The organism is Streptomyces sp. A2-16 (assembly GCF_018128905.1).
Lineage (GTDB): Bacteria > Actinomycetota > Actinomycetes > Streptomycetales > Streptomycetaceae > Streptomyces.
This window is the reverse complement of the sequence record NZ_CP063808.1, coordinates 5,129,653-5,187,323: the sequence shown is the minus strand read 5'-3', so window position 1 is coordinate 5,187,323 and position 57,671 is coordinate 5,129,653. Positions and strand designations below refer to the sequence as shown.

The window sequence follows — 57,671 nt, the reverse complement described above, 5'->3', positions numbered from 1 at the left end:
GACGGCCAACGGAGCCGCGATCGATCAGTGGATGGCGCTGAACCAGTCGAACCAGGCATGGACGATCCAGTGACTGGATGACGCGGCAAGGGTCGGAAAGACGGCGGGGCCGGAAAGCCATGGCTTTCCGGCCCCGCCGCCGCGAGCTAGTTGGTGACGCGGGAGAACGTCCACTGCTGGTTGGTGCTGCCGCGGTCGGTGAACTGGATCAGTGCGGCACCGTCGGCCGTACTGCCTCCGCTGACATCGAGCACCTTGCCGCTGTTGCGGTTGACCATGGTGAACGCGCCACCGGTCAGTGGACGCAACTGCCATTGCTGGCTGGTCCGGCCGTCGGCGGTCGCCTGCACGATCCGTGCGCCGTCCGCGGTCGAGGAGCCTGATACGTCGAGGACCTTGCCGCTACGGACGCAGGTGATGGTGTGGTAGCCGTCTCCGGTGGACTGGAAGGTCCAGTGCTGGTTGGCTGCGCCGGTGTCGCGCCACTGGATCAGGCCGGCGCCGTCCGCGGACGACCCACCGGAGACGTCGGCGACCTTGCCGCTGCGCACGCTCACGCACTTGTACGTCCGGGCGGGCGCGATGCTGTACTGCACCGAGTCCACGTCGACGTAGCCGGTGTTGTTCGGGTTGTAGGTGTACAGGCCGACCCGGTCGCCGCGGTATCCGCCCCAGGTGAGCTGGTAGGTGCCGCCGAAGGCGGTGTACGTGGTGCCGTCGAGGCTGTAGGAGAACTGGCTGACTCCGTTGACGTCCCAGGTGGTGCGCAGCCACACGGCGTTCTGCGTGATCACCGGGCCATTGGTCAGGGTGCCGCCGGAGTTGTGCGCGATCGTGGTGGTGGTCCCGGAGCGGCGGACGCCCAAGCCTGCGTAGCTGCCCGCGTAGTGGCACAGTCCGGCGTGCTGGCCGTCGGCGAGGCCGGCCAGCTCGAGGCGGACGGTCACCGTCGCGCCGCCCGCGGTGCGCAGCACCCGTTGGGTGAGAGTGTTGCCGACCTTGGTCAGGTTGTCGGTCGCCAGCGGGGCGAACGCCTTGAGTCGGAGGTAGCCGGGGCGTTCGGTCAGGGACCAGTGGTCCGCACGAGGCTGGTAGTACCACTCCCACTGCGGCTTGATGCTGGTGTCGGTGAACAGGTCGCTGGTCACCACCGGAGGCAGGGCATCCAGGGGCAGACCCGGGGTGCCGCCTGCGGGGACCTGGCCGGTCCACACCATGTTGCCGATGCCGTCCGCGCCCACCTGGCCCAGGATCGGCCAGCCGTCCACCCAGGTCACCGGCAGAAGGGACAGCGGACGCCCCTCCCAGTCGCCGCGGCCGTGGTGGGTGACGAAGTACCAGGTGCCGTCGGGGGTCTGCACCAGGCCACCCTGATTGGGCTCGCGGTCCACCGAGCCGTTGACGTGCTCGAGCTGCTTGGTCTCGTAGGGGCCGTAGAGGTTGGAGCTGCGGTTCATCATCAGCACCCGGCCCTCGGACTTCACCTCGCTGTACAGGTGGTAGTAGAGGTTGTTGATCTTGTACAGCTTGTTTGCCTCGCTGCCGGACGACTGGTGAATGACCGTGGGCGAGCCGACCAGCGACTTGCCGTCCGCGGACAGCTTGAACAGGTTGATCTTGTAGCCGTCCGAGTAGTGACTGGTGACCAGGTAGCCCTGTCCGTCGTCGTCCCAGAACGGGCACGGGTCGTCCCAGCCGGAGGTCCGCCACACCGCCGTCAGCGGATCCCACGGCCCGGACGGCGAGGGGGCCGAGGTCATGAAGAAGCCCTCGTCGGGGGTGTTGAAGTACACCCAGTACCGCCCCGCGTGGTAGCGGATGGCCCCGGCCCACACACCGCGGCCGAAGCGGTTCATCCGGTCCCAGTTCAGCAGTGGTCCGATCTGGGTCACGTCACCGACCGCGCCGCCGAGCGTGCGCCAGTTGACCAGATCCTTGGAGTGCAGCACGGCCACGCCGGGCGAGTACCCGAACGTGCTGGTGATGCCGTAGTAGTCGTCGCCGACCCGGATGCAGTCCCAGTCGCTGAAATCGCCCGGGAGAATGGGGTTGACGTAGGTGCCGTCGCCCTGGTCGCCCCACTTGCCGGCCGACAGCGGGGCCGCCGCTGCCTTGCCCGGTGACAGCAGGCCCGGCAGCAGGAGCGCCCCGGTGCCGACCGCGGCGAGCCGGCCGAGTTGTCGTCTGGTGATGTCCACAAGTCCCGTCCCTTGGTAAGCCTCATCGCATGTGAGGTGGTTCTGCTCGACACGAATGCGCGGTGATGGGGATACGCAGGGGCGGCGCCGGTCCGCGTTTGGCCGGCACCGTCCCTCACACCCCTTCGCCTCGCGGATCAGTCGACGTTGACGACCTTCCACAGCTGGCTGTCGGCGCTCGTGTCCGTGTTCTGGGCGAGCTGAGTGCCGCCCGAGGACACGTCGAGCACCTTGTCGCTGTTCACGTTCTTGATCTCGTAGTAGCCGTTTCCGGTGGCGGTCAGGGTCCAGTGCTGGTTCGCGGCGTTGGTGTCGGCCGACTGGACGATGGTCGCGCCGTCCGCGGTGGATGCACCGCTGACGTCCATGAGCAGGGCACTGTTCCGGCTGGCGATCTCGTAACTGCCGTCACCCACCGGGACGAGGCGCCAGTTCTGGTTCCCGGCTCCGGTGTCGCTCCACTGGATGATGTTGGCTCCGGCGGTCAGCGATCCGCCCGACACATCGATCGCCTTGTTGCTGCCCTTGTTGACCAGCTTGTAGTTGGCGCCCGCCGTGGGGAACCGGACGGAGGCGAACGCGTCCAGCGCGCAGACGGTGCCGGAGGAGGCGGTGTTCTTCGTCCCCGTGCACACCACCTTGATCGTGTGCGGGCCCGCCGGCAGGTTCGTCTTCTCGAACAGCGGCACCTGCTTCGTCACCGTCGGCGCGTAGGCGTCGATGCCCGCCTGGGTCAGGGTGCCGTCGATGTAGACGTCCACCTTGCCCATGTTGGGCTGCGTCATGCTGAGGTACCGCACGCCCGTGCCGGTGAACGAGAACTCGGCGGAGTTGCCCGCGGTGTTCGTGAACTTCTCGGACCCGTTCACGTCCTTCGTGTCGTTCCAGTTCGACCAGGACCCGGAGTACGTCACGCCCGCGGCCTTGTCGTCGACGTGGTTCCAGCGCTGTCGCACAAGCGCCTTCGACGCGGGGGACGCGGTGCCCTGGGAGTCCACGACGTAGAGCCGGTAGTCACCCGCCGTCTGCGGGACACGGATGCTCGTCGCGGTGCCGCTCGTGCTGGTCATGGTGGGACCGGCGGCGAACGTCGTCGTACCGGCGGGAGCCAGCCACAGCGTCTTGGTCGCGTCCTTGGGGCTGCGCACCGGGACGGTCATCACGCCTGTGCCGGCGAACGTGCTCGCGGGCAGCGCATAGTCCTGCGCAGCGGTGACGGCGGCGGGCAGCAGGTTCTTGTAGGCCTCCTCCAGACCCGCGTTCAGGGCGATGCTGTACGCCTGTGCCGGCCACACGTTGTCCCCGTAGCCCCGCACGTCCTGGATCGTGCTGTTCGGGACGTTCCTGTCGAAGATCTTGTTGACGGTGCCGTAGTTGTTGGTGATGGTCAGATCGTGCTGGCGGCCCCAGGTGCCGGAGTTGATGGTGTACGCCAGGCCCGGGTCGACGTCGAACACGTTGTCGTGCTCGTTGATGAAGGCGGAGCCCTCATCGGGGTGCAGGCCGTACTTGTGGCCGGCCGGAACGCCCTTGATGTAGTTGTTGCTGATCTCCGTTCCCGGCTGGCTGCCCAGCGTGTAGATGGGAGCGGAGTCGCCGAGCACCTGCATCGTGTCGAAGATCTCGTTGTACTTGACGGTGTTGTTCTTCGCCGTGGTGGTCGGGTTCCCGGGATTGATCGAGTTCGCCGAACCGTCGAAGTTCCACCAGCCCCAGCCGAGCGTGATGCCCGCCCACGGGGACTTCTCGATCCGGTTGTGCTGCACGGAAAGGGAATCGACGAAGTACGCCGACACCGGGCTGGAGCCCTGGAACAGCACCGCGCTGTCGTAGAGGTAGTTGTCCGTGATCGATATGTTCTTGCAGACTCCCTCGACGTCCACCGGGTACTTCTCGTGATTGGTCGAGGTGTAGTCCCCGATGTACGCGTGCTGGGGGTGTCCCACCGTGATCGCGGACCCGGCGATGTCGTTCGTGACGTTGCCGGTCAACTGAGAGTCCGTCACATCGTTGGCCAGAGTGATCCCGTCCGCGCCGGTGTGCTGCACCGTGTTGCCCTGCAGGACGATCCCGTCCGCGTTCTCGATCTGCACGGCCGCGGGCGGCAGATCGACATTGCGGTAGGTGTACGCGTGGAAGTTCTGCTTCGCGTACACGGTCGAGCCGGCGTTGCCCTGCGTTCCCTGCCGGAAGACGGAGCCCGCGACATTGACCAGGTTCCAGTCGGAGTGCTCGACCGTGAGCCCGGAGAACGTGATGTTCCGCGCGTGATCGGTCCTCGACGTGCCGGCGACCTTGAGAAGGGTGGACACGTTGTTCGGCGCGAAGACATCCGCCGTGCTCATGTTCTCGGAGCTGGACTTGTAGTAGTAGACCGTGTGATTCGTCTTGTCGAAGTAGAACTCGCCCGGCTTGTCCAGGAACTCGTACGCGTTCATGAACGTGTGACTGCCGCCGGCCTTGAACGGCCCGTACGGCGGTGCCTGGGCGATGGCCGCACCCGGCTGCTGGAACAGGGCCACGCGGTTGGCGCCGTCCGAGCTCGTGGTGATCTGCCGGACGCCCACGATGGCCGTGGTCCAGGTCGTGGCCGACTTGATCTCGACGTCGTTCTGGTTGGACGCGATGGCCGGCAGGTCGGAGAGGCTGTACTTGGCCCCGTCGCACTGCGAACCCGACTCCCAGGCCCAGGGGGCCTGGCCGGCCGTGACGGTGTAGGTCCCGTGGCATCCGGCCGAGTTGATCGTCTTCGAGGCCATCTCGGCGCGCTTGCCGTTGACGTAGAGGGCGCGGAGCTTGTTGTCGCGGTTGAGGGTGGCCTTCCAGATGTTCCCGCTGTGCTGTGTCCAGCCGTTCACCGGGACACCGCCGTCCAGGACCGGCTTCTCGTTCTGGTAGGCGGAGTACACGATCCGGTGCCCGTTCGTGCCGGAGTCGGCCGAGGTGAAGCCGATGGTGCTGCTCACCGGGTAGGTGCCGCCCCGGAGGTAGACGTTGATGTCCCCGGTCATGCTGTCGTTGACCGTGCGTACGACGTCCCGGGCGTGCTGCAGGGTCTTGAACGGCGCCGTGATCGTGCCGGCGTTGGAGTCGTTGCCGTTGGGGGCCACGTAGTAGGTGGCCTGGGTCGCGGCCGAGGCGGGTGTCGATGTGGTGAGGGAGGCCAGCACGGTGGCCGAGAGCGCCATCGTGAGCGCTGCCGGGAGGAGGCGCAGGCCGCGTGCGGCTGGGTGTCTGCCCCTCTTCGGGGCGCGGACATTCGGGAACGTGAACATGAGCGGCTCCAGAGGATGTGTGCGGACGACGGCTGCGGTGCCGCCGTGCCGTTCAGGAGCGGCGGGGTTGCCGCTCCTCGCTCGTGGTGGGCACATCGGCCCTGATCAGCCCCTGCGCGCGCAGTTCGTCCCAGAGCCCGTCGGGGACGCGCCGGGCGTGCAGTTCGACGTTGCGCCGGACCTGCTCCGCGGTGCGCATGCCGAGGGTGACGTTGACGACGGCGGGGTGCGTGCGGGGGAAGGCGATGGCGGCGGCCGGCAGGGTGGTGCCGTACCGCTCGCAGACCTCGGCGATGGCCAGGGCCCGCCGCACCAGGTCGGTCGGGGCGTCCTGGTAGTCGTACTTCATGCCCTCGGCGGGCCGGTCCTTCGAGAGAAGGCCGGAGTTGAAGACGCCGACGGCGACGACGCTCTTGCCGTGGGCCTGCGCGGCGGGCAGGACGTCGTCCAGGGCGGACTGGTCGAGGAGGGTGTAGCGTCCGGCCAGCATCACCACGTCGGCGGCGGTCTCGCGCAGGAAGCGGGCGAGCATGGCGGACTGGTTCATGCCCGCGCCGATCGCTCCGATGACGCCCTGCTCGCGCAGTTCGGCCAGGGCGGGCATGGCCTCGTCGGCGGCCTGTCGCCAGTGGTCGTCGGGGTCGTGGAGGTACACGATGTCGAGGCGGTCCAGGCCGGTGCGTTCCAGGGTCTCATCGAGGGAGCGCAGCACGCCGTCTCGGCTGAAGTCCCACTGCCGGCGCAGGTCGTCCCGTACGACGAACCCCTCGTCGTCGACGCCCCGCGGATGTGCGTTGGGGACCAGGAGGCGGCCCACTTTGGACGAGACGACGTACTCCTCGCGGGGCCGGTCGCGCAGGGCGGCGCCGAGCCGGCGTTCGGAGAGGCCGAGGCCGTAGTGCGGCGCGGTGTCGAAGTACCGGATGCCTGCGTCCCAGGCGGTGTCGAGGGCGGCCGAGGCGACATGGGCCTCGGTCAGCCGGTAGAGGTTGCCGATCACCGAGGCACCGAAGCCGAGTTCGGTGACGGCGACCGGTGTGTGCTGGATCTTGCGGTGCTGCAAGATGTGCTCCTGGGGACAGGGGTGGGGACGCCGGTCAGCGTCGGACGTGGGCCGAGCCGCCGTCGACGAGTGCCTCGACCTCGGCGAGGGTGGCCATCGAGACGTCGCCGGGAGTCGTCATGACCAGGGCACCGTGGGCCGTGCCGTAAGCGAGGGCACGTTCCAGTGAGTGACCTGCGAGCAGACCGTGGATCAGTCCGGCGGCGAAGCCGTCGCCTGAGCCGATGCGGTCCAGGACGTGCAGGCCGGGCATGACGGGGCCGGTGACGTGACCGGTCTCGGCGGACCAGGCCGCGGAGGTCCAGTCGTTCACGCCCGCCGAGGCCACCTCGCGCAGGGTTGTCGCGAGCACCTTGGCGCCGGGCAGCAGGTCGGCCACGGCGGCCAGGGCGTCCGGCACCTCGTCGGCGGAGAAGCGCACGGCGCCCGGATGCTCGCCGGCCAGGCCGAGGGCGCCCACCACGACGTCGGCGTGTCGGGCGAGGCGCAGGTCGGTCTCGCGGGCCCGTTCCGGTCCGCCGCGGTCGGCCCAGAGGCTGGGTCGGTAGTTGGGGTCGTAGGAGACGGTGACACCGTGCCGCCGCGCGGCGGCCATGGCCTCGTCGGCCACGTCGACGGTGGTGTCCGACAGGCCCGCGAAGATGCCGCCGGTGTGGAACCAGCGTGCCCCGGCGGAGAACACCGTGTCCCAGTCCACGTCACCCTTGCGGAGTTGGGAGACGGCGGTGTGGGCGCGGTCGCTGACACCGAGCGCGCCGCGGATGCCGTAGCCGCGTTCGACGAAGTTGAGACCGTTGCGGGCGCTGCGGCCGATGCCGTCGTCGGGCATCCAGCAGATCATCGAGGTGTCGACCCCGCCCTGGAGGACCAGGTCCTCGACGAGGCGTCCGACCGCGTTGTCCGCGAGCGCGGTGACCACGGCGGTGCGCAGTCCGAAACAGCGGCGCAGCCCGCGTACGACGTTGTACTCGCCGCCGCCCTCCCACACCTGGAAGCTGCGCGCGGTGCGGATCCGGCCCTCACCGGGGTCGAACCGCAGCATGACCTCGCCGAGGGCGATCACGTCGGTCATGGCATGCTCCGCTCCACCGCGTCGGCGGTCAGCCGGCGGATCTCCGCGTAGTCGCCGCTCGCGAGGAGAGCGGGGGCGGCCATCCAGCTGCCGCCCACCGCCAGTACGGAAGGCTCGTTGAGGTAGCCGGGCAGGGCGGCGGTGTCGATCCCGCCGGTCGGCACGAACCGCACGCCGGGGAAGGGCGCCGCGAGCGCCCGGAGCATCGCCGTACCGCCGAGCGGCTCGGCGGGGAACAGCTTGACCGTGTCGAGGCCGACCCGCAGGGCGCTCATCACTTCCGTCGAGGTGGCGACGCCGGGAAGCACGGGGACCCCCAACTCCCTGCATCGGGAGATGACTTCGTGGTCCACGCCGGGGGAGACGACGAAGCGCGCCCCGGCCGCCACGGCCCGCTCCGCCTGCTCGGCGGTGAGCACCGTACCGGCGCCCACGACCAGGTCGCCCCGGTCGGCCATCGCCTTCACGACCTGCTCGGCGTCCGGGGTGCGGAAGGTGACCTCCGCACAGCGCGCACCGCCCTCGGCCAGGGCGCGGGCCAGCGGGGCCGCCGTGGTGGGGTCCGGCACGGTCAGGACCGGCACGATGCGTGCTGCGGCGAGCAGGCGGGTGAGGTCGGCGGTCATCGGCCCAGCCATCCGCCGTCGACCGGGAGGACGGTGCCGTGCACGTACGCCGCCGCGTCCGAGGCCAGGAAGACGGTGGCGCCCGCGAGGTCCTCGGCGCTGCCCCACCGCGCGGCCGGGATGCGGTCCAGAATCGCCCTGCTGCGCGCCGGGTCGTCCTGGAGTGCCTGGGTGTTGTCGGTGGCGATGTAGCCCGGCGCGATGGCGTTGACGTTGACGCCGTGCGGCGCCCACTCGTTCGCCAGTGCCTTTGTGAGACCGGCGACGCCGTGCTTGGCCGCGGTGTAGCCGGGGACGGTGATGCCGCCCTGGAAGCTCAGGAGGGAAGCCGTGAAGATGACCTTCCCCCGGCCGCGCGCCACCATCGACGCGCCGACCGCGCGGGCCAGCGCGAACTGGGCGCTGAGATTGACCTGGAGCACCAAGTCCCAGTCGGCATCGGTGTGTTCGGCTGCGGGCGCCCGGCGGATCGTGCCCGCGTTGTTGACCAGGATGTCCACCTGACGCTTCCGGCCCGCCAGGTCCGCGCCCAGTTCCCGGACGGCCTCGGGGTCGGCGAAGTCGGCTCGGATCGCCTCGAAGCTGCGCCCCGCGGCGGTGACGTCCTTCTCCACCGCGCTGCCGGACTCCTCCAGCGAGGCGCTCACCCCGATGACGTCCGCGCCGGCCTCGGCGAGCGCGCGGGCCATGGCCCGGCCTATCCCGCGCCGGGCGCCGGTGACGACGGCGAGCCGTCCGGTGAGGTCGAAGGCGTTCATACGGCGGCCTCCTGGGCCTCGTCGGTGCAGTCCACCAGGATCTTCATCACGTTTCCGCCGCCCTCCAGCGCCTCGAACGCGGCCGGAGCCTGGGTGAGCGGCACGATTTTGCTGATCAGCCGGTCGGCCGGGATCGTGCCGTCGGCGACCAGCGCCACCGCCTTCTCGAAGTCGGAGCGGTCGTACAACCGGGCCCCGACGAGGGTGAGTTCACGCCAGAAGAAGCGGTGCAGGTTCACCTCGCGGGGCCGGGAGTGGATCGCGACCAGGCACAGCCGGCCGCGCACGCCGAGCACCTCGACCGCGGTGTCCACGCCTCCCGCGGCGCCGGACACCTCGAAGGCGACGTCCGCCCCCGCGTCGCCGGTCCACTGCCCGACCAGCTCGGCCAGGTCGTCGGCGGCCGGATCCCACACGGTCAGCCCCAACTCCTCGGCGAGCAGCCGCCGGTGGGCGCTCAGTTCCACCACCCGGACGTCCCCTCCGGCGGCCCGGGCCACCAGCGCGATCAGGACGCCGACCGGGCCGCCGCCGACCACGACGACCCGCTCGCCGTCGCGTACTTGGGCCCGGCCGACGTCGTGCACGGCGACCGCGGTGGGCTCGACGAGGGCGGCCCGGTCCAGGGGGAGGGAGTCGGGCAGCTGTATGAGAGTGGAGGCGGGCACGGTCCAGCGCTGCTGCATGGCGCCGGGGGAGTCGATGCCGATGAAGTCGAGGTGCTGGCAGATGTGCTGGTGGCCGTTGCGGCAGGCCGGGCAGGTGTCGTCCCAGCGCAGCGGCATCACGGTGACCGCGTCACCGGGTGCCCAGTCCTCGACGTCGGGGCCAACTCGGACGACACGGCCGGCCATCTCGTGCCCGAGGACGGCGGGCGCCGCGACCCGCGTGTCCATGTCTCCGTGGAAGATGTGCAGGTCGGTGCCGCAGATACCGACGTAGGCGGGGGCCAGCTCCACCTCGCCGGGGCCCGGCGGTGTGCTGGTGACGGGTGCGGTGTCGAGGGTGCGGGCGGACAGATAACGAGTCGCGAGTGTCACGGGGCAGGGTCCCTTCGGCGCAGACCGGAGGCGGATGCCGAGGACTCGGCATCCGTGGTGATGTGTGCTGCGCGGGTTCGGCGCGATGTTCGGTGGGGTGTGTTCAGCTCGTTCGGGCCGTTGCGTCTCCCTCTCCGGCGACCGGCGCAAGGCCGTAGAACGCGGTGGCGGTCCCGGCGAGGAGCGCCTCGATGTCGCTCTCGCTCCAGCCGGTGAGCAGTTCGTCCACGGTGGTGGCCCACCGGTTCCAGCCCCCCGCCAGGTTGGCGACCGGCCAGTCCGAGCCGAACATCAGCCGCTGGGGGCCGAAGGCGGAGGCCAGTACGTCCCAGACGGGCCTGATGTCGGCGGTGGTCCAGCGAGAGTGGTCGGCCTCCGTGATCAGCCCCGAGACCTTGCACACCACATGCGGATGCGCGGCCAACTGCCGCATCCGGTGTTCCCAGTCCGCGAAGTCCTGTCGGGTGATGTCCGGCTTGCCCGCGTGGTCGAGCACCTGAGGCAGGTCGGGGAAGCGTTCCGCGAGCCGGATCGCCTGGTCGAGCTGGTGGGCGCGCACGAGCACGTCGTAGCGCAGTCCGCGCTCCCGGGCCGCCCGCAACCCGCGTTCCACGTCGGGGCGTTGCAGCCAGTTCGGGTCCGTCTCGCCCTGGACGAGGTGGCGCAGGGAGCGCAGGTGGCCGCCGCCCGGCCCGGCGAGCAGCTGGTCGAGCACGTCACCGATCTCCGGTGACGTGAGGTCTGCCCAGCCGACCACAGCTTGGATCAGCGGCTCCCGCTCGGCGAGCGCGAGCAGGTCCTCGGTCTCGGCGACCTCCGCGACGCACTGGACGACCACCGTGCCGCGCAGCCGCCGGCCCGCGATGGGGTGGGTGGCGGTAGCGCGCAGGTCGTCCGGGGTGAAGGTGCGGCGGATCGACGCCACGTCGGGGTCGTCGAGCCAGGGTTGCGGGCGGTGCGCGAGGTCCCACAGGTGGTGGTGGGCGTCGACGAGCACGGATGTGTTCACGGGGTGATCCAAGTCGGGTCGGCTGGTGCGGGCCGGGTCAGGCGGTGGTGTCGTCGCCGGGCGGGCTCAGGTGCCAGATCTCCGGGAGGTCGCTCCACTGGCGGTCTTCGCCCCGGTCCGGCCAGGGTTCCTGGCACGGGTCGGTGAGCTTCCACCAGCGCTGGGTCTCGGGGTCGGCCTCGATGGACGCCATGTCGGCCTCGAAGTCCTCGCCGTGGTACTCCATGTAGGCGAACAGCACGTCACCGTGGAGGAAGATGCTGTAGTTGCGGATGTTCGCCCGGTGCAGGGCGGCTTCGACGCCGGGCCACACGGCGGAGTGGAGCCGGAGGTACTCCTCGCGGTGCTCGGGGCGGAGCCTGATGGTCTGGGCGATGCGCTTCACGCCGATTCCCCTGTCGTGTCGGTGGAGTGCGACCCGCCGGCCGCCGTGTCGAACGGGGTGCGGTAGCTGGGCGTGCGGGTGCGCAGCCCGAGCCGCAGGGTGAGCCGGATGCGCGTGGAGGCGGGCAGACGGACCGTCAGGTACGGACTCTCGCAGGGAACTTCGGCCTCCGAGACCACCGGCTCGGTGTGGCCGTAGTCGTACATGTCCCCGATCCAGCCGTCGTCCGTGCAGGTCGTGTACCGGACGCCGATGATGGTGTGCTCGGCGAACGCGCCCGCCTGGACGATCACCGTGCGGTCCGTCTCGGGGGCCAGGTTGACCAGCTCGACGGTGGTCGCCTCGGGGTCGATGGAGGTGACCAGGGCAGCGACGTCCGCGGGCAGCCCCGCCCGGCGCGCGTCGGCGTCGTGGTAGCGCAGCCTCGCCTGCTGCAGACCGCCCTGGTACATCACCTGAGGGCCGCCCCAGGTCAGCTGTACCAGGGCCTCGGTGGCCACCGGGTTGCACTGCTGCCACACGTGGATGTCGGCCTCGGGCACGTCCAGGTCGCGGTAGCGGTCGATGCGCCGCAGCCGGTGCCGGACCTGGGCCTGGGCGGCCGCGAGGATCCGCTCCGGATAACCGGGGTCGTCGCCGGCGAGGAACGCGAACCACGCCTTCTCGTGACCGGACTCCTCCTTCGCGCGGAACGGGCGCACGGTGCACCAGTCGATGCCGTCGGCCTCGCGCAGCCGCTCGAGGCGGGCGCGGTCGGCGTCCGAGGAGGTGTGGTGCCACAGGGCCACCGGCACGGGGGGCGTGGACGGGTTGTAGTCGAACCAGCCCGAGTCGTTGTGGCGGAACGGCAGGTGGAGCGTGGGCGTGTCACGGTCCGGGCCGAGCTCCACCGCCCACTTTGAGGGCAGGCTCGAGTCGGACTCGGTGTGGGGCATGACCTTGCCGCGGTCGATGAGGGCGTCGAGCGAGGTCGCGACCATGGAGAGGTAGTCGTCGTCCCCGGTGACCGTCGCCGCCGCGAGCGCGCCCACGAAAGCCGCGTGTCCGAGGCTGTGCCAGCCGTGCGGCCAGGACCAGCCGTAGTGGCCGCCGTACCAGCGGCCCTCCAGCAGGCTGCCGACGACACCGTCCGGGCCGACGTTGTCCGGGATCAGACCGCCCTGTTCCCGGGTGCGCTCGCGCCAGGCGCCCACGTACTCGACGATCCAGTCCCGGTAGCGCTCGTCGCCGGACAGGATCCAGGCGTTGAGGACCAGTCCGGCCGCGGCGAGGTTGAGCGCGGTGTCGCCGACGCCCATCCGGTCCCGCATCTGGTCGCCGAGGCGCGGATCCGCCGACAGGGGGAAAGGGCCGTCCGCGGCTTCGGGCAGCCAGTCGAGCGGGTAGCCGTAGGTCTCCGCCTCCTTGAGCAGCCATGGGTAGACGTCGCCGTCGAACAGACCGGTGCGCTCGGGGTCGCTGCCGTTGTGCGGGCGGGTGATGATGCGGTGCTCGGGGTCGTAGTTGCCCTTGGCGGGGTCGACGTACAACTCGGCGAAACGCAGGGCGCGTTCGGCCCAGCGGTCGGGTGCGGCCATGCACAGGAAGTAGAGCAGCAGCAGGCTCTCGCCCTGGTGGAACCAGTCGTAGCCGCGCTCGTACTCGTCGTGCAGCATGTCCAGTTCGGTCAGCTGCTTGGTGACGCCCTCCCAGTGCCTCTCGCTGGCGGGCAGGAGGTCGTCGGCGCCGCCGAGGAGGTAGAGCTGGGGCCAGTTGAAGAAGACCTCGTAGAAGTCGTCGACACCGTCGCGGCTGGTGAGCCGGTCGTTGTAGGTGAGCCGTCCGTCGGGGCCGGTGAAATCGCGCTCGAAGCGACGCCAGGCGTGGTCGAGCAGGTCGAACAGGGCGCGCTGGGCGACGGCCCAGCCGGGTGGTTCGAGCAACGGGACCGTGGCTCGGACATCGGGGGTGGGTACGGGGGCGGCGGCCAGGTCGGCGGCCGGGGAGTCGCCGGAGGCGTCGGGGTGGGGGCTGAAAGGCATGAGAGCTGTCACTCCTTGGTGGCGCCGGCGAGCATTCCGCTGACCAGGAAGCGCTGGGCGAACAGGAACACGACGAGGACGGGTGTGATGGCAACCAGCGTCGCCAAGGCCAATTGCGGGCGTTGGATGGCGAGGGCGCCGACGGTCGGGTTGAACGACGGCACATTGCTGAGAAGACTGCCGACGCCCACCTGGATCGGCATCTGGTCGCTCTCGGGGAGCATCACGTACGGCAGGAAGTAGTTCGTCCAGTTGGCGACGAAGCTGAAGAACCCGACCAGTGCGATGACGGGTGTCGCCAGCGGAAGGGCCACATGGCGGAAGACGCCGAACTCGGAGCAGCCGTCGATCCGCGCCGCCGCCAGGAGGTCCTTGGGCACGGCGGTGGTGAAGTAGATGTACGTCAGGTACACCCCGAACGGGTAGAACGAGTACGGCAGGATGATCGACCACATGGTGCCGATCAGATGTACCGCGTTGATCTCCAGGAACAGCGGGACCACCAGCGTGGCGTTCGGCATCAGCATCACGACGAGGGTCGCGATCAGGAGCGTGTGCCGGCCGCGGAACTCGGTCATCGCCAGCGCGTATCCGGCCGGGATGGCCAGGCAGAGCGTGATGACCAGGGAGATCGATGCGTAGACGGCGGAGTTCCCCAGCCACACCAGGATGGCGTTGTCCTGGAACGCGGTGAGCGCGTGCCAGTTGGCTTTCAGCGCGTGCCAGGAGCCGAAGGACAGGGGGTTGTCGTGGACCAGCTGCTGGTCGGTCTTGGTGGCCGCGAGCAGCAGCCACAGCACCGGCAGCACGAAGAACACCACGAACACGGCGAGCACCGAGCCCGCCAGCAGCCGGGACGTCATGTGCCCCGGGCGCCGGGCGCGCTGCCGCGGGTCCCCGTGGCGGCTTCGGCTCATGCTGTTCGCCTCCCGTTCCGTGCGGGCGGTGGCAGGTGCAGTGGGTCGGGTCTCAGTCGGCATCGAAGAACCCCGACCGTGCGACGAAGACACCGGCGACCGACACGCTGACGACCAGGAGCTCCACGGAGACCGCGGCGGCGCCGTTGATGTTGTTCATCTGGAAGGCGAAGTCGTACGTCAGCTGGTTGAGCGAGTAGTCGCGGCCGGCCACGCCCGTGCTGGCGAGGGAGAGCAGCTGCGGTTCGACGAAGAGTTGCGCGCCGCCCGCGAAGGCCAGGATCACCATGTACACGATCCACTTGCGGAGCATGGGGATCTGCACTCGCCAGGCGGTCTGCCAGCCGTTCGCACCGTCGATGCGCGCGGCTTCCATGACGTCCTTGGGAATGTTGTTGAGCGCGCCGTACATGACGACGATCCAGCCGCCCGCGCCGGTCCAGAACGCGATGATCGTGAACAGCATCGCCAGGTTGCCGGGGGCGATGACCTCGCCGAAGGTGTGGAAGCCCAGTGTCTCCAGCAGCGAACTGACCGGGCTCACCGTCGGGTCGAGCATGAACAGCCACACCAGGACGCTCGCGGCGCCGGCGAGCGCTCCGGGGATGTAGTAGAGGAAGCGCAGCGCCTGGCTGAGCGGTCCGGAGGACAGCCGGTGCAGGAGCAGCGCCAGGACCACGACGAACACCACGAGCGACAGGAGCCAGAAAGCCAGGTACAGGGCCACGTGGCCCAGCGAGTCGACGAAGCGGAAGTCCTGTGCCGTGGTGACGAAGTTGCTGAAACCGGTGAACGTGCCTCCGGCGTCCGTGAACGCGAAGTAGACGGCGTAACAGGTCGGAAGGACGCCGAAGGCGATCAGCAACAGTACGTAGCCGGCGACGAAAGCCACGCCGGCCCGGCTCTGCCGGGAGGTGCCGCGAGGGCGCCCCCGGACAGAGCCGGCCGAGGAATGCGTGAGGGTCACTGGGAGACCTTGTATCCGTTGGACTTGGCGTACTTGACGATGGAGTCCTGCCAGGCGGGCAGCAGCGATTCGATGGTCTTGCCCTGGGTCAGGCCGGGCTTGACGGTGGCGGCCCAGATCGCCTCCTGGCTGAACTGCCCCGAGCCCCAGTCGGCCCACACCTGCGAGGAGGCGTCCTTGAGGGCGCTGAGGTCACTGGCGTAGTAGCCGGAGGCGGCCTGCGCCTTGAGCCAGTTCTCGGCGGCGGGCGCGTAGGCCGGGAAGCCGGGGGCCTTCGCGCCCTGGTAGGCGTTGTCGGTGGTGACCCACGTCAGGAAGTCGGTGGCCGCCTTGAGGTGGGTGGAGTGCTTGGACAGCAGCCAGGTGCCGCCGCCGACGTTGCCGGTGGACGGCGAGGTCTCGCCCTGCCACTGCGGGATGGGTGCCACCGCGATCTGCTTGGCCGGGGTCTTGAGGCCGTCCTTGAACACGGCGCCGCCGTACCAGGCCGGGCCGGGCATGAGCAGGACCTTGTCGGCCTCGTTCTTGGCGAAGTCGGTGCTGAAGACGCCGCTGATCGACAGGGACTTGTTCTTGATCAGTACGTCCATCAGCTTGGCCATCTTGGTGCAGGCCTCGCTGGTGGTGTTGACGGACACGGACTTGGGGCCGGTGATGTGGTTGGCGCCGCACTTGCTCGCCCACAGGTAGATCTCGGGGGTGAAGGAGTCGCCCGCGTCGCCCACGAGGTAGCCGGGGTGCTCCTTGGCGACCTTCTCGCCGAGCGCCTGGTACTCCTCCCAGGTCGTCGGGACCGTGTAGCCGAACTTCTTCAGCAGCGGCGCGTTGTACCAGAGCACCGCCTGGGAGAGGTCGTTGCGCAGGCAGTACAGGGTTCCGTCGACCGTGCAGACGTCGTTGGCGCCCTTGGCGAATCCGCCGAGGGTCGCGTCCGGTATCAGGCCCCTGTTCAGCGGTGCCGCGAAGCCCGCGTCCACCGCCCAGCTCGCCTCGTTGTTCTGCGAGCTGAAGACGACGTCCGGCCAGCCCTTGCCCGTGCGGTTGAACAACTGGACCTTCGTCTGGAGGTAGTTGGACCCGTTGGCGTCGCCGTCGTAGCTGACGATGTCCATCTTCACGCCCGGGTGCGACGCCTGGTACAGCTTCGCGGCGTCCATACGGGTCGCGTCCACCCAGACGGTCAGCGCCCCGTCCTTCTGGGCGGCCTGCGCGAATCCGTCCTTGGTCGTGCCGGTCGCGCCGCCGCCCCCGCCACAGGCGGTCACCGTGAGCAGCACGGTGGCGGCACAGCCGGCCAGCAGCGCGGCGCGTCTCCTGCTGGTCCCTGTCTCCTGGGCGACCGAAGGCTTGTAGACGGACATGAGCGACTCCACTCGGTTTGCGTGAGGCTGACGGCTCTGTCATTACCGCCGCGGAAGAAATTAGCCGCCATATCCAACGGTGCGTCAAGGGGTGTGTACGGCTTTTTTCGGACTCAGCTGGGTGCATGAGAGCTGCTCTTGAGCCTGCTGTATCTGGGTAAATAGGGTTTTAAAGAACAAGTTGCACCGTGGTTCATGATCGAGATCGTCCAGAATGAGTACGACTTATATTGGGCTGAGGTACGATGAGTGCGGCTTCAAGGCCGATCAGTCACCCTCGTCGCAGTCACCCGGAGGCAGGACACATGAACGACACGCCCGCCGTGGCAGCAGTCGTGAACGGCGCGGACGAGCGGCGCGACTACCGGCCCGGGTACGAGGTCGTGGCGGAGCGGATCCTCGAGTTCATCGCCGAGGCCCGCTTGGTCCCCGGCGACCGGATGCCCACGGAGAACGACCTGGCCCAGCAGTTGGACACCAGCAGGGCGGTGGTCCGGGAAGCGGTGAAGATCCTCTCGGCGCTCGGCCGGGTGCGGGCGCACAAGGGCCGCGGGCTGTTCGTCGCGGACGACGACGGCATGCTGATCACCAGTCGCTGGGGCGGGTTCTTCCGTCCCGTGGACCTCGATCACGTGCTCATGCTGTTCGAGTTCCGCAGGGTCCAGGAGATGGCCGCCGCCAAGCTCGCGGCCACCCGTGCCACGCCCGCCGAACTGCGCACGATCGAGGTCGCCATGCAGCAGTGCCGGTACGGGTACACCCACGGCGACGTCGACGTCTTCAACCGGGCGGACGACGACTTCCACGCAGCGTTGGCCGCGGCCTCGCACAACACCTTCCTCGGCAGCGCGGTGCGCGACGCGCGCCGACTGCAGCGCCAGTCCAGTGCGATCGGCATCCACGACAGCCTCGGCGAGGGCACCCCGGCCGCGGTAGAGGAGCACGAGGCCATCTACCGCGCCATCCGCGACGGCCGCCCCGACGAGGCCGCCGAGGCCACGGCCGTCCACCTCGACCGGACGCTGGAGGACTACCGGCGCGAGATCCAGCGCCGTCTGTTCGGCTGACCCGCCTGCCCGGCCATGCCGAAGGGGCCCCGCCGCACCGTGGCGGGCCCCTTTTCGCCCCTGTCGCAGAGCGACGAGTTGCCGGCCCTGATCGGCGCCACCGGCGACCGGCCACTGGATGAGCCCGGCCGTCGGAGGCCGAGGCGTCGGCGACAGGCGACCCCGTCACCGTGACCCGGACGTACCGCGGCATCGTCCGGATCCGCGGAGCGCTCGGCCGCGGCACCTTCCGGCCGGCCGCCGTGCTGGGGCGCGGTGCGGCCGAGGCGACGGACGGGCCGCTTCGCCAACTCGTGAGCTTCGCCGCCGTAGGAGCCGTCGGCTGGGTCGGCCACCGGATGGGCGACTACGCCGGCTACTTCCGGCTCCAGTCAGGTGCCTGGGCGCATGAGTGGGACTTCGGCCGACAGACCCTCGACGTCCTCACCTCGGTCACGGTGGGCCACTCCGACTACCTCTTCGCGTGGCCCTTCGCGGACATGATCGGTGTGGGCGTCGTCCTGCTGGCGCTCCTGCTGCTCCCGCTCCTGATCCGGGTCCGTCTCCCGGCGGTCCTGATCGTCCACACCCTCCTCACCCTCGTCCTCGTCCTCGGCAGCCAACAGATCTTCGGAAACGTCTCGCGCTACCTGCTCCCGCTCTTCCCCCTGTTCATCCCGGTCGCCCTCGCCCTGCGCCGCCTCGGCCCGGCCTACCAGTTCACGCTGCTCGGCGTGGCGGCCCTGGCCTCCGGGTCGTACGCGGGCTACGGCCTCTTCGAACTGGGAGTGCCATAACGGCGCCGTCGCCCACTCACCCGGATCCGACCGAGTGGGTGGGCGACAGTGCACCGGGCCCGGCGGTGGGCCCCTCCCGGCTGAACTCGCCCGGCACGCTCGCCCCAGTGACGAGAGCGCCGGTCCTCCGGCCGAGGTCAGCCGTTCAGCGGCGCGACCGTGACGCGGTCGATGTCCGGCGCGTAGGCCGTGGCGTTGGCGAAGGTGACGGTGTTGTCGCCGGCCTCGAGGGTGACCGGGACCGGCAGGTACCAGTAGTTGGACCAGCTGTAGCTGTTGCGGAACATGACCCGCCGGGTGCTGTCGCCGACGGTGATGTCGGCGGCCCGGGAGACGACGTTGGTGTTGTAGTTCCCTGAACCGGCGAGCTCGTTGTTGGCGTAGCGGACGCTCATCACGTACCGCCCGGCCTTCGCGGCCCGCACCTTCAGACTGAGGGTGTTGCCCGGCCCGTTGCCGATGTTCCCGACGTAACGGCCGCCGGAGGTCCAGCTGTTGGCGGCCACAGCCGCGCGCCCGGCGAGGACACCGTCCTCCGCCTCGTACGCGGTCACGCCCTCGCTGCTCGGCGCGTCCGTCACCCGCAGGTCGCTCAGCGTCAGCCTGCCCTGTCCCGGAACGGCCGCGGTCACCCGGTTGATCCCGGCGGTGAGGTACAGCCGCAGTGTCTTCGCGGCACTCTTCCCCTGCGTCGGGAGCAGAGTGGCGGCGGTGGCACCGTCCAGGCTCAGCGTGCCGCGACCGGTGGCCGAGTAGTCCGCACGCACCGTGTAGTAGCCGTCCGCCGGGGCGTCGACGTCGAAGACGGCCTTGTCACCCTTGTCCAGCACCAGCGCACCGGCGCCGCTCGTGCCCGAGGTGCGGTAGTCGTACGACGGCGAGCCGGTGATGTCGGCGTACGTCGCCGGGTAGACGGCCTGCGGGGTGGCCGACGCGGTCAGGTCGATCTTGTCGAGGGTGACCTCGCTGGTGCCCTTGGCCAGGGTGAGGGTGTGGGTGCCCGCCGTCAGGGTGAGCGGGGCGCGGACGACGGAGCGGTAGGTCCAGTTGAGGGTGGACCCGTAGGTGAGGGTGACCGGTGAGCCGCCGTCCACGGTGAGGGTCTGGGTGGAGGGGGTGCCGGACTGGTTGCCGTAGAAGACGTCCAGGTCGTACGTGCCCGTCTTCGGGACGTCGACCGTGAAGGCGACCTTGCTGGTCGGCTGGTTGAGGCTGCCGACGTCCCTGGTGCCGGAGGTGGCGAAACCGTAGGGGTTGGACCGCGAGCCCTGGGAGTAGACCGTGCCCGCGGTGATCACCGCGTTCTCGGCCTCGTACGACGCCGACCAGGGCAGGCTCGCCGAGGCGGGCGCGCCCTTGCCGGCCGGGTTGACGGTGACGCGGTAGGCGGCCATCGGGTCGAGGCCGGTGAGCGGCACGGTGACGGCGCGGTCCTTGCCGACGGTACGGCTGGTGCGGGAGACCACGCTCGGTGCGGCGGCCGCGCCTTCGTAGCCGCTCCAACCGACGCGCTCCACGGTCACGTTGACCTTGGGCCCGAAGGAGGACGGTATGTGGCGCAGGACGGTGTCGACGGCGCCGGAGCTGCCGCCGAGCAGTACCTGGGCCTGCTTGCGGCCGGTGTCCAGCGAGCCGATGCCCTGCAGGGTGTCGGTGGTGTTGGCCTGCGGAGGGCTGACCTGGACGGTCCTTCCGGTCAGTCCCGCGTACCAGCGCAGCAGCCACCAGGTGCCGTTGGGGATGTTGGTCTGGACGGCGTTGTCGTTGAGGTTGCCCGCGATGTTCCAGTACGCCTGGTCGGCGTAGACCTTGTTCCGCTCGAACAGCGACAGCCACTGGACCATCTGGCCGGGCACGGACTGGTCGCGCCGGTTGGCGAACTCGTTGATGCTGACCGGGAGTTCGGGGATGCCGGTGTTCTTCTCCAGGGTCCGGTAGGCGGCGAGGGTGGTCTCGAAGCTGGACAGGGACCCGGGGTCGAGTTCGTGCCAGGTGGTGATGTCGGGCAGCACGTCGTTGGCCTTGGCCCAGGGATAGAAGTCGTTCATGAGGCGCGTGTCGTAGTGCGTCTCGTTGGGTCCGGCGATCCGGGCGTCGGGGATGATCGAGCGGATCTTCTTGTGGACGGTGGCCCAGTCGCTCTCGAACCTGTCGCGGGCCTTGGTGTAGGTGGCGGTGTCGGAGCTGCCCAGACCGCCGTACCAGTTCCCGTCGGGCTCGTTGAAGGGCACCCACACGAAGTCGTCGGCGTCGGGGCGGGCGGCGACCTTGCGGACCATGGTGTCGACCTTGGCCAGGTAGTCGTCCAGGCCGAGGTTCTCGTAGGGCCACTGGGCGTAGTAGTCCTGCATGTAGATGTACACGTCGCCGCCGCCGCTGCGGTCGTAGGCCGCCTTGACCGTCAGCGCGTCGCCGTTGGGGTGCTGCAGTCCGTCGGGGGCCTTCTGCACGACGGTCGTCATGTGCAGGGGGTCGAGCAGGTTGTCGCCGGGGACGCCGTCGTCGCTGAGGCCGTAGAGCGTGCCGTTGGCGCCGTGCATCACCGCTCCGGTGGTCTGCCCCAGGTCGACGGTGAGTTGGGGGGTGGCCGCCTGGGCGACGGTGCCGGTCAGCGCCGTGCCGACCAGGGCGACGGCGACGGCGGACACGGCGAACAGGCGCCGCGTCCGGCGTGGGCTGTGCGGGGTTCGGGGCATGAGGGTCCTCCGCCTCCCGCGTCGGCGCGGGAGGATCGTGGATGAGAGCGCGGGTGAGGTGGGACGGGGGAGCGGAGCAGCGGGGGTTACTTGACGGCTCCGCTGGTGATGCCGGAGACGACGCGTCGCTGGGCGACGACGAAGACGGCCACCATGGGCAGGCTCATCATCACGACGTAGGCGAAGATGAGGTGCCAGTTGTTGAGGTAGAGCTGGGCGTTGGCGACCTGGTAGAGGTTGAGCGGGAGGGTGGCCTTGTCGCCGCCGCCCAGGACGAAGAACGCGTAGAAGATGTCGCTCCAGGCGAAGAGCATCACCATGATCGTCGCGGTGGCGATGACCGGTCGCAGCAGCGGCAGGATGACCTGGAAGAAGACCCGCACCGGGCCGGCACCGTCCATGCGGGCCGCCTCCTCCAGCTCCTCGGGGAGGTTCCGGATGAAGCCGGTCATGAAGAAGATCGACGTGGACAGGTACATCCCGGTGTAGACGGCGATCATGCCGAGCTGGGTGCCGGCCAGGCCCATCTGGCGCAGCTCCATCACGATGGTGATGACCGCGGGCGGCAGGAGCAGGCCGCTGATGCTCAGCGCGTACAGCGTGCTCACCAGGCGTCCCTTGCGGCGGGCGAACACCCAGGCGGCCCCGGCGCCCAGCAGCAGTACCAGGACGACGGAAGGGACCACGACCAGCAGGCTGTTGACGAAGCCCTGGATCATCTTCCCCTGGTCGAAGGTCTGTCGGTAGTTGTCGGCGGCCTGCACGTGGTGCGGCAGCGAGAGGTTGGGCTTGATCGCCTCCGCCTGCGGTTTGACGGAGGTCACCGCGACGAGCCAGAGCGGGATGCCGATCGTGACGGCGGCGACGACCAGGACGACGGCGGGCTGCACCCAGCGCAGCGGGCCGCGCCGCGCGGGAGCGGGGACGGGAAGGGCGGTCACTGGTTGTCCTCCCTGCGGCGCAGACCGACGATGACCGGCACGGCGAGGACGACGACGATGAGGAACAGCACCAGGCTCATCGCGGAGGCCTGCGCGTACAGGCCCTGTCCGAAGACGCGGAACATGTAGATGTTGAAGACCTCGGTCTCGCTGCCCGGGCCGCCCGCGGTGGTGGCCTGGACGATGTCGAAGGTGTTCATCGAGCCGATCAGGGCGGTGGTGACGTTGAACGTGACCGCCGGTGCCAGCAGCGGGAAACGGATCGACCAGAAGGTGCGCCAGGCGCCCGCGCCGTCGATGCGGGCCGCCTCCAGGACGTCCCCCGGCATGCTCTTCAGACCGGCCAGGTAGATCAGCATGGCCAGGCCCATCCACTTCCAGCCGTGGATGAGGGTCACCACGACCAGGGTCCAGGTGGTGGAACCCAGCCAGGGGGTGTCGACCTGGTGGCCCGCCAGGGAGGACAGCACGCTGTTGAGCGCGCCGTCCTGGGCGAGCAGGGCGCGGAAGATGTAGCCGACCGCGAGGGCGGAGATCAGCACCGGGAGGAAGAACACGGCCCGGAAGAAGCGGTTGAAGCGGGTGTCGCGTTCCAGCAGCAGGGCCAGGGCGAGCCCGAAGCCGTTCTGGAAGAGGGCCACCAGCACCGCGTACTCCACGGTGATCCGGATGTCCCGCAGCATCGAGCCGTCCTGCAGGATGCTGCGGATGTTGGACAGTCCCGCGAACCGGATGTCCGGGTGGAACGCCGACCAGTTGGTGAACGGGTAGACGAAGTTGAGCAGGTTCGGCAGCAGGAAGAAGACACCGAACACGGCGAGCGCGGGCAGGGCGAACCACCATGGCTGGTCGGACTTCCCGCGTGGCCGGCGCCGCGGGTTGTGCCGCGCGGAACCGTGCGCCTGCTTGCTGGGTTTGGCGTCGGTGACGCCGACGGTGGCTGTGTCCGCCACGTCTCACCTCCGGTGAGTGGCCCGGGCCGGGTCCCTGTGAGCGGCCCGGGACGGAGCGGTCAGAAACCGGAGACGCCGCGCGCCTTGAGGACCTGGGTGAACTGGTCCTGGGCGGCCTGGGCGACCTGCTCCGGCGTCTTCTTGCCGTAGATCATGTCGGCCAGCGCGAGGTGCATGTCGGGCGCGGTGAGCGCCTTGACCTGGAAGACGCCCGTCGCGGACGACAGCGCCTTGGCCTGGGCGATCGCCGTCTGGGGCAGTCCGTCGGGGTTGGGCACGGCGGGTTCCACGGAGACGACCTTGTTCGCCTTGATGTAGGCGGGGTAGTCCTCGCCGAGCCAGAAGGACAGGAACTGCCGGGCGGCGGTCTGGCGCTTGTCGTCACCGGTGTTGAAGGCGACCACGCCGTTGGTCTGGTCGGGGGAGTACAGGGCCTTGTCGGAGCTGTTGGAGACCGGGAACCAGCCCAGCTTCCGGTCCATCTCCGCGGTGCTGGAGGTGGCCTGGATCTCGCTCTGCAGCGAGGTGACGTTGACGGCCATCGCGGCGCTGCCGTCCAGGAGCGCCTTGCCCTGGTCCACGAAGGTGGCGGTCTTGTAGTTCTTCTGCGCCAGCCCGCCGTCGAGGACCTGCGACTTGTACTTCTTGATCGCGTTCACGACGACCGGGTCGGTCCACTTGGCCTGGTTCTTGTTCAGCTTGTCCCAGAAGCTCTGCGGCAGGTCGGTCAGCTGCAGCTGTACCTGCCACTGCAGCGGCCACTTGTCGCCGCCGACCTCGAAGAACGGGGCGACGCCCGCCTTGGCCCTTACGGTCCTGGCGGTGGCGAGGAGGTCGGCGTAGCTGGTGGGCATCTTGGTGATGCCGGCCTTCTTGAAGACGTCCTTGTTGTAGTAGACGCCGAGGGTGGCCGGGCTGGTGACGATGGCGGCGTAGCGGTGGCCGCCGACCTGGCCGAGTCCCTGCTCGGTCTTGCCGAGCTTGCCGACCCAGTCCTCGTTGTCGAGCTGCAGCAGGTTCTTCTCCGGCTGGACGAACGGCAGGGTGCTGCCGGTGGGCTGCCAGAACATCAGGTCGGGCTTGTCGCCGGAGGCCAGCTTGGTGGGGACGTTCGACTCGTAGGGGTCGGGGATCACCTGGGTGGTGACGGTGGCTCCGGTCGCCTTCTGGAAGGCGTCGATGACCTGCTTGGGCTCGGCGACGCTGTTCTGCGCCACCCACATGGTCAGGTGGACGCCCTTCAGGCTCGCCGTCGCGTCGACCGATCCGGTCGGGGCGGCTCCGGTGCCGCCGGCGGTGCTGTCACTGCATGCGGTGGCCGTGAGGCCCAGCGCGCACGCGACGGCGAGGGAGGAGGCGACTCTTTTCATGGTGTGGTCCTTAGACACGCGAGGGTTGGCAGAGCTGTGCGGTGGAACGTGGGGGATGGCCGGGGCGGGGTGCGGGGCCGCCCGGGTCAGGCGGTCCTCCGGCCGGTGCTTTCGCGCCGGACCAGTTCGGGGGCGAGGAGCGTCGGTTCGGCCGGTCGGTGGTCGGACTCCAGCTGGGTGCGCAGGAGTTCGAAGGCGGTGCGGCCCAGTCCCTGGAAGTCCATGCGGACCGTGGTCAGGGCGGGGATGAGGAAGGGTGAGTGCGGGGCGTCGTCGAAGCCGATGACGCTGACGTCCGCGGGGACGCGTCGGCCGGCGTCGTGCAGGGCGCGCAGGACTCCGAGCGCCAGGTCGTCGTTGCCGCACAGGATCGCGGTGACGTCGGGATCGAGTGCCAGTCGGCCTCCCGCCGCGTAGCCGGCCTGGGCGTCCCAGCCCTCGCCGAGGGGTGGTGGCGGAGTGACACCGGCCGCCTCCAGGGCCTGGCGCCAGCCTTCGGCGCGGGGGGACATCGAGGTCCGGGAGCCGGTGGAGGTGGGGATCGCCACGTAGTGGACCGTGGGGTGCCCGAGGTCGAGCAGGTGGCGGGTGGCTGCCCGGGCGGCCTCGCGGTCGTCGGCCCACACCGCCGCCCGGGCCGGGGTGCGGCCGGGTGGTGGTGCCTCGACGGCCGCCGCGCAGGGCACGTCGGACGGCACCCGGTCCAGGGCCGCGGCCCCGAGCCGGTCGAACCCGATCACGATCATCCCGCCACCGGCCGCGGTCGCGGTGGCGACCGTGCGGTCCAGGTCGTCCTCCGGTGTCAGCACCCGCACGCCGACCGAGTAGCAGGCGGCCCGGGCGGCCTCCTCCAGGCCTTGCAGGGTGGCCGCGTAGCCGTGGAGGACGGTGTTGGACGTCAGAACCGTGACCGCCCTGGTGACGCCGCTGGCCAGGGCGAACGCGGTGGCGTTGCGGCGGAAGCCGAGGGCCGCGATGGCCTCCTGCACCCGGTGGCGGGTCTCCTCCCGCACGTTCGGACGGCCGTTGATGACCCTCGAAACGGTCTGGTAGGAGACATCCGCCGCCTCGGCGACATCACGGATGCTGGCGGCCTTCCGCCGACTGTGCCGAGAAGGGAACTGCGTTGACAGCTGCCGCCGAGATCGCCCGGGAGTCCCTGCTGTGGTGCGACGAGGTCCTCGGACTGCGTGCCGTGGCGGACGCGACCGGCTCGGTCGGGCTCGCCCTCGGTGACGGGAGCCCGGGATGCCGTGTTCCCCTCGTCGAGGTCGTCCTCACCGGGCACGGACGCACCTGGTCCGGAGAACGCTTCATCGACACGGCCGTCGGCGGCCGCCTGATGCTGCGCGACCACGAGACCGTCGAGGACGGTCACTGGCGGCGCACCACGATCCGGCTCACCGATCCGCAGACCGGTCTGGCCGCCCACGTCGTCCTGGCCACCGTCCCGGGTTCGGGTTTCCTGCGCAGCCAGGTGCGCCTGGTCAACGAGGGGGAGACCCCCGTGCACCTGGAGAGCGTCTCCACCCTCACACTCGGAGGCATCGCCGACCCGGGAGGCGGTCTGGGCGGTCTGACCCTGCACTGGGCCGACAACGACTGGCTCGCCGAATGCCGTTGGCGGCACGCCGGGTTCCGGGACCAGGTCGTCTCCCTGAACAGGGCGGCCCACGGCCACGAGGGCCGCGGCTGCTTCGAGCGCTGCTCGCAGGGCAGTTGGTCGACGGGCCGCCATCTGCCCCTCGGCGCCCTCACAGACGGCGCCGGCGGAGCCTGGCTCTGGCAGATCGAGTCCAGCGCGGGCTGGCGGTACGAGACCGGGGAGCGCGAGGGCGCCGCCTATGTGGCCCTGTTCGGGCCCGACGACGCACACCACCAGTGGCGGCACACGCTTGCTCCGGGCGAGGAGTTCACCACCGTGCCCGCCGTCCTCGTGCGCGCCGAATCCGGAGGCCTGGACGCGGCCTTCGGCGAGCTCACCGCCTACCGCCGCCTCATCCGCCGCAGCCACCCCGATCTCCGGGCGCTGCCGGTGATCTACAACGACTACATGAACACCCTGATGGGCGACCCCACCACCGCCAAGCTCCTGCCGCTGATCGAAGCGGCCGGTGCGGCCGGTGCCGAGGTCTTCGTCATCGACGCCGGCTGGTACGACGACGACGCCCAGGGCTGGTGGGACGCGGTCGGCGCCTGGGAACCCGCCGGTCGGCGCTTCCCGGGCGGCATCCAGGAAGTCCTGGACGCCATCCGACGCCAGGGCATGACACCCGGGCTGTGGCTGGAACCCGAGGTCGTCGGCGTCCGCAGCCCCCTCGCGCGCACCCTGCCGCCCGAGGCGTTCTTCCGCCGCGGCGGCGTCCGCCTGACCGAGCACGGACGCCACCACCTGGACCTGCGCCACCCCGCGGCCCGCGCCCATCTCGACCGGGTCGTCGACCGGATCGTGGGGGAGTGGGGCGTCGGCTACCTCAAACTCGACTACAACATCAACGCCGGCCCCGGAACCGAGAACGGCACCGAGAGCGCAGGCGCCGGACTGCTCGGCCACCACCGCGCCCACCTCGACTGGCTGGCCTCCCTCCTCGACCGTCACCCCGGCCTCGTCCTGGAGAACTGCGGCTCGGGAGGACTGCGCATGGACTACGCACAACTCGCCGTCGCCCAGCTGCAGTCCACGAGCGACCAGCAGGACCCGCTGCGCTACCCGCCCATCGCGGCGGCGGCCGCCACCGCCGTCACCCCCGAGCAGGCAGCCGTCTGGGCCTACCCCCAGCCGCACTTCACCCTCGACGAGATCGCCTTCACGATGACGACCGCGCTGCTCGGCCGGGTGCATCTGTCCGGCTTCCTCGACCGGATGAGCGAGGAGCAGTCCGCGCTCGTCCGCTCGGCCGTCGACGTCTACCGGCGCATCCGCCCCGAGATCGCGGAGGCCCGGCCTGTGTGGCCGCTGGGTCTGCCCTCCTGGACGGACACCTGGCTCGCGCACGGGCTGCACGCCGAGTCGGGCACGTATCTGGCGTTCTGGCGGCGCACGCCGGTCGCCGACGACCCGGAGGGGCCCGTCGGCCGGTCCGCGGTACAGGACCAGTCCGGCGACAGCGTCACCGTGCCGGTACCGCACCTGCGCGACTCTCCCGTGCGCCCGGCGGTGCTGTATCCGAGCGACTCCGGCGCGAAGGCGAGCTGGAACGCGGTCGATGGCACGCTCACGGTCACACTGCCCCGGCCGGGGACTGCCGTACTGCTGCGTCTCGGGTAGCGGCGACGGGTCGGGCCGGCGCCCGAAGACGGAAGTCGATGAAGTCGATGAAGTCGCCCCGCGCGTGGGTGGACATGCGTGATGGAAACACGCAGTGCAGTCGGGAATCGCGTGGCCGGGGTCTACTACAAGGAGCACAAGGCGGCCGACCCGAACTGGACCCCGTCCAACGACGGCGACCGCAGCGACCTGGCGATCGCCCTGTACTCCAGCACCGACGAGGGCAGGAGCTGGAAGGTCCTCAACGTCGTGGCGACCGGCGGCTGGCAGGGCGGCAGCGCGGGCGCGACTGGCACGAACGTCGCGACCGCCAACAAGGACAAGCAGGTGGACCCGCTGTGGGAGCCCTACCTGATGGTCTACAAGGGCAAGCTGGTCTGCTACTACTCCGACGAGAACGACTACACCGGCTTCGACCCGGTCACCGGCGTCCCGAAGAAGGACCCCGCCAACGACACGGCCACCGACTCGCACGGCCAGATCCTCGTGCACCGTACCTGGGACGGCCGGACCACCAACTGGAGCGACCCCGTCGTCGACATCTCCGGGTCGGTGCAGGACATGGGCGGCGGCAAGAGCGAGATCGGCGGCGGCCGGCCGGGCATGACCAACGTCGTCCCGACGTCGGACGGCAGGTGGATGCTCACCTTCGAGTACTGGGGCGGCGGAGCCAACACCCGCTATGTCATCTCCGACGATCCGCTGAAGTTCTTCCGCGGCAGCCAGACCGGCATGTCCGTCGGCGCGCTCCCGGTCGTCGCCGGTTCCCGTCCGCTCTCGGGCGGCGGCAGGCCGGTCCTGGTCCGCTTGCCCGACGGGCGTCTCGTCTACAACGCGGCGAACAGCGGCGACGTGTGGGTCAACGAGACCGGACGCAGCGACGTCGTGTGGACCGAGTACCAGACGACCTCGCCGGCCGGCTACAGCCGCAACCTCCAGTACGTCGACGGCACCGGCCGCATCGCGATCCTCAACAACCAGGGCACGTCCACGATCGCCTACGCCGAGGTCGACCTCGGCGACTCGGCCGGCACCTACTACCAGCTGGTCAACCGCAAGACCGGTCAGGTGATCGGTACCGGCAACAGGACCAACGACGCCAACCTCGGCAACGCGGACACACCGGACGTGGTTCTGGAGGACTCCGGAGCGGCGGCCGACCCGGACACCCAGCAATGGCACGTGGTGACCGAGCCGAACGGCGGTACGACCCTGCTGAACAGGTCGGGCGGCAGGGCGGCGGCCATCTGGACGGGCAACGCCACGGTCGGTCAGCGCATCGGCCAGTGGGTCGACAACAGCCCGACGGGCAGCTGGAACCTCGTCAAGGCGTCCGACGGTTACTACCGGCTCCAGGCCGTCAAGAACACGAGCCTCTACCTCACCGGGGCGTCCGCGGGAGCGCCGCTCACCCTCCAGAACGGCACTGCCGACGGCTCGCAGGACTGGAAGCTCGTCCGCTAGGCCTTCGCGAAAGGGGTGGTCCGGTCGATCGGACCACCCCGCTCTTCCCTGCGGAGAATCCGAACTATTCCTGCGTGATGGCGTAACCGGCGACGGACGGCCACCGAACCGTCAACAACACCGATTCTTCTTCCGCGCACCACGAGTGATCGACACCGCGACCCCAGACGACATAATCTCCCTGCTTTTCGAGAACGACATCTCGCCCAGGGAATTCCACGCGAAACCGGCCGCTGATGAGCACCAGGAGAGCGGTCCGCTCCTCACCCCGTACCCACTCCAGCCGCTGCTCGCCGCGCGGATGGATACCCCATTTGACCTCGACCGCCTCGGTGTGCCGAGGGTCGCCGACCTCCTTGAAGTGGCCGAGTATCCATCCTCGGTCCAGTGGGGCGTCGTGCCCCGCATTCCCTACGTAAATACCGTCGTTCATGAATGGGAATGTTATCAGTGGAGTCAATGTCCGACGAGGCGCGATTTGTCGGCTATTCGCGCAACGGGACGGAGTGAATTCCCGGAATTTCGGCTCGTACGGGTGCCTCGCTTGCCGTGTCAGGAAAGGCGGGCAGGTCCAGGGAGTTCAGGATGCCGGCGCGGAGGGGGTCGGAGTCGGGCAGGCCGAGTTGGTCGGTCAAGGTGAGGGCCTGGCCCCAGGCGTCGCGGGCGGCGGCGGGGTGGGCGGCGTGCCGGCAGGTCTCCGCCAGTTGGGTGAGCCCTCTGGCCGCGCTGAGGCGGTCGCCGGTCTGGTGGAACAGGGCGACGGCCCGGCGGTAGTGGGTGGCCGCAGCCTCGTACCGCCCGAGTCGCAGATGGACGTATCCGAGGCTGTCCTGGATGTGAGCCTGCCCGTTGAGGTCCCCCGCGTCCTCGGCGAGCGTGAGCGACGCGCGGCAGTGGACCAACGCCCGGTGGTGATGGCCGAGTTGTGCGAGGACCCAGCCGATGTGGTTGAGCGCGGCGGATTCTCCGGCGGCGTCCTCGTCCGCCCGGTGGTGGTTCAGGCTGCGCCGTGCGTGAGCGAGGGCCCAGTGGTGCAGGCCCTTGGCCTCGAGGAGCCGGGACAGGTGCTGATGGACCCGGGCCCGGCCGGAGTGGCTGCCGAGTTCGCCGTAGAGGGCGAGGGCCTTGAGGTAGTGGTCGTAGGCCTCGGTGTGGTGGTCCAGGCGGTCCAGGGCCAGTCCGAGGCCGCGGTGCGCGTCGGCCCGGGCCGCTGTGTTGTCTTGTCGGCGGGCGGCTTCGAGCGCTGTCGTCTGAACCGTCGCCAGGGCCTGCCAGTGCCCGTTGCGGTCGAGGAAGGTGGTGAGGGTCGAGGCCAGTTCCCAGTTGTCCGGTGCCGGGGACCGGGCGACGAGGGCGAGCAGGATCGGGTGCTCGGCGGTGAACCAGTCCAGCGCCTCCTGGTGATCGGAGAGCGGCTGTGCCGTGTCCTGCGCCGGAGTGCTCCGGGGCGTCAGCAGGGCGTCGGCTCTGCGCGCCGTGCCGAGGTAGTGGTCGAGCAGACGGCGGATGGCCCGCTCGCGGTCGGTGTCCTGGGCCTGGGCGAGTTCGGCGGCGTAGGCGCGCAGGAGGTCGTGGAGGGTGTACCGGCCGGGGAGGTGCTCGGTGAGCAGATGGACGCGGGTCAGGTCGGCCAGCCGGGAGCGGGCCGTGGACACGGGGACGCCGGCCAGCGCGGCGGCCGCGTGAACCGAGAGGTCGGGCCCGGGATGAAGCCCCAGCAGACGGAACATGCGGGCCGTGTCGGGGTCCAGGGCGCGGTACGACCAGAAGAACACGGCCCGCACCTGGGTGGCCGGATCTCCCGCGTCGAGGGCGTCGAGGCGGCCTCCGTCGGCGCGCAGTTCCTCCGCCAGCAGGGCGAGCGGGAAGTGCGGTCGGGCGGCGGCGCGGGCGGCCACCACGGCCAGCGCGAACGGCAGTCCCGCACAGCGGGCGGTGATCTCCTGCACGGCCGTCGGTTCGGCGGCGATCCGGGGGTCGCCGAGCCGGGCTGTGAGCAGGGCGCGGGCCTGGTCGGAGGTGAGCGGGTCGACGGTCAGGAGCCGGGCGTCCTCGGCCACGGCCAGGCTGGTGAGCCGGTTGCGGCTGGTCACCAGCGTGAAGGTGCCGCGGACGCCGGGCAGCAGGGGGCGGACCTGTTCCGCGTCGCGGGCGTTGTCAAGGAGGATCAGGATCCTCCGGTCGGCCAGCAGACTGCGGTACAGGCCGGTCAGTTCCTCCAGGCCGACGGGTACGCGCTCCGGCTGGACTCCGAGAGCGACCAGAAAGCCGCGTACGGCCTCTGCGGGGTCCGTCGGGGCCGCCGACGGGTCGAAGCCGCGCAGGTTCGCGTACAGCTGCCCGTCGGGGAAGGCGTCGCGTGCCCGATGTGCCCAGTGCACCGCGAGCGTGGTCTTGCCGACTCCGGCTGTGCCGGACAGGGCGACGATGCCCGACGTGCGGGCCAGTTCGTCGAGTCGGGCCACTTCGCTGCGGCGGCCGGTGAACGCGGTGACGGGCGCCGGGAGTTGGGCCGGGGGAGTGCCTGTCACCTCCTGCGGGGCGGGCGTGGTCCGCGGTGCGGTGGGCCGTGCCGTTCCGGGGGCAGAGGTGCGGCCGGCGGGCGGGGCGGGGGGCGGTGCCAGGACGATGGCCTGGATCTGCCGTAGCGCGGGGCCCGGTTCGATGCCCAGTTCACCGGCCAGGCGGTGCCGGACGTGCTGGTAGTGGGCGAGGGCTTCGGCGGCGCGGCCACTGTGGTGCAGGGCGAGCATCATCTGGCCGGCGAGGCGTTCGTCGAGGGGGTGTGCGGCGGAGCGGGCCCGCAGGCCGGGCAGGGACTCGGAGTGGCGGCCGAGGCGTAATCGCAGGTCGTCGAGGTCGAGTTGGGCCGCGAAGCGTTCCTGGTCGAGGGTGTCGCGCACCGAGTTGAACCAGGGTGTGTCGAGCGGGCCGAAGGCGTCGCCGGTCCATCGGGCCAGCGCGTTCTCCAGCAGGGTCAGGGCTTTGTGGTCGTCGCTCCTGCGGGCTTCGGCGACCAGGCGGCGGAAGTCGTGCACGTCCACGGTGGCCGCGGGGGTCAGGGCGAGGACGTAGCCGCCCGCCTGTCGGGTGATGGCCACCTCGGTGGTGGTGGAGAAGGCCTGGCGCAGGCGGGAGACGTAGCCGTGGAGGGTGGCGCGGGCCTGGCGTGGGGGGGCCTCGCCCCAGACGCGTTCGGCCAGTTCCCCGGTGGTGACGGGCCGTCCGGTGTCCACGAGGAGCGCGGCGAGGACGCTGCGCTGCCGGGAGTGGCCCAGGGGTGCGGGCTTGCCGTCGATGTGCGACTCGATGCTGCCGAGCACCGTGAGATGCACCGTCATGACCGCATACCTTCCAAATGTCGGGTCCGACCCTCTTGTGATACCTGCCCGGCAAGACCGATTCAAGGTTCGTCCCAGCCTTGTCCTGGAACCGTCGGACACAGTGAGGGGCTCTGGAGCCGACGTCGTGATCGGGGGACGCGTTGAGCAGGCCACGAGCTGAACAGCCGCAGCGGCGCCGTGACTTCCGCCTGTACTGGCTGGCCGGCGTCACGGACCGGCTGGGCACGCACGCCGCCGAGCTGACCCTCGTGCTGCTCGTGCTGACGGCCGGCGGGAGTCCGGCGCTGGCCGGCCTGGTGGGGACGGTCGCGCTGACCGTCCCCACCGTTCTCGGGCCGGTCGCGGGCGTCCTCGCCGACCGCTGGTCGCGAAAGCACCTCATGCTCTGCTCGGCGGCGGTCGCGTTCACCGCGTTCGGGGTGCTGACCTCGGCGGTGTTCCTCGACCGGATCACGCTGCCCCTGCTGTTCGCCGTGACCGCGGTGGAGAGCGCCGCGGGCGCGGTCTACGCGGCGGCGGCCCGCGGCGCGATCCGGGCGGTGCTGCCGCCGGACGACCCGAGCGGGGCGGTCGCGGCGCTCCAGGCCCGCGATCAAGGGGCCGCGCTGCTGGGCCCGTTCCTGGGCGGAGTGCTGTACCAACTGGCCCGCTGGGCGCCGTTCGCCGCGAACACCCTCTCGTATGCCGGGACCGCGCTGTGCGTGCGCGCCATTCGCACCGAACTGTCGCCACCGGGCGGCACGGACCGCACGAAGTCGTTCCGGGACTCGGCCCGGGAGGGGCTGAGCTTCCTGTGGCACCAGCCGTTCCTGCGCTTCGCCCTGCTGTGGGGGGCGGGTGTGAACGCCGTGTTCACCGCCGCGTACTACTTCGTGCTCATCGCGGCCCGGACGCACGGCGCCTCGCCCGCGTCGGTCGGGCTGATGCTCAGCCTGGCCAGCGGGTGCGGTCTGGCGGGCGCGCTGGTGACGCCCTGGCTGCTGCGCCGGGTGTCCGCGAGGCGGCTCGTCGTCGGCTGCTCGCTGGCCATGGTGGTGCTGGTCGCGCCGCTCGGCGCGGTGCGCTCCGTGTGGGCGTACGGCGCCCTGTTCGGGGCCGCGCTGTTCGTCGGGCCGGTGCTGAGCGTGCTGTTCCAGACCCGGGCGATCGCGCTCGTCCCGCCCGAGCTGCAGGGGCGTACCGGAGCCGCCCTGGAGAGCGCCGTGAACGCCGTGCAACTCCTCGCGCCCGTCACGGCGGGCCTGTTGACCGCACTGCTCACCCCGGTGGCCGTCGGACTGCTGCTCGCGGCTCTTCTGCTGGCTCTGGCCGGATACGCGCACCGCGGCCGCAGGCACCTCGACGACCAGCCGCCCGCACCGGTTCCGACCCCCGTGTCCCAAGGAGACTGACGTGGAGATGCAGCTGCTCGCGGCACCCTGCACGCTGCCCTCGATCGCCGAACTCGCCCCGGACCGCGGGTGCTTCGTCGGCGCCGCCGACGACCGGTGCGAGATCTTCGCCTGGGACGTGGCTCGGGGGACGGCACGGCAGGTGACCGACCGGCCCGGGCTCGGCACCGACGTCGCGGACGTGGAACCGGGCGGCGAGCGCTTGTGGTGGTTCGACGACGACCGCACAGGGCGCGGGAGTTGGCGGATCCAGCCATGGGAGGGCGGCGTGGACCGGCCGGCACTGCCCGGTACGCCGCCCGCGCTGAACGCCGGGCTGGCGATGGCCGCCGACGGCACCGCCGCTGTCGGACTGATCGACGACCGAGGCTTCTCGGTCCGGCTTCGGACGCCGGAAGGACGGACGCACACCGTCCTGTCGACACGGGGCGGCGGCGAGCTGATCGACCTGACGCCCGACGGCTCCCTGCTGGCCGTGGAGCAGGAGACGGCCGTACGCGTGCTGGACCGCTCGGGGACCACGGTCGCCGAACTCCCCGGCCCTGTCTGGTCGGCGGGCTTCCGGCCGACGGACGGCCCACCGCTGCTCCTGCTGCTGGCCGAGGACGACGACGGCTACCGGTTCGGGACCTGGACACCGCAAGCGGGCTCCCGGCCGGTGGAGTGGTGCCGGTTCGAGTCGGAGGCGTCGGCGAGCTGGACCCCCGACGGCCGGGTGCTGGTCCGTCAGGACCGCCGCGGCCGCAGCGATCTCCACCTGGTCGACCTCGACCGGCAGTGCCGTGACGCCCTGCCCGCTCCGGCCGGAACCGTGCTCGACGCCCGGATGCAGCCGGGCGAGGACCTGCACCTGGTGTGGACGGACACCAGGACACCGCCCGTGCTGCGGACCTCCTCCGGCCGCCGGCCGCCCGGCATGCCCGAACTCCCCTCCTTGGACATGCCGTTGACGATCGATGACCGGTGGACCCCCGGGCCCGGAGGGCGGATCCACACCCTCCTCACCGCTCCGGCGAACCGGCCGGGGCCGTGGCCGACGGTGTTCCTGGTGCACGGCGGACCGTTCCAGCAGGACCGGGACGCCTACGACCCGGCCGTGGTGCTGCTGACGGCCGCCGGGTTCGCGGTCGCGCGGGTCAACTACCGCGGTTCGACCGGCTACGGGCCCGCCTGGCGCAATGCCTTCGACGCCGGCGTGGGACTGCCCCAGGTCGCGGATCTCGCGGCGGTCCGCGCCGACCTCGTCCGCGAGCAGCTCGCCGACCCGGACCGGACGGGGCTGGCGGGCTGGTCCTGGGGCGGCTACCTCACCCTCCTCGCCCTCGGTACACAGCCCGAACTGTGGCGGGCGGGGGCGGCGGTGCATCCCGTCGCGGACAGCGCCGCCGCCTTCCGGGCGGGCACACCCGCGCTCCGCTCCCTGGACACCCGACTGTTCGGCGGCACCCCCGACCAGCAGCCGCACCGGTACGTGCAGGCCTCCCCGATGACGTACGTCGACGCGGTACGTGCCCCGGTCCTGCTGGTGGCCGGCGGCAGCGACGTCAAATGCCCACCGGAGCAGGTGGTCCGCTACGCGCAGGCGCTGCGCGCGCGGGGGCTCGACCCCGAACTGCTGGAACCCGACAGCGGACACGACAGCCGCCTGGCGGACGAGCAGGCCATGGTGCTGACCGCTGTCGTGTCGTTCCTGGGTGTGCAGCTGGGCGGCGGCCTGCCGCTGAGCGGCCACGTCGGCGCCCGGACCGTACGACCCGTATGAGAATCCGCCGGGCCACGCCCCGGCGGCCACTGCCGAGCCGATCCCGAGAGGAGGTGAACAGCGTGCGCAAAGCCGTCGTCCACAACGACCCGCTCGACCTCAAGAACCAGTCGCGGGCCAACCGGCCGATCATCGTCATCATCGTCAGCTCCTGACCCGCGGACGCCGGGGCGGCCCTCGAGCCGCCCCGGCACTCCCACCCACCTCAACCGCCTTCATTCCTCAGGGATTTCGGTCACCCGGGAGTCACTGTGAAGATCGTTCTCGTCACCATGCCCTGGGCACTCCTCGACGTGCCCTCCCTCGCGGTGGGCATCCTGCGCCGCAGCGCGCAGCAGGCCCTTCCGGATGCCGAGGTGACCGTCGTCCACGGCAATCTCGACTATGTCGACTGGCTGCTGGAACGCCGTGAGTTCACCCTGGCCCAGTTCAACCTGCTCGCACTGGACAGCTACTTCAGCGGCCTGGGCGACTGGGTGTTCTCCTCCGCGCTCTACCCCGACGACGATCCCGAGCCGCGGATCAAGCAGATGACCGAGGAGCTCCCGCTGTCCGACAAGGACCGCGACATGGCGATCGAACTGCACCGCTCGGCACCGCAGTTCATCACCGAGCTGGCCGCGCGCATCATCGCCCTCGAACCGGACCTGGTCGGCTTCACCTCGACCTTCCAGCAGAACACCGCCTCCCTGGCCACCGCCCGCGCCATCAAGCGGGCCGCGCCTTCGGTACGCACGGTCTTCGGCGGCGCCAACTGCGACGGACCCCAAGGGGCGGCCCTGCACCGCAACTTCGACTTCGTCGACTACGTGGTCCGCGGCGAGGGCGAGCACGCCTTCCCCGCCCTGCTGAAGGAACTCACGAAGGACACCCCCGATCCCGAGGCGCTCGCCGCCATCCCGGGACTGTGCCTGCGCGACGGCGGCACCGTCCGGGCGACCTCCATGAACACCAAGCCGCTGCGTCCGGCCGACATCGTCTCGCCCGACTACGAGGGCTACTTCGAACGCCTGGAAGCCTCCAAGGCACGTGACTGGGTGGAGCCGAAGCTCGTGGTCGAGGGCTCGCGCGGCTGCTGGTGGGGCGAGAAGCACCACTGCACGTTCTGCGGGCTGAACGGTTCGTTCATGGAGTTCCGCAGCAAGAGCCCGGAGGCCTTCTACGACGAGGTCGTCGGCCAGGTCGAACGCCACCAGGTGCTCGACATGTACGTCGTCGACAACATCCTCGACATGAAGTACCTCTCGACGGTGCTGCCCAGGCTCGAACGGAGCGGCTACGACCTGCGGCTGCAGTTCGAGATCAAGTCGAACCTGCGGCGCGAGCAGCTGGCGACCCTCTACCGGGCCGGACTGGTCAACGTCCAGCCGGGCATCGAGAGCCTGAGCAGCCGAGTGCTGAAGCTGATGGACAAGGGCGTCACCGGCTGCCTGAACGTGCGGATGCTGCGGGACGCCGAGACCGTGGGCCTCTCGGTCTCCTGGAACTACCTCTACGGCTTCCCGGGCGAGCGCCCCGAGGACTACCTGCCGCTGATCGCGCAGTTCCCCGCCCTGCACCACCTGGCCCCCATGGAGGGAGTGGCCCGGATCGTCACCGAACGCTTCAGCCCCAACTTCGACCGTCCGGAGTTCGGGTTCCAGCCGCTGCGGCCGGACGCCCAGTACCGGCGCAACTACAACCTGCCCGAGTCCGAACTGCTCGACCTCGGATACCTGTTCACAGGCCCGCACCGCGGCATCGAGGACCCGACCAGCGACCTGCTCAAGGCCGCCGGCGACCGCTGGCAGGAGGAGCACGTCCACAGCAGGCTCAGCGGGGTGGACCTCGACGACCGGATCGTCCTGGTCAGCCGGCGCAAGGACTTCGACTGGACCACGATGACCCTCGAGGACCCGTACGAGGTGGCCGTCTTCCGTCTTCTCGACCAGCCGCACGCCACCGCGTCACTGCTGCGCAAGCTCGGCGGCGACACCTCCGTCACCAGGCTGGAGGCCCTGTTGTCCGACTGGCTGCGCCTCGGCCTGGTCTTCACGGACGACGAGCAGTGGGTGCACATCGTGCCGACCGCCACCAACCAGGAACTCCTGCGCTTCGAGCGGATCTTCGACACCCGGCGCAAGGGCACCACCGACGAACCGGAGCCCGAGCCGAGCCTCGCGGGCTGACCCGAGCAGCACGAAGGAGTACATGGCATGCCCACGACGACCCCGCTCACTCTGACGACCTGGCGCGACCACGACGAGGAGGTGCTCCAACTCCCCGCGCTGCGGCCGCTGACGACGGTGGTGGCCGACTCCGCCACCCCGGCCGAGACCGCCGCGAAGCTGTACACCGAGGGCGTGCGGCGGGTCGCCCTGGACCGCCCCGCCGACCTGACCGGGGCCACCGGAGCCCGGACGATCGTCTCGACGATGCTGCTGCTGGGCGAACTCACCAGCTGGGGCATCGTCGTCGACTGGGACGTGGCGCTCGGAGCGGACCCGGACATCTGGCGGTCCTTCAACCACCTCCACCCACCGCGGCGGATCCTGGACACGGAGCACGCGAAGGAGGCTGCGGACATCCGCCAGGAGTGGCGCTCGACCTTCTACGTCGGCAAGTGCGTCTACCGCAGGGGCCCAGGCTTCGTGCAGGTCCGCGACCGCCGCGCCGGCGGCTCGCTGGCCCGCTACACCCTCGACGACCCCGGCTATCTGGAAGCCGTCGACAAGCTGGCGCACGGCTGCCCCGCCGAGGCCGTGGCCCCCGACGTGCTGGACCACCTGGTCGGCGAAAGCCTCGCCGGCCGCGCGGGCCGCCTCGCCTGGTGGCTCCCGTACCGGGTCCGGCGCTGGCCGTGGCCTTCGTTCGCGGTCTGATCGGCCCGCGGTCTGATCGGCCCGGGGTGTGACCCTGGCGGCGGGCGGGTGCCGCGGGTCAGGGCGCTGCTGACGCGAGGTGCCGGCAGATCTGCTCCGGGATGCGTGTCACTCGGCTGGGTGAACTCGTGGACGGAGTCGGTGAGGATGCGTGCGATGACGGTCCGCTGGTAGATCTCGCGATACCGATCGGCATGGGTCCGCACCGTCTACTCGGACAGCCCGGCCTTGTGCCTGAAGACGGCGTAGAGGCTGGAGGCGGACAGCCCCAGGGCCGCGGTCAGGGCGCGGGTCGAGGTGCCGGAGCAGCCCCGTCGCCAGAAGAGGCGAGCGGCATCGAGGATCGCGCGCTCGCGACCGAAGTCCGGCGGTCGTCCACGGGTGCGCACGGTCACGTCGGCATTATTGATCGTTTGCTCCACAAGGGCTCTGTGGAGCAAACGATCCGCGACGACGTCCGGCAGCGCGCGGCGCCGGCCGAAGTCCATGAACGCGCCGGTGCTCGGCCGACTCCTCGACAGCCTCGCCGCCCGCTGACGGGCACCCGTGGAACCTGCGGAGTGCCGCTGCCCGCCCTGTGAGGTATGCGGGCGGCCGCTACGGGCAGGAGGGCCAGAGTGGCTGTTGAGTAGAGTGAACGTGAGGTGAGGGGAGGTTGTGGTGAGGGCGACGCGTACGTTGGCCGCGCTCGACGAGGTCGACTCCGGCGACCACGTCCTGCAGCTCCTGGACCCCGCGGATGACGTGTGGGACCGCAGCCGGGCCTTCGTCTCGGACGGGGAGCTCTTCGGCGACAAGGTGCTGGTCGTCGGCCCGTTCTCCCGGACGGCCGCCGCCGTTGCCCCCGTGCTGCTCGACCCCGCCCGGCTGAACGGCTCCCTGATCTCCGCGGTGCGACGCGAGGCCGCGAGCGCCGAGCGCGAGGGATACCGCTCGCTGCGCGTACTGCACCACGTGACGTGTGACGGGTCCGCCGCCGACCCGGAACAGCTGTTGCGCAGCGAGCTCGACCTGGAGGAGTTCGCCGCGGACAGTGGTGCTCTGGTGGTCTGCGCCTATCAGTGCGGCGAGGAGAACGTTTCAGCGCCTGAACAGGCGAGAAGCGTGCATCCTCACCACCTGGGCAGCCGTCCCGCGTCACCCGCCTTCCGGGTGTACCGGACCGGCAAGGACGGCTGGACCGTGAGCGGGGTCATCGACAGCGATGGCGCCCCGGTCTTCGGCGCCGTCCTGCGCACCCTGCTGTGCCAGGTGGCGACGGTGCGCCTGCTCTGTCACGGCCTGGACTTCCTGGACGCGGCCGGCATGAGCTCCCTCGCCGACGCGGCCCGCTGCCTGCCCGACCGCAAGGTGGTGCTGGAGGGGACGAACGAGACCGTACGCCTGGCCTGGGAGCTGACCGGCTTCGCAGACCCTTCGATTCCGGTGGTGATGACGCCGTGACCTCCTCCCCTCCCCGTACCGATCCCCCGTCGCCGGGGCCGGGGTATCGGCACGAGCTGTACCCGTACCGTTCCGGGGAGGAGTTCCTCGAGGGCACCGTGGGCTTCATCCGGGAGGCGCTGGAGTGCGGTGAAGCCGTGGTGGTGGCCGTCCCCGAGAGCAAGGTCTCCCTGCTCCGGGCCGAGGTCCCCGAGGACCGTGCGGTGCAGTACGTCGACACCAGCCCTCTGGCACACCATCCGGGTCGGCTCATCGCGGCCTGGCAGGACTGGATCAAGGACTACACGGCACAGGGGCGGCCCGTGCGCGGGATCGGCGAGTCACCGTGGGCCGAGGCCCGCTCCCGCTCCGAGGTGGAGGAACTGCGCTATCACGAGTGGCTGCTGAACAGGGCTTTCGCCGACGGCCCCGCCTGGTGGCTGCTGTGCCCGTACGACCTTGCCGGTGAACAGGCGGCCATGGAGCAGATGGCCCGCTGCCACCCCGAGATCCGCGCGGACGGCCGTACGACCGCCTCCGCCGACTTCGACCGGCAGGCCCCGTTCGACTTCGCCGTCCTGTCCCACCCCTGCGATCCCTACGACGAGTTCGCCTACTCGAGCGGTGATCTCCCCGCACTGCGGGAGAAGATCACCGGGTGCGCGGAGCTGGTCGGCCTGGGTGGTCGCCGGCTGCGCGAGATCCATCTGGCCGCCACCGAAGTGGCAACGAACAGCATTCGGCACGGCGGCGGTCAGGGCGTCCTGCGCACCTGGGCCGAGGACGGCCGCCTGGTGTGCGAGTTCCACGACGCCGGCTACATCAGCGACCCCCTCGTGGGCCGCTCCAGGCCCGACCACAGACAGATGGGCGGGCGGGGACTGTGGCTCGTGCACCAACTGTGCGACCTCGTCGAGATCCGCTCCACCCCCACGGCGGGCACCACGATCCGCCTGCACACCGAAGTGCCGACCGACCCCACTCCCTGAGACCCGGCGCCGCGACCGCACCGGCCATCCACCTGGCGTCCACCTCGGCGGACGTCTCCTCACATGATGTCGTCGTGACGCGGCTCGGCGTCGTACTCAGGACGGCTGGTCGCTCCATGACTCGTAGGTGTGCGTGGCCTCCTCGGTGTAGCGGCTGTCCACGAACGCGACCATGGCCATGGTGTCGGGGTCGGGTTCCGTCGCTGCCGTTCGATGGGTGATCGTGTCGGGCAGCATCACCAGTGATGTGGTTCCCCGGCCTGCGTCGGCGGGGCGCAGCTGGACGCGGATGCCGTGTCGGTCGGCCAGTCGGCCCACCACGAACAGGCCCATGCGCTGGGAGATGGCGAGGTCCACGGTGGGTGGGTCGGCGAGGTTGCGGTTGATCGCTGCCATCTCGTCGGCGGGAAGCCCGATCCCCTGGTCGTGTATCTCGAGCATGATCCTGCCGTCGGGCAGCCGCGTGGCGGTGACATGGACCGGGGCGTGCGGCGAGGAGAACGTGGTGGCGTTTTCCAGGAGTTCGGCGAGCAGGTGCACGAGGTCGTTCACGGCGCGCCCGTCGATCTCGGTTTCCGGAAGGCCGGACAGCTGGATGCGCTCGTACTGTTCGACCTCCGAGACCGCCGCGCGCAGGACGTCGACCAGGGGCAGCGGCTGGTCCCACTGCTGGACCGGGGCCTCGCCGCTGAGCACCAGGAGGTTCTCGCCGTTGCGGCGCACGCGGGTGGCGAGGTGGTCGAGCTGGAAGAGGTTCTCGAGCTGGTCGGGGTCGGCCTCGCTGCCTTCCAGGTCGGTGATCATGTGGAGCTGGCGCTCGACCAGGGACTGGCTGCGGCGTGCCAGGTTGCTGAAGATCGTGTTGATGTTGGCGCGCAGCAGGGCCTGTTCGGCGGCGAGCCGTACGGCCTCGCGGTGGACGTGGTCGAAGGCGCGGGCGACCTCGCCGATCTCGTCCGTCGTCGTGATCGGTATGGGTACGACGTCGTCGTCGACTCTGCCGGGCACCGCCCGGGTGAGCTGAGTCAGTCGGGCCGGCAGCCGCTGGGCGGCGATCTCGTGGGCGGAGGCGCTGAGCCGGCGCATGCTGGTGCTCATGGTGCGGGCCACCCAGTTCGCGAGGAGGAAGGCGGCCAGGATGGCGGCGAGCACGAGCGTGGCGTTGATGATCGCGTCGTTGCGCGCGTCGTCGGCGATCGTGTGTGCCTTGGACAGCGCGGTGTCGGTGAGATAGACCTCGACACTGCGGTAGGCGTCGAATCCGAGGGTGGAGGCCGCGAAGAAGACCTCGGGTGTGATGCCCTGCTCGGCGAGTGACGCGGCCGTCGCGCCGGAGGCGATGGCGCTGGTCATCTTGGCGAGGCTCGGTGGGGCGGCGAAGGTCTTGCCGGATGCCTCGGCCTGCGTCTGCGCCTCCGCGATCTGCTCCTGTCCCTTCTTCTGCGCGTCCGTCAGCGCCTGGCGGAGCCGGGCCGTCTCGGCGGTTCCGGCAAAGCCGGCGTACTCCTGGAGAGCGACCTGTTCGAGGTAGACGTAGGACTTGAACGAGGCGAGCTGGGACTCCAGTTCGCCCTTGGCCAGCTTGCTGCGGTTCTCGATGAGGAGGTGGGTGCCGATCGCGCGGATCAGCGACTCGGCGGCCTGGGCGAGCGAGACGGCGTAGAGGGTGCGGCCGTAGGTGGACTGGCTGGTGATGCCGAATCCGAGTTCGTTGGAGATCTCCATCAGCGGGTGCTGGACGGCGTGGTAGCTCTCCTCGGTCTGTACGCCGGTCATCTTGGGCGTGAAGGCGGCGGCGCGCACCAGGGGCAGTTGCTTCTCGCCTGCGCGCACGAGTTCGATCCGGCGTTCGAGACCGGCGGTCGTCGGCATACGAGCGACCGCGGCGTCGAATTTCTTTGCGTCCTCGTCGGTGATGCGCCGGGCCTTGAGGATGGTGCTGGAGTCCCTGTCGCCGTTGACCAAGGGGATGACGGAGACGTCGCGTTCGTTGATGGCGTCACTGGCGTACTTGTTTGCGGCCTGGACCAATTCCGCGACGCGGACCGCGTCCTTGGCGGTCTGCCAGGTGTCGATGGTGCGTTTGACTCGTACGCCCCCGAGGATGAGGGCGACGAGGACCGGAATCAGAAGGATCGCCTGCAGTTTCTGGGCCACACGCAGGTTGCGGGCACCGAATCTTCGGCGCAGGGGAGTGGGGGTGTGCGACACGGTCGTCCTATCCGCTCAGTTCCGCCTCGTGCTCGACACACTCCTCAATGAGGCGGCGACAGGGAGTTGACCAGATCAGGTCGGTTCGATGTCTAGCATTCCGCTTTCACTTCTGACCCGGATTTCACCAAAACTGTGCGCAGTTGATTTCTGCGGCGGACGGGCGACAATTCAGCGTCCCGCGTGGGCACATTGTCTTGGCATATGCAGGAGGAATTGGCCGCTGCTTCAAGAATGAGGGACGAGCCCTCCTCGATACACACCCCGTCGGCGCCGCCTACGTCACGATGAGCAGAACGATCCACATGACGGCGGCCAGAATCGGCAGCGCGTAGGCGATCAGCGGCATCGCGCTGGGGCCGGGGATGCGGCTGGTCGCATAGGTCTCGGCGTAGTCCGGCAGACGCTCGGCCGTGCGTTGCTGGATGGCACGGTTGTAGCGGTGGTACCGGTGACCCACGTATGCCCAGATCGCGGTGAGAGCGACTCCGAAGCCGGCCAGGACGCGTGCCGCCGCGTGCGTCGTGCCCGAAGTGGCCGTGGTGCTGTAGGCCACCGCCAGGAGGGACTGTGCGACGAGGAACAGGTTGCCGCGCTGGAAGACCATGGTGTCGGTGTGGAGGTGGTGCTCCCACAGACGAGCGTCTGCGTCTCGCCGCTGGTCCTCGGTCTCTGCCGTCGTCATGCGACAGGTCTGCCCGCGGCCTCGGGGGAACAGTCGGCTCCGGCAAGGCTCACAACAGCATCCCCCGGCGCGAACCGCACCGAGGCGCCCTCGTCGGCCAATCGCCGGGAGTGTCGCGCCTCAGCAGACCCATGACTCGACTCAGCCACCCCGTGCGGGGCTGGTGGTCCCTGTCGATCAGGAAACGTGCTGTCTGCGGCGGGTCGCACGAGGGTTGGCCCCTCTGGTGACGTTCCCAGTAGCGGGCCACTCTGCGTTCCAGATCGGCCAGGTCGGCTCTTCCGGTCCTGGTCAGGAGGACCGGGCCCTGCGGCCCTTCGGGAGCGGTCAGCGCCAGCACGCCACCGTCCGGTGAGTACGCCGCCGGGTACTCGCCCTCCGACACGTCTATCGCCTCCAGGTAGTTCGTGGCGTGCGCGAAGGACTCGAAGGCGTACAGGTCCTCGTCCCGGTCGAAGACGAGGACGGTTTCGCAGGGGAGATCCATGCCGGTCACTCTGACAGCGGCTCTTCGCCTGCCGCACCCGAATATGCAGCGCGTGCGGTGCGGCCCGCGGCAGGGCCTGGACATGGTTGCGGGTGGGACACCGGATCGGCGTCCCACCCACGCGCGCTCCACGCGGAGGCCTGTCGGAACCGTCAGCGTGCGGTGAGCTTCCACAGGTGGTCGGCCGTGCCGTTGTCGTCCCACTGCAAGACCTGGGCGCCGGAAGCGGTGCTCATCTGGTCGACGCCGAGGAGGCGGCCGCTGTTGTAGTTGGCGATCTTGTAGTAGCCGTCGCGGGCCGGGATGACCTGCCAGAGGTGGTCGGCGGTGCCGTTGTCACCCCAGATGAGGGCAGTGCCGCCGGAAGCGGTGCTCGCGTTGGTGATGCCGAGCAGCAGGCCGCTCTTCTGGTTGACGATCTTGTAGAGCCCGGAACCCGCGGCCGTCAGCGTCCAGTTCTGGTCGGTGCCGGTGGTGGAGGTCGCCTGGACGACCGAAGTGCCTTGGGCGGTGGCCGCGTTGAGGGTGTCGAGGGCGAGGCCGCTGTTCTTGTTGGTGATCTGGTACCGCCCGGCCAGTGACGTGGACGTGCCGCTCGGCGTGATCACCAGGTGGTAGCCGTCGGAGGCGTTCATCGTCACCGGGACCGTGACCGAGCCGCCCGAGACGGTGTAGTCGGCGTCGTAGATGGTGATCGGGCCGGGGGAGGCGGTCGTACGCCCGGTGTTGGGGCTGTACTCCAGCTTGACGTGGACCGTGCTGCCGAAGGCCGAGAGGGAGGACAGGCCGTTGACCGTCACCGCACAGGAGCCGGAGCAGCCGCCGGCGACGACGCTGATCTGGTTGCCCGCGCTGTTGCGGGACGCGATGCCGTCGATGCCGGTCTGCGCGGGCGGCGTGGTGACGAGCATGTTCCCGGTCATGTCGCCGTACCACTTGTACGTCCAGTACGAGCCGTTGGGCGAGCCACCGGTGTCGGTGAGGGTGTCGCCGAGGGTGCCGTAGTGGTTCCAGAAGGCGAGTTCGGCGTCGCGGACACCGCCCCGCTCGAACTTGGCGGCGTAGCTGATCAGCGCACCGGAATTGCCCATCTCGGAGGGCGTGCCGTACTCCTCGATGTCGATGGGCCGCGGACTGAGACCCAGGCTGGATTCGAGGGCGCGGTAGTCCGCGATGTGCGCGGCGACGGTCGAGCTGGTCTGGAGTTCGTGCCAGGCGATGACGTCGGGTACGGCGTTGTTGGCGATGGCGTCCTGGAGGAACGTCTGCATCTTGGCGCGGGTGTACGTCGCGAAGCTCGGACCCTGGATCGGGGTGGTGGCGTCCTTGGAGCGGATCTCCTTGTACGTCGTGTTCCAGGCGGCGTCGAAGGGGCCGGCCTTGGCGGTGTCCCAGTTCGCGTCGGGCTCGTTCCAGATCGCCCAGGCCGAGATGTTGGTGACACCGGACGCCTTCACGGCGGCGATCTGCTTGTCCACGGCGGACAGCCAGTCGCTCATGCTGACCCACTTGTAGGGGAAGTTCGGGTACCAGTCGGGCATGCGGGCGACGACCTTGGCGCCGGCACGTGCCGCTTTGGGGGCCACGACGAGTGCGTCACCGGCCGGCTTGGGTTCGCCGTTGGGGAGTTGGGAGCCGCCCGGGGCCATCTGAACGAAGGTGTTCGGCTTGAGTGCGCTGACCAGGCTGTCGGCGGGGGTCGTGTCGTCCGCCAGGCCGTAGAGGCTGCCGGTGGCGACGTGGGTGACGGGGCGCAGGGTCTGGTTGGCGTTGACCACCAGGGTGGTGGCGGAGGTGGGGGTCGCGTGCGCCGGGGCGGCGGTGGCGAGGCCCGCGGCGGCGAGTGCGGTGGCGGCGAGGGCGGCTGTGAGGCGCGCGTGTCCGGTGGTGCGGCTCATCGAGGGGTCTCCTGAGGAGAGGGGGATGGGGAGGAGGACCTTCCTGGGGCGGAGTCAGTCCTTGACCGCGCCCGCGGTGACGCCCGCGGCCACGTAGCGCTGGGCGAGTACCAGCAGGACCGCCGCGGGGACGGACGCGACGACGGCGGTGGCCATGATCGCGTTCCATTCCTGGTTGTTGTTGCCGATGTACTTGTAGATGCCGAGGGTGATCGGCCTGAGATCGCCGCCGCTGTCGAGGGTGTTGGCGAAGACGAAGTCGGACCAGGCCCACAGGAAGCTGAAGAGGGAGACGGTGACCAGGGCGTTGCGGCTGACCGGCAGCACGATCGACCAGAAGGTGCGGAAGGTTCCCGCGCCGTCGATGCGGGAGGCGGCGATGAGTTCACCGGGGATACCGGACATGAACGCCGTGAAGATCATGACGCCGAACGGGACGGCGATGGTGGAGTCCGCGATGATCAGCCCCCACCAGGAGTTGAGCAGACCGAGATCGAGGAAGATGCCGTAGAAGCCCATCGCCATGACGATGCCGGGGATCATCTGGGCCACCAGCAGGGCGAGTCCGAGCGCGCTTCCGCCGAACGGCCGGAGCTTGGCCAGCGCGTACCCGGCCGGGGCGGCGAGCAGGAGGGTGAGGGCGACCGTGCCCAGGCCGATGAGGAGGCTGGTGCCGAGGTAGGGCATCTGGTCGTCGAGGACGGCGCGGTAGCCCTCGAAGGTGGGGTGCAGCGGCAGCAGGTCCGGCGGGTCCTTGCGCATGTCCTGCTGCGGGGTGAGGGACACGTTGATCATCCAGTACACCGGGAACAGCATCACGGCGGTGAGCAGGAGCCCGATGGCGGTGTAACGGCGTTTTCCGGTACGGGACTTCACGCTTCCTGCCTCCTCTGGACGCGGATGTACAGCAGGCCGAAGACCAGGGCGATGAGGATGAGGATGTTGCCGACCGCGGCTCCGGGGCCGAACTTGGGCAGCAGGGTGCCGAAGCCGAGCTGGTAGGACCAGGTCGCAAGGGTGGAGGAGGAGTCGTCGGGGCCGCCCTTGGTCATGATCCAGATCAGGTCGAACACCTTCAGGGTGTAGACGAGTCCGAGCAGCAGGGTGATCGCCGAGACCGGGCGCAGCAGCGGGAAGGTGATCCGGCGGAACTGTTGCCAGGGACCGGCCCCGTCCAGTGAGGCGGCCTCGTACAGCTCGGCGGGGATGTTCTGCAGGCCGCTGTAGAGGATGACCAGGTTGAACGGGATGCCGATCCAGATGTTCGCGATCACGACCGAGGTCAGTGCCCAGTCGGGCGAGGTGAGCCAGTCGACGGGGGAGGCGCCGACCAGGTGGAGGGCGTAGTTGATGACGCCGGACTCGCTGTTGAACATCCACGACCAGGTGGACGCCGAGACGATCAGCGGGAGCAGCCAGGGGATCAGGAACAGGGCCCTGAGGGTGCCGGCCAGGCGGAAGTGCCGGCTGAAGAAGACGGCCAGGGCGAGCCCGATGACGTACTGGAAGACGATCGACACGAAGGTGAAGAGCATCGTGTGCCGCAGGGCCGGGCCGAAGGTCGGATCGTCCAGGACGGTGCGGAAGTTGTCCCAGCCGGAGAACGGGGCGTCACCGGAGACGAACGAGCGGACCGTGTAGTCGCGCAGACTCAGGTCGAGGTTGCGGTAGAGCGGATAGACGTAGAACGCGCCGAGGTAGACGGCCAGCGGCGCGAGAAACGCGAGGGCGGTCAGCCGGCTCCTGCGGCGCAGGCGGCGCCGTAGCGCGCGCACGTCCGCCGGGTCGGCGGTGGCATGCGCCCCGGACGTGGCGGCCGGGGACCGCGGGGCGCGGTGGCCGACGCGGGCGGTGGTCATGTGGACTCCTGGATGCGGGTGGCCTGCCCCCGGCGGTTGCTGCACCAACGCGCCGGGGCGGGCCACTGTGGAGGGACCGAGCGTCAGCTCGTGCCCTTGCCGGCGGCCGTCTGCGCGGTGTCGAGCGCGTCCAGGGGGCTCTTGCCGCCGGACACCGCGGACTGGACAGCGGTCCACATCGGCTGGGAGATCGTCGGGTACTTGGTGCCCAGGCCGCCGCTGGTGCGGCCGCGCGCCGAGGCCACCGCGTCGACCCACGGCTTGAGCGCCGGGTTCGCCTTGACCTGCTCGGCCTGCACGGCCGCGGTGGGGGCGACGTACGCCAGGGTGGTGTCCGTGGCCAGCAGATTGGCGGAGTTGGTCAGACATGTGACGATCTTCTTGCTGACGTCGTAGCGCGAAGTGTCCTTCTGCACCGGGACGGTGACGAACTCGCCGCCGGTCGGCACGGGCGCCGCGCCGCCCTTCTGCGCCGGGATGCTGAGGACGCCGTAACCGAAGCCCGCCTTCTCCGCGTTGCCGAGCTGCCAGGTGCCGTTCTCGCTGAACGCGTACTCGCCGGTGGCGAACTCCTGCCAGCTGGTGGTCTGGGTGTTCTGCAGGACGTCCTTGGGCGCGTAGCCCTCGTCGACCCAGTTCTTCCAGAGCGTCAGCGCGGCGACACCCTGGGCCGAGTCCAACTTGGTGAGGTCACCGCCGGCGCCCCAGAACCACGGCAGGAACTGGAAGCTGCCCTCCTCGGTGTTGATGGCGGAGAAGGTGATGCCCTTCTTCCCGGCCGCCTTCACCTTCTTCAGGGCCGCCGTCAGCGACGCCCAGTCCTTGATGGAGGCCGGGTCGACCTTGGCCGCGGACAGCACGCTCTTGTTGTAGTAGAGGGCGAGCGTGTTCGCGCCGATGGGGACACCGTAGGAGGCGCCGTCGATGGTGCCTGCGCCGATGATGTTCTTCTGGATCGGCGCGGTGTCCAGGCCGAGGTCGCTGGTCTTGTTGAGGATGCCCGCCTCGACGAGGGTGGAGACCACCGGGTTGTCCACGAGCATGACGTCGGGCGCGTTGCCCTGCTGGGCGGCGAGCAGGGCCTTGTTGCCCAGGTCGGTGGTGTCGTAGGGGGTGCGCTTGACGGTGACCCCGGCATCCGTGCCGCACTTGGCGACGAGCTTGCCCCACGCCGAGGAGGCGTCGAACTGCGGGTAGGGGTCCCAGAAGGTGTACGTCCCGCCGGTGCTGCCGGATCCGGAGTCGGAGGAGTCGGACCCGCCGCCGCAGGCCGCGATGGAGGTGAGCGCGCCGAGGGCGGCTATGGCGGTGATCAGGGTACGGCGGGACTGTCTCACGATGACCTCGTTGTCTCGGGCTGGGAGCAGGGATGGCGCGGGGGGAGTGGGGCGGGCGGTGGGGTTCTGCGAGGCGTGGGGTCCGCAAAGCGGGGGCGGGAGGTTCAGGAGGTGGGCAGCCAGACGCGCATGGAGCCGTCCCGGCGGTTGGCCCACGCGTAGTAGGGGATCGCGGTCAGTTCGAGGGGTTCGGCGGGTTCCGGCGCCTCGGCGCCCTCCGCGGTGCGGTACGGCCACCAGCCGCCCTCGGGGATGTGCCGGCGGTGTCCGGCCGCGACGACGGTGGTGATGCCGCCGAGCAGGTCCGGGCGGTGCTTCACGGCCGGCGGACGGGTGGTGTCGATGACCATGTCGTCGAGACCGCCGCCGGGATGGTCGACCTGCTCCAGGCAGTACACGAGCGGCCCGCGCTCGATGGCCACACAGCCCCGTACGGCGTCCACGCGAGGATCCGCGGTGGTGAGACGGGGCTCCATACCGAGTTCGAGCACGACCTGGTCGCCGGGTGCCCAGGACCGCTCCAGCCGCAGCCAGCCGTCGGTGACGGGCGCGTCGCTCCGGTCGTGCACCGTCTCGCCCACCCGGATGCGGAAGTCGCGGCACCACTGCGGCACGCGCAGCGAGAGGGTCCAGGGCCGGTCGGCCGGACTCTCCTCGACGGTCAGGGCGATCGCGCCCTGCCAGGGATAGTCGGTCCCGACGGTCACCGCGACGGGCGTCCCGGCGAGGTCGCCGGCGTAGCGCCCGCCGACGTACTGGTGGATCTGCAGCCCGCCGCTGTCGGCCGAGGCGAGGTAGTGCTGCAGGGAGGCCATCAGCCGCATGACGTTCGGCGGGCAGCAGGCGCAGCGGAACCAGCGGGTGCGGCGGGCCGACTGATCGCCGCCGGGGTCGGTGTGCCCGTCGCGCACCTGGAGCGGGTTGACGTACAGCCAGCGCTCCCCGTCCAGCGACACACCGGAGAGGAACCCGTTGTAGAGGGTGCGTTCGATGAGGTCGGAGTAGCGGGCCTCGCCGGTGAGCAGTGCCATGCGCCAGCTCCACTGGATCGAGGCGATGGCCGCGCAGGTCTCGCAGTAGGCGCGCTCGTTGGGCAGTTCGTACGGGTCGCCGAAGTCCTCTTCGTCGTGGTGCGCGCCGAGCCCGCCGGTCACATGCGTCTTCGCGGCGGTCATCGCCGCCCACAACCGCTCGGCAGCGGCTCGCAGTTCTCCGTCACCGGTCTCGGTCGCCAGGTCGGTGGCCGCGGCCAGCAGGTACAACTGGCGTACGGCGTGGCCCTCTACGTCGGTCGCCTCGCGCAGCGGCACCCGGTCCTGGCAGTACGCCTCGCCGCCCAGCAGTCCGTGGCCGAAGCGGTCGACGAAGTAGCCGGCCAGGTCCAGGTAGCGGCGCTCGCCGGTCTCCCGGTACAGCTCCACGAGGGCGGTCTCGATCTCGGGGTGGCCGTCGATGCCGTCGACCGGCTTGCCGCTGCCCGGCGGACCGAAGACGGAGTCGACGTGGTCGGCGAACCGGCGCGCCACATCCAGCAGTTCACTGCGTCCGGTGGCCCGGTGGTGGGCCACCGCGGCCTGGATCAGATGGCCCGCGCAGTACAGCTCGTGGCCCCAGCGCAGGTCCTTGTACCGTTCGCCGCCCTTGAGGAGCTGGAACCAGGTATTGAGGTAGCCGTCGCTCTGCTGGGCGGCGGCCACAAGGGCGACGATGCGGTCGACGTCCGCGGCGAGCGCCTCGTCCTCCTGCTGGGCGAGCTGCCAGGAGGCGGCCTCCAGCCACTTGTAGACGTCCGAGTCCACGAACGGGTAAGCGCCCTTGAACTCGCCCTCGGCGGTCCCCGCCACCACGCGCAGGTTGTGCAGGTTGCCCGCCGACTCCAGCAGGCCGGGGCCCTGGGGGACGGAGGTGCGGGCGTTGACCTGGCGGCGGGTGTTCCAGAAACCGTCACGCAGCTCGACGGCGAGCGGGGTGAGCGCGGCGTGGGCCCCGGCACCCGGACCGAGGCGGACCGGACCTGTGGAGCCGTGTCCCCGCTCGGGCGACGCCGAGGACGGGGGCGGGGGCACGGTGGAAGGTGGGCGGGGCATGGCTCTCCGGACAGGTAGGTGGGAAGCGGCGGGCGGACGCACAGGGGGTGGGGTGCGGCCCGAACCGGACAGGTGGTGTTCGACGGCTGCGACTCGATTGCGCAATCGTTTTTCTAGGCGGAAACGTAGGAAGGTCACTGGGCGGAGTCAAGGGGTGGGACGCATGTCTTTACTGATGCATCAGCAAGGCTGGTCAGCGTCGGCGATCGATGTCAGGATGAACGTCATCCATGATGTCCAGGAAAAGGGTTGCGCGTGACCGCGGTTCCAGGTTCTCCCCCAACAGGGCGGGCGAAGCTCGCCGACGTCGCCAAACTGGCCGGGGTCAGCGTCGGAACGGCTTCGAAGGCCCTGAACGGCAGCGGCCGGATGCGGCCGGAGACCAGGCAGCGGGTCCTGGAGGCGGTCGAGGCGCTCGACTTCCGGCCCAACCAGCACGCGCAGAGCCTGCACACCGGGCGCAGCTGGACCGTCGGGCTGATGACGACCGACGGCATCGGCCGTTTCAGCACCCCGGTGCTGCTCGGTGCCGAGGACGCGCTCGGGGCGGGGAAGATCTCGGTGCTGCTGTGCGACACCCGCGGCGACGCCATCCGTGAGCAGCACCATCTGAGCAACCTCATGGACCGCCGGGTCGACGGGATCATCGTGACCGGCCGCCGCACGGACCCACGCCCGCCCCTGAAGGGGATAGAGCCCATCCCCACGGTGTACGCCCTCTCGCCGTCCACCGACCCGGACGACATCTCCGTCGTCTCCGACGACCGCAGCGGCGCGCAACTGGCCATCGAGCACCTCATGGCGACCGGTCGCACCCGCATCGCGCACGTCACCGGCCCGGCACACCACGCGGCCGCCCAGGACCGCGCCCGCCACACGGTCGAGCACCTCGAACGAAGCTCACTGGAACTCGCCACCGGGCGCGTTCACTTCGGGGAGTGGAGCGAGGCATGGGGACGCCGAGCCGCCGAGGCGGTCCTGCGCACGGCACCGGACACGGACGCCTTCTTCTGCGGCAACGACCAGATCGCCAGAGGCGTCGCCGACACCCTGCGGGAGAAGGGCCTGGACGTCCCCGGCCAGGTGGCGATCGTCGGCTACGACAACTGGGACATCATGGCCCTGGCCAGCCGGCCACCCCTGACGACGATCGACACCGACCTCGGCGAGATCGGACGCCAGGCCGCACTGCGCCTCCTGGACGCCATCGGCGCCGCGCCGGAGCCCGGACTGCATACCGTGCCGTGCCGACTTGTGGTGCGGGAGTCGACCTGAGCGCTTTGGTGCCGGCGCCGGTGCCGGTGCCGCTGCCGGTGCCGCTGCCGGGGTCGGGGTCGGGGTCGGGGGGCGAGTCGGGTCCCTCGGACGCTACCGGGCCTGCTCTCGGCGGGCGGTGGCGAATCGGCGCTGATAGGAGGCGGGGCTGAGGGACAGCTCGCGTGCAAAGACGCGGCGCAGGCTCTCGTAACTCGGGAAGCCGGCCATGGCTGCCGCATGGGTGGCGGTGTGTCCCTGGTCGAGAAGCGACTTCGCGATGTCGAAGCGGATCGACTCGACGTACCGGGTGGGCGTGGTGCCCAGTTCCTCCCTGAACAGCCTGGTCAGGTGGCGCGTACTGACGTTCAGCCGCTTGGCGAGTGCGGTCAGGGAATAGTCGCCTGCGGGGTCCGCCGTGACCAGGTCGGTGACTCTGCGCAGGGCGGGTGAGCGGGGTGGAGGGCCTTGCAGGGGTACGGAGAACTGTGACTGGCCGCCCGCGCGCTGCAGGTAGACCACCAGGGAGCGGGCCACCTGCCGGCTGATGTCGGGGCCGTGGTCCTCCTCGACGAGCGCAAGGGCAAGGTCGATGCCCGCGGTGACGCCGGCCGACGTGTACATCGTGCCGTCGCGCACATAGATGGCATCGGGCTCGACGCGGGCCTTGGGGTGCCGGGTGGCGAGTTCGCCGGCGATCTTCCAGTGGGTGGTGGCTCGTCTGCCGTCCAGAAGGCCCGTCGCTCCGAGGACGAAGGCGCCGGAGCACACGGAGGCGACCCGGCCGGCGCGGGCCGCCAGGTTCCGGGTCGCTTCGGCCAGGTCGCGCGTGACCGGGGTCCTGGGGTACACGTCCCCACCCGGCACCAGGAGCGTGTCGGGGTCCGGCTGCGCGGCGGCACTGCCGTCGACGGCGATCCGCATGCCGATCGATGAGGTGACGTCGGCGCCCGTCGTCGACACCAAGGCGATCCGGTAGTCGGCGCCGAGCAGGTTCGCCTCTCCGAAGACCTCGGCCGGGCCGGCGACGTCCAGCAGCTTGACCCCGTCGTAGACGAGGATCGTCACGCGGTGCGGGTCGGAGCTCACGGGCCCACCCTGGGATGACCGGATTCGAGTGGTTCATGGCCGGACCGAGGCGGCGCCGCGGGCCACGAGGTCGGCACGGTGGACAACGGGCGCACGGTCCACTCGTCGTACATCGCATCGGAAAGCGCGGACATCATGACCGACATCATCGCAGGGGTGGAAATACCCGGGACCTCGGCCGTCGCGGAGGCAACGGAGTTCCTCCGGAAAAGGACGAACCCTTTGATCTTCCACCATTCGCGGCGTGTCTTTCTCTTCGGCTCCCTCCACGCGCGGGCGAGGGGCCTGCGCCCCGATCCCGAGTTGCTCTACGTCTCGGCGATGTTCCACGACGTGGGCCTGCTGATTCCGTTCCGCGACGCCCCCCAGCAGCGATTCGAGTTGGACGGCGCCGACCACGCGCAGAAATTCCTGCTGGAGCACGGGTTCTCCCGGCAGGCCTCCGAGGTGGTCTGGAGAGCGATCGCCCTGCACACCACACCGGGGGTTCCGGGCCGGATGGAGCCTGAGGTCGCCGCTACGAACTACGGCGTCCTGACCGACGCGATCGGCTGGGAGCTGGACGGTATGGGACGCGACCGGACGGACGAGATCATCGCCGTTCATCCACGCGGAGATTTCAAGAAGGAATTCCTGCAGGCATTCGTCGACGGCCTCAAAGACCGCCCCGACACCACCTACGGGACTGTCAACGCGGACATCCTCGAACACTTCGTTCCCGGTTTTCGCCGCACGTCCATGGTGGAGCGCGTCCTCGATGCTCCGTGGCCACAGTGAGGCCGGCGGCCAAGGGAAAGGCGATGCGCTCGCCCGCTCCGAAATCCGCCGACCGCCGACCGCCGACCGCCGACCGCCGACCGCCGACCGCCGGACCGCCGGACCGCCGGACCGCCGGACCGCGGGGCCCTGGCCCACCGCCCCCGCTCGCCCCGTTCTCCGCCAGGCGACCCCCCGAACGCCACGCCACCTCCCCCTCACGCAAAAACAAGACACGCCGCCACCTCCCCCTCACGCAAAAACAAGAAAGGAACACTCGTGCAAGCCATCACTGTCCGAGATCGCGAGGCCGGGCTCACCGGGCTGGCCCTGGACGACCTTCCCCACCCCCACGCCGCCGAGAACGACGTCATCATCCGGGTGCACGCCGCCGGCTTCACCCGAGGCGAGCTCGACTGGCCCGCGACCTGGACCGACCGAGCAGGGCGCGACCGCACACCGAGCGTGCCCGGCCATGAGGTGTCCGGGGTGGTGACGGAACTCGGATACGGAACCACCGGCCTCACCGTCGGACAGCGTGTCTTCGGCCTGGCCGACTGGACCCGCGACGGCTCCCTCGCGGAGTACGTCGCCGTGGAAGCCCGTAACCTTGCCCCGCTCCCCGCCGACATCGATCACACGGTGGCCGCGGCTCTGCCCATCTCCGGGCTGACTGCCTGGCAGGGCCTGTTCGACCATGCCCGGCTCACCACCGGCCAGACCGTCCTGATCCACGGCGCCGCCGGTGGCGTCGGCTCGATCGCCGTCCAGCTCGCTCACGAGACCGGCGCCCGCGTGGTCGGCACGGGCCGCTCCGCGGACCGCGACACCGTCCTCGACCTGGGCGCGCACGCGTTCTTCGACCTGGAGGCCGGCCGCTGGGAGGACGTGGGCCAGGTGGATGTCGTGTTCGACGTGATCGGCGGTGCCGTCCTCGAACGCTCGGCCGCCCTCGTGCGCCCCGGGGGCACGCTCGTGAGCGTCGCTCAGCCGCCCACCGTGCGCCCGGCCGACGCGCGGGCGCTCTTCTTCGTGGTCGAGCCTGACCGCGCACGCCTCGCCGACCTCGCCCGACGTGTGCGGGACGGTCGACTGCGGGTGCGTGTCGGTGCTGTGCGGTCCCTCGCAGACGCACCGGACGCCTTCACCTCACGACAGCGCGTTCCCGGCCGCACGATCATTCGTGTCGCCGAGGACTGAGTGGACGTTCTGAGCGCCTTGTCCGATCGGGGTACTGGCTCGGGGCCGGAGGGCCTGGCCCCGGTCAGACGCCGGGCGGCGGTGTCAGGCCGAACCGCGAGATGACGTCGGGCAGCCACTCGGGCTGCCCGAACTCGACCCCGTACTTGCCGGCGAGCACCGCCACCGCGTCCTCGGTCGACGGCGGGCCGTCGGAGAGCATGTCGGCCAACTCCCGGAAGCAGTGCTCGAATCCGGCCGGACTGATGATCTCGATCATCCGGGCCGGAACGGAGCCCGCGTTCCACATCGTGTGCAGCTCTCCACGGGGCTTGGTGATGTAGCCCCCGGGACCCAGGACGGTTTCGCGGTCGCCGGAACGGAAACCGATCTCGCCCTCGGTGACGATCGAGTACTCGTCCTCCCGGGTGTGCAGGTGCGGGGGCACCAACGCCCCGACCGGGAACGGATGCTCGACGACCGAAAGCGCACCGCCGGTGTCGGCACCCCACAGCTTGAAGACGACCCCGATGGAACCGAGGAAGCCCTCGGGCCCCTCGCCTGGGCGGACGATGGTGAGCGGTGGGGCCGACGGCTCCGTCATGGTGATCACTCCTCGGTGCATTTTGGAGATACACTGGTGTTCACTTAAAAAGTCTCCATCGCGGACCCCGAGGCGTCAACAGTTGAGTGAACAGCAGCGTTCATCCAAATCGCGCGGCTACGAGATGCGCAAACGCGCCGAGGACGTGGAGCGCACACGGCAGCGCATCGTCGAGGCCGCCGTGCATCTCCACGGCACCGCGGGCCCGGCGTCGACGAGTGTCTCGGCGATCGCGGAGCGTGCCGGGGTCACCCGGCTGACCGTCTACCGGCATTTCCCGGACGAGACGGCGTTGTTCGAGGCCTGCTCGGGACACTGGCTGTCCCGGCAGAGGTCCCCTCGGCCCGAGGAATGGGGCGCGTTGGAGAACCCCCTCGAGAGGCTGACGGTCGGGCTCGCCGACATCTACCGCTTCTACCGCGCGGGCGAGCAGATGCTGACGCTGGTCATCCGCGATCAGCACGCCGTGCCCGAGTCGAGGCGCCAGGCATGGGAGGAGAGGACCAGGCAGTACGTCGAGGTACTGGCCCGTGCCTGGCCGCAGGCCGACGACCCTGTCCTGCGGGCGGTGATCGGCCATGCCGCGGCGTTCTCGACCTGGCGTTCCCTGTGCCGGGAGCAAGGGCTCACGGACCGCGACGCCGTCGGTGTCATGGTCACGTTGGCGGAGGCGGTCGGCACCAGGACCTGAAGCCAGGGGGCGCTCTGAACTGCTTTGCCCGGTTCGGCTCAGAGGCGTCGATGTCAGGCGTGGGAGAGGGTGAAGGAGACCAGGAAGCCGCACACGGTGATGAGGCCGATCGCCAGATAGGCGTCCTGGAACGCCTCGGGAATCATCGTGTCGGCGATCATGGCGAGGATCGCCCCCGCGGCCACGGCCGTGACCGCAGCGATCACAGCGGGGGAGAAGGCCCCGACGACGGTGTACCCGAGGACCGCCGAGACAGTGCTCGCCGCGGCGATCGCCGTCCACACACCGAAGACGTACCCCTTGCCACGCCCGGCCCGCTTCATGCCCGCCGAACTCGACAGGCCCTCGGGGATGTTGCTGAGGAACACCGCCGCCACGGTCACCATGCTGACCGTTCCGCCGTCGAGCAGACCGACCCCGATGACGGCCGACTCCGGGACGCCGTCCAGCAGCGCTCCCAGGGCCAGAGCCATCCCGGAGCCGCCCTGCTCGGCCTCGGACGGCTGGGACTGGGCGGGCTGTGCGCCGGAGCGTTTGC

General features: G+C 70.1%; 46 protein-coding genes and 1 pseudogene (2 of these 47 only partly in view). 15 read left to right on the top strand and 32 right to left on the bottom strand.

Going from position 1 to position 57,671, the window contains the following annotated elements:
* Positions 1 to 73, top strand: partial view of an RICIN domain-containing protein gene (locus IOD14_RS23245; protein WP_212671407.1) — the 3' portion only. Its footprint begins 2,621 nt before the window's first position; 73 of the gene's 2,694 nt are visible here — the last part of the coding sequence; the start codon falls outside the window, past its left edge; its stop codon occupies positions 71 to 73.
* A 73-nt stretch (positions 74 to 146) separates the two neighbouring features.
* Here IOD14_RS23245 and IOD14_RS23240 read toward each other — a convergent pair whose 3' ends face one another.
* The 13 genes from IOD14_RS23240 to IOD14_RS23180 form a co-directional block, all read right to left on the bottom strand.
* Complete coding sequence (locus IOD14_RS23240; RefSeq protein WP_212671406.1) at positions 147 to 2,198, bottom strand: family 43 glycosylhydrolase; 2,052 nt, start codon at positions 2,196 to 2,198, stop codon at positions 147 to 149.
* Between the two features lie 137 nt (positions 2,199 to 2,335).
* Positions 2,336 to 5,473: an RICIN domain-containing protein gene (locus tag IOD14_RS23235; protein ID WP_212671405.1), complete on the bottom strand. Its 3,138-nt coding sequence runs from the start codon at positions 5,471 to 5,473 to the stop codon at positions 2,336 to 2,338.
* Between the two features lie 52 nt (positions 5,474 to 5,525).
* Positions 5,526 to 6,536, bottom strand: a complete 1,011-nt coding sequence (locus IOD14_RS23230) for an aldo/keto reductase (protein ID WP_212671404.1) — start codon at positions 6,534 to 6,536, stop codon at positions 5,526 to 5,528.
* Positions 6,537 to 6,570: 34 nt separating this feature from the next.
* Positions 6,571 to 7,608, bottom strand: coding sequence for a sugar kinase (locus IOD14_RS23225; protein ID WP_212671403.1), 1,038 nt, complete (start codon positions 7,606 to 7,608; stop codon positions 6,571 to 6,573).
* Positions 7,605 to 8,234, bottom strand: coding sequence for a bifunctional 4-hydroxy-2-oxoglutarate aldolase/2-dehydro-3-deoxy-phosphogluconate aldolase (gene eda, locus IOD14_RS23220; RefSeq protein WP_212671402.1), 630 nt, complete (start codon positions 8,232 to 8,234; stop codon positions 7,605 to 7,607). The genes IOD14_RS23225 and eda overlap by 4 nt, the downstream gene beginning before the upstream one ends.
* Positions 8,231 to 8,992: an SDR family oxidoreductase gene (locus IOD14_RS23215; RefSeq protein ID WP_123986742.1), complete on the bottom strand. Its 762-nt coding sequence runs from the start codon at positions 8,990 to 8,992 to the stop codon at positions 8,231 to 8,233. Before IOD14_RS23215 ends, eda begins: the two co-directional genes overlap by 4 nt.
* Positions 8,989 to 10,032, bottom strand: a complete 1,044-nt coding sequence (locus IOD14_RS23210; RefSeq protein WP_212671401.1) for an alcohol dehydrogenase catalytic domain-containing protein — start codon at positions 10,030 to 10,032, stop codon at positions 8,989 to 8,991. The genes IOD14_RS23215 and IOD14_RS23210 overlap by 4 nt, the downstream gene beginning before the upstream one ends.
* 103 nt (positions 10,033 to 10,135) lie before the next feature.
* Complete coding sequence (locus IOD14_RS23205; RefSeq protein WP_212671400.1) at positions 10,136 to 11,041, bottom strand: amidohydrolase family protein; 906 nt, start codon at positions 11,039 to 11,041, stop codon at positions 10,136 to 10,138.
* 37 nt (positions 11,042 to 11,078) lie between these two features.
* Positions 11,079 to 11,426, bottom strand: a complete 348-nt coding sequence (locus tag IOD14_RS23200; protein WP_212671399.1) for an L-rhamnose mutarotase — start codon at positions 11,424 to 11,426, stop codon at positions 11,079 to 11,081.
* On the bottom strand, positions 11,423 to 13,447 hold the full coding sequence (locus tag IOD14_RS23195; protein WP_212671398.1) for a hypothetical protein: 2,025 nt from the start codon (positions 13,445 to 13,447) through the stop codon (positions 11,423 to 11,425). Before IOD14_RS23195 ends, IOD14_RS23200 begins: the two co-directional genes overlap by 4 nt.
* Positions 13,448 to 13,455: 8 nt before the next feature.
* A complete protein-coding gene (locus IOD14_RS23190) occupies positions 13,456 to 14,310 on the bottom strand; it encodes a carbohydrate ABC transporter permease (RefSeq protein WP_123992445.1) in 855 nt (284 codons plus the stop codon).
* 106 nt (positions 14,311 to 14,416) lie between these two features.
* Positions 14,417 to 15,331, bottom strand: a complete 915-nt coding sequence (locus IOD14_RS23185; protein WP_212671397.1) for a sugar ABC transporter permease — start codon at positions 15,329 to 15,331, stop codon at positions 14,417 to 14,419.
* Positions 15,328 to 16,692, bottom strand: coding sequence for an ABC transporter substrate-binding protein (locus tag IOD14_RS23180; protein WP_212671396.1), 1,365 nt, complete (start codon positions 16,690 to 16,692; stop codon positions 15,328 to 15,330). Before IOD14_RS23180 ends, IOD14_RS23185 begins: the two co-directional genes overlap by 4 nt.
* 305 nt (positions 16,693 to 16,997) lie before the next feature.
* Between IOD14_RS23180 and IOD14_RS23175 the strand changes: the two genes are divergently transcribed.
* Together IOD14_RS23175 and IOD14_RS23170 are read left to right on the top strand one after the other, a co-directional pair.
* Entirely contained in the window at positions 16,998 to 17,759 is a 762-nt protein-coding gene (locus IOD14_RS23175; RefSeq protein ID WP_123986735.1) for an FCD domain-containing protein, read from the top strand.
* A 311-nt stretch (positions 17,760 to 18,070) separates the two neighbouring features.
* Positions 18,071 to 18,535: pseudogene (locus tag IOD14_RS23170) on the top strand (hypothetical protein); the annotation flags it as partial.
* Between the two features lie 137 nt (positions 18,536 to 18,672).
* Here IOD14_RS23170 and IOD14_RS23165 read toward each other — a convergent pair.
* The 5 genes from IOD14_RS23165 to IOD14_RS23145 all read right to left on the bottom strand — a co-directional run bounded on the left by IOD14_RS23165 (position 18,673) and on the right by IOD14_RS23145 (position 25,628).
* Positions 18,673 to 21,231 (bottom strand): CBM35 domain-containing protein, encoded by a 2,559-nt coding sequence (locus tag IOD14_RS23165; protein ID WP_212671395.1) that lies wholly within the window; start codon positions 21,229 to 21,231, stop codon positions 18,673 to 18,675.
* Between the two features lie 86 nt (positions 21,232 to 21,317).
* Positions 21,318 to 22,172, bottom strand: a complete 855-nt coding sequence (locus IOD14_RS23160; RefSeq protein WP_123986733.1) for a carbohydrate ABC transporter permease — start codon at positions 22,170 to 22,172, stop codon at positions 21,318 to 21,320.
* Entirely contained in the window at positions 22,169 to 23,002 is an 834-nt protein-coding gene (locus IOD14_RS23155) for a sugar ABC transporter permease (RefSeq protein WP_249126293.1), read from the bottom strand. Before IOD14_RS23155 ends, IOD14_RS23160 begins: the two co-directional genes overlap by 4 nt.
* Positions 23,003 to 23,184: 182 nt before the next feature.
* Complete coding sequence (locus tag IOD14_RS23150; RefSeq protein ID WP_123986731.1) at positions 23,185 to 24,495, bottom strand: extracellular solute-binding protein; 1,311 nt, start codon at positions 24,493 to 24,495, stop codon at positions 23,185 to 23,187.
* Positions 24,496 to 24,581: 86 nt separating this feature from the next.
* The gene (locus tag IOD14_RS23145) at positions 24,582 to 25,628 is read right to left on the bottom strand and encodes a LacI family DNA-binding transcriptional regulator (RefSeq protein ID WP_212673373.1); all 1,047 of its coding nucleotides are present in this window, start codon (positions 25,626 to 25,628) and stop codon (positions 24,582 to 24,584) included.
* Here IOD14_RS23145 and IOD14_RS23140 point away from each other — a divergent pair.
* Both IOD14_RS23140 and IOD14_RS23135 read left to right on the top strand, forming a co-directional pair.
* Positions 25,622 to 27,763: a glycoside hydrolase family 36 protein gene (locus IOD14_RS23140; protein WP_212671394.1), complete on the top strand. Its 2,142-nt coding sequence runs from the start codon at positions 25,622 to 25,624 to the stop codon at positions 27,761 to 27,763. The genes IOD14_RS23145 and IOD14_RS23140 overlap by 7 nt on opposite strands.
* An 81-nt stretch (positions 27,764 to 27,844) precedes the next feature.
* The gene (locus IOD14_RS23135) at positions 27,845 to 29,227 is read left to right on the top strand and encodes an RICIN domain-containing protein (protein WP_249126036.1); all 1,383 of its coding nucleotides are present in this window, start codon (positions 27,845 to 27,847) and stop codon (positions 29,225 to 29,227) included.
* 64 nt (positions 29,228 to 29,291) lie between these two features.
* On the opposite strand, the gene IOD14_RS23130 is transcribed toward IOD14_RS23135, so the two are convergent.
* Together IOD14_RS23130 and IOD14_RS23125 are read right to left on the bottom strand one after the other, a co-directional pair.
* Positions 29,292 to 29,660, bottom strand: a complete 369-nt coding sequence (locus IOD14_RS23130; protein WP_123986728.1) for a signal peptidase I — start codon at positions 29,658 to 29,660, stop codon at positions 29,292 to 29,294.
* A 52-nt stretch (positions 29,661 to 29,712) separates the two neighbouring features.
* On the bottom strand, positions 29,713 to 32,568 hold the full coding sequence (locus tag IOD14_RS23125; protein ID WP_212671393.1) for a BTAD domain-containing putative transcriptional regulator: 2,856 nt from the start codon (positions 32,566 to 32,568) through the stop codon (positions 29,713 to 29,715).
* Between the two features lie 143 nt (positions 32,569 to 32,711).
* On the opposite strand from IOD14_RS23125, the gene IOD14_RS23120 reads away from it, so the two are divergent.
* The 4 genes from IOD14_RS23120 (at position 32,712) to IOD14_RS44485 (ending at position 38,585) form a co-directional block, all read left to right on the top strand.
* On the top strand, positions 32,712 to 33,962 hold the full coding sequence (locus IOD14_RS23120; RefSeq protein ID WP_212671392.1) for an MFS transporter: 1,251 nt from the start codon (positions 32,712 to 32,714) through the stop codon (positions 33,960 to 33,962).
* Between the two features lie 7 nt (positions 33,963 to 33,969).
* Complete coding sequence (locus IOD14_RS23115) at positions 33,970 to 35,724, top strand: prolyl oligopeptidase family serine peptidase (protein WP_249126292.1); 1,755 nt, start codon at positions 33,970 to 33,972, stop codon at positions 35,722 to 35,724.
* A 251-nt stretch (positions 35,725 to 35,975) separates the two neighbouring features.
* Positions 35,976 to 37,892 (top strand): RiPP maturation radical SAM C-methyltransferase, encoded by a 1,917-nt coding sequence (locus IOD14_RS23110; protein ID WP_123986724.1) that lies wholly within the window; start codon positions 35,976 to 35,978, stop codon positions 37,890 to 37,892.
* Between the two features lie 27 nt (positions 37,893 to 37,919).
* A complete protein-coding gene (locus tag IOD14_RS44485; RefSeq protein WP_123986723.1) occupies positions 37,920 to 38,585 on the top strand; it encodes a DUF5825 family protein in 666 nt (221 codons plus the stop codon).
* Positions 38,586 to 38,794: 209 nt separating this feature from the next.
* Here the strand turns inward: IOD14_RS44485 and IOD14_RS44480 are convergent, their stop codons facing one another.
* A complete protein-coding gene (locus IOD14_RS44480) occupies positions 38,795 to 38,980 on the bottom strand; it encodes a helix-turn-helix domain-containing protein (RefSeq protein ID WP_249126035.1) in 186 nt (61 codons plus the stop codon).
* A gap of 265 nt (positions 38,981 to 39,245) precedes the next feature.
* Between IOD14_RS44480 and IOD14_RS23100 the strand changes: the two genes are divergently transcribed.
* Both IOD14_RS23100 and IOD14_RS23095 read left to right on the top strand, forming a co-directional pair.
* Positions 39,246 to 40,028 carry an MEDS domain-containing protein gene (locus tag IOD14_RS23100; protein ID WP_212671390.1) on the top strand — a complete coding sequence of 261 codons (783 nt, stop codon included), beginning with the start codon at positions 39,246 to 39,248 and terminating at the stop codon, positions 40,026 to 40,028.
* The gene (locus tag IOD14_RS23095; protein WP_123986721.1) at positions 40,025 to 40,996 is read left to right on the top strand and encodes a sensor histidine kinase; all 972 of its coding nucleotides are present in this window, start codon (positions 40,025 to 40,027) and stop codon (positions 40,994 to 40,996) included. The genes IOD14_RS23100 and IOD14_RS23095 overlap by 4 nt, the downstream gene beginning before the upstream one ends.
* A gap of 96 nt (positions 40,997 to 41,092) precedes the next feature.
* On the opposite strand, the gene IOD14_RS23090 is transcribed toward IOD14_RS23095, so the two are convergent.
* The 8 genes from IOD14_RS23090 to IOD14_RS23055 all read right to left on the bottom strand — a co-directional run bounded on the left by IOD14_RS23090 (position 41,093) and on the right by IOD14_RS23055 (position 51,560).
* A complete protein-coding gene (locus IOD14_RS23090; RefSeq protein ID WP_249126034.1) occupies positions 41,093 to 43,207 on the bottom strand; it encodes a nitrate- and nitrite sensing domain-containing protein in 2,115 nt (704 codons plus the stop codon).
* Between the two features lie 277 nt (positions 43,208 to 43,484).
* Positions 43,485 to 43,892 (bottom strand): hypothetical protein, encoded by a 408-nt coding sequence (locus tag IOD14_RS23085; protein ID WP_123986720.1) that lies wholly within the window; start codon positions 43,890 to 43,892, stop codon positions 43,485 to 43,487.
* A gap of 49 nt (positions 43,893 to 43,941) precedes the next feature.
* Positions 43,942 to 44,379 (bottom strand): hypothetical protein, encoded by a 438-nt coding sequence (locus IOD14_RS23080; protein WP_212671389.1) that lies wholly within the window; start codon positions 44,377 to 44,379, stop codon positions 43,942 to 43,944.
* Between the two features lie 152 nt (positions 44,380 to 44,531).
* The gene (locus IOD14_RS23075) at positions 44,532 to 46,277 is read right to left on the bottom strand and encodes an RICIN domain-containing protein (protein ID WP_212671388.1); all 1,746 of its coding nucleotides are present in this window, start codon (positions 46,275 to 46,277) and stop codon (positions 44,532 to 44,534) included.
* A 54-nt stretch (positions 46,278 to 46,331) separates the two neighbouring features.
* Positions 46,332 to 47,153: a carbohydrate ABC transporter permease gene (locus IOD14_RS23070; protein WP_212671387.1), complete on the bottom strand. Its 822-nt coding sequence runs from the start codon at positions 47,151 to 47,153 to the stop codon at positions 46,332 to 46,334.
* Complete coding sequence (locus tag IOD14_RS23065) at positions 47,150 to 48,136, bottom strand: sugar ABC transporter permease (protein WP_212671386.1); 987 nt, start codon at positions 48,134 to 48,136, stop codon at positions 47,150 to 47,152. The genes IOD14_RS23070 and IOD14_RS23065 overlap by 4 nt, the downstream gene beginning before the upstream one ends.
* Before the next feature lie 83 nt (positions 48,137 to 48,219).
* On the bottom strand, positions 48,220 to 49,473 hold the full coding sequence (locus IOD14_RS23060) for an extracellular solute-binding protein (protein WP_212671385.1): 1,254 nt from the start codon (positions 49,471 to 49,473) through the stop codon (positions 48,220 to 48,222).
* A gap of 104 nt (positions 49,474 to 49,577) precedes the next feature.
* The gene (locus IOD14_RS23055; protein ID WP_212671384.1) at positions 49,578 to 51,560 is read right to left on the bottom strand and encodes a beta-L-arabinofuranosidase domain-containing protein; all 1,983 of its coding nucleotides are present in this window, start codon (positions 51,558 to 51,560) and stop codon (positions 49,578 to 49,580) included.
* Positions 51,561 to 51,815: 255 nt separating this feature from the next.
* Between IOD14_RS23055 and IOD14_RS23050 the strand changes: the two genes are divergently transcribed.
* Positions 51,816 to 52,835, top strand: coding sequence for a LacI family DNA-binding transcriptional regulator (locus IOD14_RS23050; RefSeq protein WP_123986713.1), 1,020 nt, complete (start codon positions 51,816 to 51,818; stop codon positions 52,833 to 52,835).
* 93 nt (positions 52,836 to 52,928) lie between these two features.
* On the opposite strand, the gene IOD14_RS23045 is transcribed toward IOD14_RS23050, so the two are convergent.
* Positions 52,929 to 53,903, bottom strand: a complete 975-nt coding sequence (locus IOD14_RS23045) for a GlxA family transcriptional regulator (protein ID WP_212671383.1) — start codon at positions 53,901 to 53,903, stop codon at positions 52,929 to 52,931.
* 135 nt (positions 53,904 to 54,038) lie between these two features.
* Here IOD14_RS23045 and IOD14_RS23040 point away from each other — a divergent pair, with 135 nt between their 5' ends.
* Both IOD14_RS23040 and IOD14_RS23035 read left to right on the top strand, forming a co-directional pair.
* The gene (locus tag IOD14_RS23040; RefSeq protein ID WP_174269034.1) at positions 54,039 to 54,680 is read left to right on the top strand and encodes an HD domain-containing protein; all 642 of its coding nucleotides are present in this window, start codon (positions 54,039 to 54,041) and stop codon (positions 54,678 to 54,680) included.
* A gap of 258 nt (positions 54,681 to 54,938) precedes the next feature.
* Entirely contained in the window at positions 54,939 to 55,859 is a 921-nt protein-coding gene (locus IOD14_RS23035) for an NADP-dependent oxidoreductase (protein WP_212671382.1), read from the top strand.
* A gap of 64 nt (positions 55,860 to 55,923) precedes the next feature.
* On the opposite strand, the gene IOD14_RS23030 is transcribed toward IOD14_RS23035, so the two are convergent.
* Positions 55,924 to 56,442, bottom strand: coding sequence for a cupin domain-containing protein (locus tag IOD14_RS23030; protein WP_123986710.1), 519 nt, complete (start codon positions 56,440 to 56,442; stop codon positions 55,924 to 55,926).
* Between the two features lie 82 nt (positions 56,443 to 56,524).
* On the opposite strand from IOD14_RS23030, the gene IOD14_RS23025 reads away from it, so the two are divergent.
* Positions 56,525 to 57,133 carry a TetR/AcrR family transcriptional regulator gene (locus IOD14_RS23025; RefSeq protein WP_249126033.1) on the top strand — a complete coding sequence of 203 codons (609 nt, stop codon included), beginning with the start codon at positions 56,525 to 56,527 and terminating at the stop codon, positions 57,131 to 57,133.
* A 53-nt stretch (positions 57,134 to 57,186) separates the two neighbouring features.
* Here IOD14_RS23025 and IOD14_RS23020 read toward each other — a convergent pair whose 3' ends face one another.
* Positions 57,187 to 57,671: the 3' portion of a ZIP family zinc transporter gene (locus tag IOD14_RS23020; protein WP_212671381.1), read on the bottom strand. 277 nt of this gene lie beyond the right edge of the window; the window shows 485 of its 762 coding nt (coding positions 278-762); the start codon falls outside the window, past its right edge; its stop codon occupies positions 57,187 to 57,189.

What these genes read in the sequence shown, in the direction of transcription:
- IOD14_RS23235 (WP_212671405.1), bottom strand. Translation starts at nt 5,473, where the DNA reads ATGTTCACGTTCCCGAATGTCCGCGCCCCGAAGAGGGGCAGACACCCA.
- IOD14_RS23225 (WP_212671403.1), bottom strand. Translation starts at nt 7,608, where the DNA reads ATGACCGACGTGATCGCCCTCGGCGAGGTCATGCTGCGGTTCGACCCC.
- eda (WP_212671402.1), bottom strand. Translation starts at nt 8,234, where the DNA reads ATGACCGCCGACCTCACCCGCCTGCTCGCCGCAGCACGCATCGTGCCG.
- IOD14_RS23215 (WP_123986742.1), bottom strand. Translation starts at nt 8,992, where the DNA reads ATGAACGCCTTCGACCTCACCGGACGGCTCGCCGTCGTCACCGGCGCC.
- IOD14_RS23195 (WP_212671398.1), bottom strand. Translation starts at nt 13,447, where the DNA reads ATGCCTTTCAGCCCCCACCCCGACGCCTCCGGCGACTCCCCGGCCGCC.
- IOD14_RS23190 (WP_123992445.1), bottom strand. Translation starts at nt 14,310, where the DNA reads ATGACGTCCCGGCTGCTGGCGGGCTCGGTGCTCGCCGTGTTCGTGGTG.
- IOD14_RS23180 (WP_212671396.1), bottom strand. Translation starts at nt 16,692, where the DNA reads ATGTCCGTCTACAAGCCTTCGGTCGCCCAGGAGACAGGGACCAGCAGG.
- IOD14_RS23175 (WP_123986735.1), top strand. Translation starts at nt 16,998, where the DNA reads ATGAACGACACGCCCGCCGTGGCAGCAGTCGTGAACGGCGCGGACGAG.
- IOD14_RS23165 (WP_212671395.1), bottom strand. Translation starts at nt 21,231, where the DNA reads ATGCCCCGAACCCCGCACAGCCCACGCCGGACGCGGCGCCTGTTCGCC.
- IOD14_RS23150 (WP_123986731.1), bottom strand. Translation starts at nt 24,495, where the DNA reads ATGAAAAGAGTCGCCTCCTCCCTCGCCGTCGCGTGCGCGCTGGGCCTC.
- IOD14_RS23135 (WP_249126036.1), top strand. Translation starts at nt 27,845, where the DNA reads ATGGAAACACGCAGTGCAGTCGGGAATCGCGTGGCCGGGGTCTACTAC.
- IOD14_RS23130 (WP_123986728.1), bottom strand. Translation starts at nt 29,660, where the DNA reads ATGAACGACGGTATTTACGTAGGGAATGCGGGGCACGACGCCCCACTG.
- IOD14_RS23125 (WP_212671393.1), bottom strand. Translation starts at nt 32,568, where the DNA reads ATGACGGTGCATCTCACGGTGCTCGGCAGCATCGAGTCGCACATCGAC.
- IOD14_RS23115 (WP_249126292.1), top strand. Translation starts at nt 33,970, where the DNA reads ATGCAGCTGCTCGCGGCACCCTGCACGCTGCCCTCGATCGCCGAACTC.
- IOD14_RS44485 (WP_123986723.1), top strand. Translation starts at nt 37,920, where the DNA reads ATGCCCACGACGACCCCGCTCACTCTGACGACCTGGCGCGACCACGAC.
- IOD14_RS23085 (WP_123986720.1), bottom strand. Translation starts at nt 43,892, where the DNA reads ATGACGACGGCAGAGACCGAGGACCAGCGGCGAGACGCAGACGCTCGT.
- IOD14_RS23080 (WP_212671389.1), bottom strand. Translation starts at nt 44,379, where the DNA reads ATGGATCTCCCCTGCGAAACCGTCCTCGTCTTCGACCGGGACGAGGAC.
- IOD14_RS23075 (WP_212671388.1), bottom strand. Translation starts at nt 46,277, where the DNA reads ATGAGCCGCACCACCGGACACGCGCGCCTCACAGCCGCCCTCGCCGCC.
- IOD14_RS23065 (WP_212671386.1), bottom strand. Translation starts at nt 48,136, where the DNA reads ATGACCACCGCCCGCGTCGGCCACCGCGCCCCGCGGTCCCCGGCCGCC.
- IOD14_RS23055 (WP_212671384.1), bottom strand. Translation starts at nt 51,560, where the DNA reads ATGCCCCGCCCACCTTCCACCGTGCCCCCGCCCCCGTCCTCGGCGTCG.
- IOD14_RS23040 (WP_174269034.1), top strand. Translation starts at nt 54,039, where the DNA reads ATGACCGACATCATCGCAGGGGTGGAAATACCCGGGACCTCGGCCGTC.
- IOD14_RS23030 (WP_123986710.1), bottom strand. Translation starts at nt 56,442, where the DNA reads ATGACGGAGCCGTCGGCCCCACCGCTCACCATCGTCCGCCCAGGCGAG.